General features: G+C 43.7%; 37 protein-coding genes and 1 pseudogene (2 of these 38 cut by a window edge). 3 read left to right on the top strand and 35 right to left on the bottom strand.

All coding sequences use genetic code 11. The features are described from left to right. Together AC0YN7_RS08685 and AC0YN7_RS08680 are read right to left on the bottom strand one after the other, a co-directional pair. On the bottom strand, nt 1-1,470 hold the 5' portion of the coding sequence (locus tag AC0YN7_RS08685; protein WP_475809578.1) for a cache domain-containing sensor histidine kinase. Its footprint begins 303 nt before the window's first position; the window shows 1,470 of its 1,773 coding nt (coding positions 1-1,470); the start codon lies at nt 1,468-1,470; its stop codon lies beyond the left edge, outside the window. 100 nt (nt 1,471-1,570) lie between these two features. Further along, entirely contained in the window at nt 1,571-3,106 is a 1,536-nt protein-coding gene (locus AC0YN7_RS08680) for an ABC transporter substrate-binding protein (RefSeq protein ID WP_475809577.1), read from the bottom strand. A 249-nt stretch (nt 3,107-3,355) separates the two neighbouring features. On the opposite strand from AC0YN7_RS08680, the gene AC0YN7_RS08675 reads away from it, so the two are divergent. Further along, nucleotides 3,356-5,707: an AraC family transcriptional regulator gene (locus AC0YN7_RS08675; protein ID WP_475809777.1), complete on the top strand. Its 2,352-nt coding sequence runs from the start codon at nt 3,356-3,358 to the stop codon at nt 5,705-5,707. A 271-nt stretch (nt 5,708-5,978) separates the two neighbouring features. On the opposite strand, the gene AC0YN7_RS08670 is transcribed toward AC0YN7_RS08675, so the two are convergent. From AC0YN7_RS08670 to AC0YN7_RS08625, 10 genes are all read right to left on the bottom strand, one after another. Continuing rightward, nucleotides 5,979-7,631, bottom strand: a complete 1,653-nt coding sequence (locus AC0YN7_RS08670; protein ID WP_475809776.1) for a DUF4091 domain-containing protein — start codon at nt 7,629-7,631, stop codon at nt 5,979-5,981. A gap of 126 nt (nt 7,632-7,757) precedes the next feature. After that, nucleotides 7,758-8,309, bottom strand: coding sequence for a hypothetical protein (locus AC0YN7_RS08665; protein WP_475809576.1), 552 nt, complete (start codon nt 8,307-8,309; stop codon nt 7,758-7,760). A gap of 79 nt (nt 8,310-8,388) precedes the next feature. Continuing rightward, nucleotides 8,389-8,892: a DinB family protein gene (locus AC0YN7_RS08660; RefSeq protein ID WP_475809575.1), complete on the bottom strand. Its 504-nt coding sequence runs from the start codon at nt 8,890-8,892 to the stop codon at nt 8,389-8,391. A gap of 232 nt (nt 8,893-9,124) precedes the next feature. After that, entirely contained in the window at nt 9,125-10,297 is a 1,173-nt protein-coding gene (locus tag AC0YN7_RS08655; RefSeq protein WP_475809574.1) for a M24 family metallopeptidase, read from the bottom strand. Between the two features lie 30 nt (nt 10,298-10,327). Next, nucleotides 10,328-11,251 carry a polysaccharide deacetylase family protein gene (locus AC0YN7_RS08650; RefSeq protein ID WP_475809573.1) on the bottom strand — a complete coding sequence of 308 codons (924 nt, stop codon included), beginning with the start codon at nt 11,249-11,251 and terminating at the stop codon, nt 10,328-10,330. Between the two features lie 50 nt (nt 11,252-11,301). Then, nucleotides 11,302-11,673: a sensory rhodopsin transducer gene (locus AC0YN7_RS08645; RefSeq protein WP_475809572.1), complete on the bottom strand. Its 372-nt coding sequence runs from the start codon at nt 11,671-11,673 to the stop codon at nt 11,302-11,304. A gap of 49 nt (nt 11,674-11,722) precedes the next feature. Continuing rightward, nucleotides 11,723-13,870 carry a hypothetical protein gene (locus AC0YN7_RS08640; RefSeq protein WP_475809571.1) on the bottom strand — a complete coding sequence of 716 codons (2,148 nt, stop codon included), beginning with the start codon at nt 13,868-13,870 and terminating at the stop codon, nt 11,723-11,725. A gap of 57 nt (nt 13,871-13,927) precedes the next feature. Next, complete coding sequence (locus AC0YN7_RS08635; protein WP_475809570.1) at nt 13,928-15,052, bottom strand: ROK family transcriptional regulator; 1,125 nt, start codon at nt 15,050-15,052, stop codon at nt 13,928-13,930. Nucleotides 15,053-15,471: 419 nt separating this feature from the next. Further along, nucleotides 15,472-15,726, bottom strand: a complete 255-nt coding sequence (locus tag AC0YN7_RS08630; RefSeq protein WP_475809569.1) for a hypothetical protein — start codon at nt 15,724-15,726, stop codon at nt 15,472-15,474. Between the two features lie 5 nt (nt 15,727-15,731). Continuing rightward, nucleotides 15,732-16,100 carry a hypothetical protein gene (locus tag AC0YN7_RS08625; RefSeq protein WP_475809568.1) on the bottom strand — a complete coding sequence of 123 codons (369 nt, stop codon included), beginning with the start codon at nt 16,098-16,100 and terminating at the stop codon, nt 15,732-15,734. 163 nt (nt 16,101-16,263) lie between these two features. Here AC0YN7_RS08625 and AC0YN7_RS08620 point away from each other — a divergent pair, with 163 nt between their 5' ends. Next, nucleotides 16,264-17,127, top strand: a complete 864-nt coding sequence (locus AC0YN7_RS08620; protein WP_475809567.1) for a sugar phosphate isomerase/epimerase family protein — start codon at nt 16,264-16,266, stop codon at nt 17,125-17,127. Between the two features lie 70 nt (nt 17,128-17,197). Here the strand turns inward: AC0YN7_RS08620 and AC0YN7_RS08615 are convergent, their stop codons facing one another. Both AC0YN7_RS08615 and AC0YN7_RS08610 read right to left on the bottom strand, forming a co-directional pair. Then, the gene (locus AC0YN7_RS08615; RefSeq protein ID WP_475809566.1) at nt 17,198-18,406 is read right to left on the bottom strand and encodes a Gfo/Idh/MocA family protein; all 1,209 of its coding nucleotides are present in this window, start codon (nt 18,404-18,406) and stop codon (nt 17,198-17,200) included. Nucleotides 18,407-18,531: 125 nt separating this feature from the next. Further along, a complete protein-coding gene (locus AC0YN7_RS08610; protein ID WP_475809565.1) occupies nt 18,532-19,356 on the bottom strand; it encodes a helix-turn-helix domain-containing protein in 825 nt (274 codons plus the stop codon). A 250-nt stretch (nt 19,357-19,606) separates the two neighbouring features. Here AC0YN7_RS08610 and AC0YN7_RS08605 point away from each other — a divergent pair, with 250 nt between their 5' ends. Next, entirely contained in the window at nt 19,607-20,395 is a 789-nt protein-coding gene (locus AC0YN7_RS08605) for a DUF4097 family beta strand repeat-containing protein (protein WP_475809564.1), read from the top strand. Nucleotides 20,396-20,407: 12 nt separating this feature from the next. Here AC0YN7_RS08605 and AC0YN7_RS08600 read toward each other — a convergent pair whose 3' ends face one another. The 21 genes and pseudogenes from AC0YN7_RS08600 to AC0YN7_RS08500 form a co-directional block, all read right to left on the bottom strand. Beyond that, nucleotides 20,408-20,653: a hypothetical protein gene (locus AC0YN7_RS08600; protein WP_475809563.1), complete on the bottom strand. Its 246-nt coding sequence runs from the start codon at nt 20,651-20,653 to the stop codon at nt 20,408-20,410. Between the two features lie 389 nt (nt 20,654-21,042). Then, nucleotides 21,043-22,140, bottom strand: coding sequence for a mandelate racemase/muconate lactonizing enzyme family protein (locus AC0YN7_RS08595; protein WP_475809562.1), 1,098 nt, complete (start codon nt 22,138-22,140; stop codon nt 21,043-21,045). A 128-nt stretch (nt 22,141-22,268) separates the two neighbouring features. Beyond that, nucleotides 22,269-23,030 (bottom strand): SDR family NAD(P)-dependent oxidoreductase, encoded by a 762-nt coding sequence (locus AC0YN7_RS08590; RefSeq protein WP_475809561.1) that lies wholly within the window; start codon nt 23,028-23,030, stop codon nt 22,269-22,271. A 67-nt stretch (nt 23,031-23,097) separates the two neighbouring features. After that, complete coding sequence (locus AC0YN7_RS08585; protein WP_475809560.1) at nt 23,098-23,763, bottom strand: GntR family transcriptional regulator; 666 nt, start codon at nt 23,761-23,763, stop codon at nt 23,098-23,100. 122 nt (nt 23,764-23,885) lie between these two features. Continuing rightward, nucleotides 23,886-24,797 carry a fumarylacetoacetate hydrolase family protein gene (locus AC0YN7_RS08580; protein WP_475809559.1) on the bottom strand — a complete coding sequence of 304 codons (912 nt, stop codon included), beginning with the start codon at nt 24,795-24,797 and terminating at the stop codon, nt 23,886-23,888. A gap of 35 nt (nt 24,798-24,832) precedes the next feature. Then, entirely contained in the window at nt 24,833-25,606 is a 774-nt protein-coding gene (locus tag AC0YN7_RS08575; RefSeq protein WP_475809558.1) for an SDR family NAD(P)-dependent oxidoreductase, read from the bottom strand. 14 nt (nt 25,607-25,620) lie between these two features. Continuing rightward, complete coding sequence (locus AC0YN7_RS08570; RefSeq protein WP_475809557.1) at nt 25,621-26,367, bottom strand: IclR family transcriptional regulator; 747 nt, start codon at nt 26,365-26,367, stop codon at nt 25,621-25,623. Between the two features lie 194 nt (nt 26,368-26,561). Next, a pseudogene (locus AC0YN7_RS08565) lies at nt 26,562-26,993 on the bottom strand (beta-galactosidase); the annotation flags it as partial. Nucleotides 26,994-27,200: 207 nt separating this feature from the next. After that, on the bottom strand, nt 27,201-32,846 hold the full coding sequence (locus AC0YN7_RS08560; RefSeq protein ID WP_475809556.1) for an InlB B-repeat-containing protein: 5,646 nt from the start codon (nt 32,844-32,846) through the stop codon (nt 27,201-27,203). A 191-nt stretch (nt 32,847-33,037) separates the two neighbouring features. After that, nucleotides 33,038-33,967 carry a BadF/BadG/BcrA/BcrD ATPase family protein gene (locus tag AC0YN7_RS08555; protein WP_475809555.1) on the bottom strand — a complete coding sequence of 310 codons (930 nt, stop codon included), beginning with the start codon at nt 33,965-33,967 and terminating at the stop codon, nt 33,038-33,040. Next, a complete protein-coding gene (gene murQ / locus AC0YN7_RS08550) occupies nt 33,964-34,881 on the bottom strand; it encodes an N-acetylmuramic acid 6-phosphate etherase (protein WP_475809554.1) in 918 nt (305 codons plus the stop codon). Before murQ ends, AC0YN7_RS08555 begins: the two co-directional genes overlap by 4 nt. Nucleotides 34,882-34,901: 20 nt before the next feature. After that, nucleotides 34,902-37,391, bottom strand: a complete 2,490-nt coding sequence (locus AC0YN7_RS08545; RefSeq protein WP_475809553.1) for a hypothetical protein — start codon at nt 37,389-37,391, stop codon at nt 34,902-34,904. 198 nt (nt 37,392-37,589) lie between these two features. Then, a complete protein-coding gene (locus tag AC0YN7_RS08540; protein WP_475809552.1) occupies nt 37,590-38,444 on the bottom strand; it encodes an AraC family transcriptional regulator in 855 nt (284 codons plus the stop codon). Nucleotides 38,445-38,821: 377 nt separating this feature from the next. Then, complete coding sequence (locus AC0YN7_RS08535) at nt 38,822-40,117, bottom strand: Gfo/Idh/MocA family protein (RefSeq protein WP_475809551.1); 1,296 nt, start codon at nt 40,115-40,117, stop codon at nt 38,822-38,824. Between the two features lie 245 nt (nt 40,118-40,362). Then, nucleotides 40,363-40,674, bottom strand: coding sequence for an L-rhamnose mutarotase (locus AC0YN7_RS08530; RefSeq protein ID WP_475809550.1), 312 nt, complete (start codon nt 40,672-40,674; stop codon nt 40,363-40,365). 13 nt (nt 40,675-40,687) lie between these two features. Beyond that, nucleotides 40,688-42,625, bottom strand: a complete 1,938-nt coding sequence (locus AC0YN7_RS08525; RefSeq protein WP_475809549.1) for a DUF8034 domain-containing protein — start codon at nt 42,623-42,625, stop codon at nt 40,688-40,690. A gap of 91 nt (nt 42,626-42,716) precedes the next feature. Continuing rightward, on the bottom strand, nt 42,717-43,619 hold the full coding sequence (locus tag AC0YN7_RS08520) for an aldo/keto reductase (RefSeq protein ID WP_475809548.1): 903 nt from the start codon (nt 43,617-43,619) through the stop codon (nt 42,717-42,719). A gap of 21 nt (nt 43,620-43,640) precedes the next feature. Further along, complete coding sequence (locus AC0YN7_RS08515) at nt 43,641-45,413, bottom strand: glycoside hydrolase family 35 protein (protein WP_475809547.1); 1,773 nt, start codon at nt 45,411-45,413, stop codon at nt 43,641-43,643. Nucleotides 45,414-45,688: 275 nt separating this feature from the next. After that, nucleotides 45,689-46,618, bottom strand: coding sequence for a cohesin domain-containing protein (locus AC0YN7_RS08510; protein WP_475809546.1), 930 nt, complete (start codon nt 46,616-46,618; stop codon nt 45,689-45,691). 245 nt (nt 46,619-46,863) lie between these two features. Then, nucleotides 46,864-52,470: an Ig-like domain-containing protein gene (locus tag AC0YN7_RS08505; protein ID WP_475809545.1), complete on the bottom strand. Its 5,607-nt coding sequence runs from the start codon at nt 52,468-52,470 to the stop codon at nt 46,864-46,866. A gap of 599 nt (nt 52,471-53,069) precedes the next feature. Continuing rightward, nucleotides 53,070-57,671, bottom strand: the 3' portion of a protein-coding gene (locus tag AC0YN7_RS08500) for an Ig-like domain-containing protein (RefSeq protein ID WP_475809544.1). 498 nt of this gene lie beyond the right edge of the window; 4,602 of the gene's 5,100 nt are visible here — the last part of the coding sequence; its start codon lies off the right edge, out of view; the stop codon is at nt 53,070-53,072.

Genomic DNA, 57,671 nt, shown 5'->3' with positions numbered 1-57,671 from the left:
TCCATGGATGATAGCGTTTTCGATAAAAGGCTGAATAATCAGTTTCGGAATAAGGCATTCTAACGCCGTTTCTTCTTTGTGCACAACGCATGCGAAAGAGGAGCTGAACCGATGCTGCTGCAGGAATATATACCGTTCCATCCACTGCAACTCTTCTCTGACGCTTACCAGTTTATTGCTATCTTTGATGCTATATCGTAATATTTGTGCCAAACTTTTCAACATTTGACTGATTTGATGCTCATCATTCTCAATTGCAATCCAATTAATAGAATCCAGCGAGTTATATAGGAAATGTGGGTTTATTTGCGCTTCGAGCGCGCGGATTTCCGCCTCCTTGCGCTTCTCCCCCGTTTCCTTGATTTCGATCAGCAATTCATTGATCTTTCCCATCATTTTGTTAAAGCTTAAAGCAATCGCCGAGATTTCGTCCTTCATTGGCTCATCCAATTGGACGTTCAATGTCCCTTGACTGGCTGTTCTCATCGCTTTTACAATTTTTCGAATCGAATTCGACAGCTTTATGGAAAAAATATAAATAAGAACAATTGCAGTAATTAGTGCAGCTACACCGACACCAATGGTTAATCGCTGCATCGCGTACATTTCGCTGAACAGCTCATTTTGATCGAGCAGATTATGGATAGTCATACCGGTTTTTGAATTGAAGTATGTGTTACTGATACTTGTGCTTGTCACGACCTCGTTCATCTGCTTGCCAATGCTGCTCTTATCCTGGGCAGAGGTGATTTTCCCTGTGTTGTCCGTTAGAAAGTTCTGATTATCGATTTGCTGAGAGGTTCCGGTTACCGGGTCTTTCAGGTTTATCGCATGAGCCAACACGGATTCATAGACGGTAATGACCACAACGCCAATACTTTCCAGGCCAACCGTGTTAAAATCGGTTAACTTCCTCGCCAAATGAAAGCCGTACTGTTCATTATTATTGATAGAGTTCATCTTCTCGGGGATTGTCATGATGCTGCCCGTCTTATGATTAACGGCCGATTTGTACAATGGAAGATTATTCAAATCACTGATATTGGACCACATATTATCGTATGGAGAACCTGTCTGCAGATCGTAACAGACCAGAGTCCCGTTTCTTGTGAAGATCGCCACGCTGCGAATGCCGTACTTCGCATAAGAATAGGCCGATAAAAGATTGATCAGCTTCCGTCTGCTTAACTCGACATCTGCATTCGGAACGTTTGCTTCTTTGACCAGCCTGATCACATCATCATTTGTAATGATCTGAAATAGCAAATCATCATAAGCACGCAATGAAATGTCCAAATTTTTGGACGTCTGGATCAGATTGGCATGAACAAGGTCATCAATCTTCCCCTTCATCGTGTCAGTAGAGACGTAATAGGAAACGATTTGCACGATCAATACCGGAAGTAAACTCACTAGCATGAAAGACATAATTAGCTTGTTGCGATAGCTGAATCGCCATTTTGGATGCATACTGTCCACCCCTATAATTTACGTTAATTGGTCAGTCGTAAAAAAACCTTCAAAACCACTCGTCTAATCGAGGAATTGAAGGCTTGAGTTTGCGAACGAATTATTTCCCATTGGTGATACGCCATTCGTTCAGCTGTTTCTGTTTTTCTGAGATCACCTTATGTACGCCAGCAGTTTTCAATTTGCCGATAAATTCGGGATAGATTTTGTCTGGGTCGGCCGTCCCCGTCGTCAATGCGGACAAATATTGATCGATCACGATATGACATTGCTCCATTTCAGATTTGACGGTTTCCGGATTAAATGAGAAACCCAAGATCGGGGATACGTCGGAAGTTTTATTCAATTGATCCCACTTCTCGATCGTATCGTCCGGATCGTTCTCCGTTTTCCATAAAATCAAATTGTTCCCGAACACCCATGGAATATTCGGATTGTATCCGCTATCTTTGATGCGTTCAATGCGCGTATCAGTTATTTTCTTATAATGAATGCCTTCGATCCCGAAATTCAATAAGTTGGCAACCTTCGGATCATTGTTCAATAGCTCAAGAAACATCATTGCCCTCTCCGGGTTCGGGGATGTGCTCGAGATAGCCGTAATCGTAGCCGCTGCGCGGTCCGTCGTTATGATCGGCTTGGTGAAACGTTTCCTGTACCAATCGACACCCGTAATCGATCTTAGTACTCCGAGCACGGAAGGATCTTCGGTCGAATCGAACGTTTGATAAGACGGCATCGCGATTGCATATTTGGCCGCTTTACGGTCGGCCGCAATCTCTTTCGTCGTGGAAGCATCTTTGCGGAAATACCCTTTTTCATACCACTTTCTAGAACGGGTGATAAACTCCTTGAATTCCGTCGATTCGTACTGATTCACGACATTCAAGTTTTTATCGTTCAAGCGGATCCAGCCGGGCATTTTCTGATCCCCGATAACATCGAAGCCGTATAGTGGCGCCGCCCCTACAAAGATGTCCCCGGTAATTGAATACTCTAACGGAAACTTGTCCGGCTCGCCGTTTTTCACGGCTTCCAGCAAAGGCTCCAGATCATCGGGAGTTTTCGCGTTTTTCCAATCGAAATGGTATTTGTCCGCTATCTCTTTCTGCACGTCAAATCCATAGCTCGTCGCCATGATTTGGTAGTTGACGACTCCGTACAGCCTGCCATCTATTTGAACCGCGTCCCAGATGTTAGCCGGCACCCCCGTCTTCGTCCGGGCGCCATATCGGTTAAGCAATTCATCTATCTCGATATAAGCTCCTTTGGCCGCATTTTGAAAGTAGTTATTGATCCATGTCGACGTAAACGCCAGATCGAACGTTTTTCTCGAAGCGATAATCGAGCTCATCTTTTTATCGTAATTACCCAGATCGATCGCATTCAATTTTACGGAGGCATTGATTTGGGGCTTAATCAATCTGTTCAGCTCATCGTTGACTGCCTGCAAATCCTTTTGGGAAGGCGCGGGAAAGTAATAATCCAACTCCACATACGGAAGTTCCTTCGGGTTTGTGTTATTTGTATCTTCCGTTAACTCCGCAGGTTTGCTAGAAGCGCATCCCGAAAGCAATGAGGTTACCATGAGCAAAATTGTTAATACCAATTTGGGCCGCCAAAACTCCGTTCCCATGATCTCTATCCCCCCCTTTACGAATCAAGCATGAATGAATACGCCTGCATTTTACAGTGTCCAGCACTCAAAAGCAATACAATAACATACAAAAAGATTATAAAATTGGACTTTTTTCAAAAAAATAATCTCTAATTATTACAAATATAATCAAAATCCCCATTTACTTTAGTGATTAAGAAGGATAAGTGAATGGGAATAGAGAAATTGTAACGTATGACGATTCTATTTATGGAGGTTAGCTCTTTGATGCCGTTCCCCCTTAAATCTCCTCGAAAAAGTTTGTATGCCAAGCTGTTGCTGACTTTGACGATCACCGTTACTTCCCTTATCATCGTGCTATCGTCGCTTCTATATAAAAATTTCTTCGCCGTTTCACTTGATAATGTGAATCGGATGAGCACTTCCATCTTGTCGCAAACAAGCTACAGTATGAACTACTTGGATACATCGGTCAGCAAATTCATGAACGCCGTCATCATGAGTCCGAGCACTTCCGTTCTTCTGCACTCTCGGGACACTGATATGTTTAGGCTTGGGGAAGCGCTGCAAAACCTGGATAATCTCACGCTTCCGAATGATTACGTGCAATCGGTATATACGGTTAATCTCGAAATGAATCGCATTACTTCTACGGAGACGGGCAGTTTTTATACGAAAGAAAACTTTTACGATCAAGACATTTTCACATTGCTGGGAACGACGAATCAAATATTCGATTCCGATATGCCTGTGGCAAGAAAAATACCGACGTTGCAAGCGATCCATGATCCGGAATTCACCAATGTATACACCTATATTTTGCCTGCTTCTCTGGGACAGGATCATTCTACCCGCATAGCGGTTGTCGTCAATATTAATGCAAGCGTCTTACGTAGTTTGATTGCATCCTTAAATAACGAGACGGAAAGCACCGGCAACGAAATCATCGTGGTCGATTCCTACGGTACGATTATGAACCATGCCTCGGGATCGATGTTTCTAGAAAGCGCCCGGCAAGAGCCGTATGTCCAAACGTTGCTTGCAGCAAACGAAGCTTCCGGAAGCTTCAAAACCCATTTGAACGGTCTCGACTATCAAGTGACTTACGTGTCTTCCGACAAGCCCGAATGGACGTTCATTAGTTTAACTTCTTATTCGACTTTCGTAGGCGCGGCGGAAAAGATTAAAACGTCTACCATCTGGATTTGCATCGGCATACTCGGTCTCGGTTTATTTTTTTCGTTCGCCATGTCTAGATCGCTGTATTTGCCGGTCGATAAATTGGTCAAAACCGTTCATGAACATACTGCGACATCGCACCAACCGTCAAACGAAATTCATTTTTTGCACAACGTTTTCCATGATATGATTTCCAAAAGCAATGAATTGGAACATAAACAAAGGGAGCAGCTCGGTCCGCTAAAAAACAAATGGCTGCAAGATATGCTGCTTGGCAATGGGTACGTAAGCCAAGAGGAGCTTCGGCTTAGTCAAGTAGAGTTCGGCATTCACGTCAATCTGATCGGACCGCTGAGATTGCTTCTGATCCGTATAGACAATTACCGCGAATTTCTCGACCGCTATAATGAAAAAGACCGTTGGCTTTTGAAATTCGGGATCGCCAATATCCTCAATGAAATCGTCTCAAAGGAATATAAATCGGAAGCGATCTATCTTGAGAACGACCAATTTGCGGTTCTATTGGAAATCAGCCCATCGGACAACGCGGATATGACGGAAGCCGACATCAAGCGTCTTCTCGAAATATCGCAAGACGCCGTGCGAGATAACTTAAAACTCTCTTTCTCTGCTACCCTTAGTATGCCTGTTAACTCGAATCTGCAGCTGGGCGAGGCGTATTCGGATACGCTCGCGCTGTCTTTGTATCGCATCTTGGAAGGCCACGGAAGTTTACTGACTCCATCGTACCGGGAGTCAATAAACCAGATGCCGATAACCTTTCCCGAGAGTAAAGCCAAGATACTGATCGATTCCTTGAAATTGGGCCGTCTCGATAAAACCAATGAGGCCTATGAAGACTTTATTAGCGTCCTGTCCGGAACGACCTATGAACATTGGCTTTCATCGATCATGCAGCTCCTCTTTATGGTGCGAACGAACTTTAACGTTATTTTGGAAACTCACGATCTTCAAATATCGGACGATATTCAACTCTTGCTCAAAAATATCGAGCAATATGAAACATTGGATGAAATCCATGACGTCTTTTCATCCCTATTTTCTAACATCAGTCGAGTCATGGAGCAGAATAAACAAAACAAACATACTTCGATCATAACAAGAATTATGAAGCTCGTCGAAGATCAATACCGCGACAAAAACTTGAACTTGCGCGTAATCGCGGATGAATTCCAAATGTCGAGCGTCTATTTGGGTAAGCTGTTTAAAGAGGCTACCGGCAAATCCGTAGCAGAGCACATTACCGATATTCGAATGAATAGTTTCAAGCAGCTGCTCGATAACAGTAACTTAACAACCAAGCAAATTTTGGAACAATGCGGATTGGAAGAGTCGAACTACTTCTATACGTTATTCAAAAAACGTTTCGGCGTATCGCTTACGCAGTACAAGCTTTCCGAGAAAAAAACATCGATCTGAATGGGTCTTACCCGAAAGATGGACACTTAAAAAAGTGACCTCTTCCGGGTCATGGTCTTAATCCAGTGATCCCATTCATTCTTTACCTTTTGAAGCACCCGGGAAAGCACCTTGATCTCTTCGCACTACGTGGCTGTTCAAATATTCCAATGCTTCTACATTTACCACAAATACGGTGAGATAGGCTTGTATTCACATACGGAAGAGCCACGATATTTGGCTGCCGCCATACCGTGGAATCTCTTCATCGTTCAAACTCGATTTGTTCTGCTTATAAAAGTATTTTCTCTTTTATCTTCTCATTGACCCATTCTCGCATAGACAATATCCATTGTGTCTCCCTTGGATAATCACTGAATGTAATGGGCTTACTCGCTAGTTTTTCTAATTCTTCTTTGACGTATGCTTTCCCATAGTAGCTTTCTAATAGCTCCAGAGCTCTAACATCTTGGAACGCATCGCGCAATACCTCTAATCGAATGGATTCGATCGGTCCATCCACACCAGGGTACACTAAAAAGGAATCTCCTGAAGCAAAAGCATAGTTCGCATCGGTATTCAGAAACGGATTCAATGGTTTGCGTGAATATTGCGAGTACCAGAAATTATAGCCCCAGTGAAGGAAACCAACGATATTATGTTGATACAACTGTACGCCTAGTATCCGGTTGCGCGCTGACGGCATGCTAAAGAAACGATTAGCCACCTGCTTATATTGAACACAGCAATAATAAGTCCATAAAGATTTAACTCCATGATCTATAAAATGTTCAATGTGATTGTTTCCCGGGATTGGATTTTTGACTAAACCCTTTGAATAAAAATCGTAGTCCGATAAAGCATCGATAATAGGGAATTCTGAAAGAAATTGTGTTAGAATGCGGCTTGCACTGCCATATGAGTCTAAGCTGTCTATGCTCGGCTCATCGGAGACATGAAAATATACTTGATCTTCCAAATAGTTATTCTTGATCCATTTGACCAGCTCAGGAAGAAATTGCTCTAAGAAATGTCGATATTCTTCTCCAGAAGCATCCGTTTCCCAACCAAATATACGCTTATACTCACCAAGGACTGTAGCCATAATTTTCGGCGCATGTTTGGCTCCCCATTGCGTGAACAAATGAGAAAATTCAAGGTACTTCACCCCATGGCTCAGGCATAGCTGCACCCAACGCTCCAATTTCTCAAAGCCAAACACATACATATTATCTGCGGTAACCTCAACATCGATTAGCTGTACAGTTGGCCTCTCCTTGCCAACCTCTGTATCTAAAGGAGGTGTAAATAAAGGAGTAAGAATCATATTCATACCATGCTTAACTGCAGTTCCGATATACATTTCGATAAGCTGCCAATGACGCTCGCTAAATACTTCCGTTTTATAATAGGTAGCTATGCAGTCCGTATGAAACCATTCCGTATGGATTAGCTTCTGTTCTGGAAGCAAAGCGGGAATAACATCCAGTTCAAAACACTCTTCTCCCAAAAATTCACCAGCATTTGATTCGAACCTGATTTTAATAGAATGAAGCCCTGGTGACATCCCTTCTGTATCAACCGTCACCCATACGGATCTCCATTGATTTGGGAACGCAGTAACTCCTTCTTCATCAACCAGATATAGAGGATCCGGATAAAGTCCCGGTGTTGTACGAAGCACATATTCATCATGATCGGGATAAACTGGAAGCTCGGATGGAACCAGGCCTACCGAACGAATAGTGACGTAACCGCTTTCTTCTGGCTGCACGGTAACACCTATGCCTTTAATGATACGATTTGCACGATATGCAACTTGAAAAGAATAGATCTCATTATTCAGTGCTGATGCCTTATTAAAGGGTAACTGGTGCAAATCCTCATCGGGAAATACCTTTTCAAGTGAGCTAATACAACGTGTTTCAAAGGCCTTTTGATTCATTATCATTAATAGCTACTCCTCGTCTTTAATTAGATGTGCACTGCTCAAAGATATTAAACTATCATTTTCTAAGAATGGGAGTAATAGAGTCTATATGTGAAGTGTTCTTCACTGACATCTTCAGCACTATGCTTTCTTCCACACCGAAGCGTATTTCTTTCGATACTTAAGGTCTTCCTCCGTCTCAATCAAATCCAATGCAATTTGCTTGACGGCCTCATCCTTATCCGCGTCATACAGCTTCCGAAAGCTTTCGATGATATCGTAACGAATTAATGTGCAGTTTTTTTCTTCCGCGCTACTCTGGAACCGTTCCGCTAGCTCTTTAAGAACCATCTCTTTTTGTTTTTCACCGGCCAGTGCGATTTTCCATAGAGACTTAAGAGAATGTCTCGCCGTAACGAACCGTTCGTCTTCAGTGACCTTCAGCAAAGCGGGAAAGTCAGTGAGCATCCTGCCCTCAGGATCGCTTTTCGCTAAATTGCTTAGAAATTGCGCGGCTCTCGATCGGCGATGATTATCTTTGTTGGTTAGATCAGCTATAAGATCATCCCATATTTCGTAAGCCCATTCTACCCGCTCGTTCGTAAGCGCTTGAAAATCGTGATAGGCTTGGTAGCGTATGTCCGGATCTTCGGATTTAAGGTTGTCGAAAATAATTTGAGCATTTTTGTCCATTGGCTCGCCTCCCATTATGAGCAAAATCCTTAATCAAAAGCTCCCTCCCGTTAGTTAACCGGTGGGAGCTATTTATTGCCTAAATGAGCGGAGGTTCCATATTCGCGTAAGCCCATTCCTCCATCGAGGGTCCGTAAACACCAGGAACAGTAAGGCCAGCCTGGCGCATCAGAACCGTCATTTGACCACGATGGTGGATTTGATGGCTAACAAGAATCGATAGAGTAAGACCGATTGGCCATTGCTCTCCATACATTTCCCGTATTTCAATCAGTGTTGCATCTGTCCAATTATTATGTATCGCATCTAGCATTGATTGAGAAGCTTGTCTGTAGCTGTCTGCAATGATTTTTGCGGATGAAACCAGTGGTGCATCGTGATGTGGAGCTTCGAACTCAAGACCAGTTCGAGATACCATCTCATGCAATGAAGTAACGATGTGCCATGCAAGACGACCCAGCGTGCGAAACCCTGGAATTACCTCTTGTGATAAGGATTCGTCAGTTAAGACATCGAGTATTTTCTGTGTTGATGCACTTTCGTGTTTCCAGTTTTCTTCAAATGCTTGAATCGATACAAACATGTTTATACCCCCTACTATCATTTCATATTTCATCTTTTAATCATACGATTTACGACTTTGATAATCAAGCTAATAGGCACGAAACAATGGCCATATGTGCACCTCTAGCGTTTTCGTAGAATGTAATAGAGGCTGATCGTGTTCAAGTTAAAAATCGAATAAGCTCAGTCCCTTTCGGAACTGAGCTTATACTCACAGATGATTGAATTCGTTTGATCTAAAGGTCATCCATTTAAAATTCTAGCTCATGAATCTGCCCGATCGGATTAGAGAGAAGCTCGCAGCCGCCTTCGCGGATAACGACCCCCTTCTCCCAGCGAATACCGAACGTATCCGTCATAATAAACGTATCGACCTGGAACGTCATATTCGGCAGCAGCAAATAGTCAGACGAAGTTTCCATCCATGGCGCTTCGACCTCAATCATTCCTGTTCCATGGCAAGGTCCGTACAAGTAGTTCTTTTCGTAACCGTTTTCTTTAAAAAGTTGAAGGAATCCTTCTGCAACAGAGCTGGCTGCTATACCTGCTTTCAAATTTGTCTGTGTCCACTCGTGTGCTCTCAAGCCGAATTCGATAATTTCTCGGCGCTCAGCTGTCAGCTTACCAAGACTGATCGGCATGCCGATGCTTGGCGAGTAACCGTCCACCTTAGCGGACAAATTGAGCTGCACAATATCTCCTTTTTCGATGACTCGATGCGAGGAACGGGAAATCGCATGCCGCGTTGATTTCTCGCTAAAAATATACATAGGTAAGCCCTCATACTCCGCGCCATTTTCGTAAATGACACGCTGTGCTACGCCGACCATTTGACACTCTGTCATGCCTGGACGAATTGTGCGAATCACTTCTTGGGTTGCAAGCTCCGTAATCCTGAAGCCTTCTCGCATACAATTCAGCTCGTTCTCAGATTTAATCGAACGAAGCTTCACCATGATGGCATCGGCTCTCACAATTTCTGCATCCGGGAAGCACTTTTTGAGTCCCTCCATCATGATGACAGTTGTGTCTAGAAAACTAGCAACACCGATTTTAAGCTTCGAACCACTTACACCAAGCGCCTTGAAGACCTCAGAGTAAGTATTTGGTTTGATTTGCGGATAAGCTGGATCCGCTGATTCCCGGTATTCCATCAAACAAAAGATGCTGCTAATGCGGCTAAAGTCAGCTGCATAAACGGTACTTTCTGGACCTACCATCAGTGCAGCCTCACCCGAAGGAGCAATTGCCACACCAGCCCGTTCGAAAAGCGGCCAAAAACCACTAAAATACCTAGCATTGGCGTAATCCGCTTCATTGGAATTAACGATCAGAATGTCCAATCCGGCTTCTGCTGTTAGCTTTGCCGCTTTCTGAATGCGCTCTTGGTATTCGTAATCTGGAATTTTTACATTGTTCAACATTTTACGTACCTCCCAGTCTACTTATATTGATTACTTATGCTCCAGCGTTTTACGTATCGATTGTTTGTTCCACTTGCCAGCAAATTCATCTGCCCGATGGAACTCCGCCCCCAGATCGAGCAGTCTGTCGATAAGAATGCCGAACTCGGTCATCGCCTTGTCACCGCAATTCAATGTGATGAAACGGTCCGGCGTCACCATGCACTCCCCGTATTTGTAGCTCCGCTTAATCGGTATAAATTCCCAAGGATGAAAATAGAAGCATAGGACGACGGGGAGACCTTTACTGCGCATGAACCGAATAAAACCTTCCACACGTTTCATCAGCGCATCAGCGCCCTTTGTCCGAAACAACGGCCATTGATCACGATCCCGCTCCAGGCCCGGATCTTTGCTTTTCATGACCATATCCGCAAAATTCGGAATTTCGAGAATATTCAAATTCCCTTCCTGCGTCCAGTTCTGACTACTTGGATGATAAGGAACAAACCGCTCGCGGTAAAAATACATCGGATACGATGCGTCCACCGCATAGTTCAAATCCTCCAATGCGTTCACTACAGCCGTTGAGCTCCAGAGCCGCGGGCAGCGAAACGATACCGGGCGCTGCCCGAGCACTTCTTCCACCCACTCCGTCGCTTTCCGGATCCGAAAAGGCACTTCCTCGGCTAACAACGGTACAACGCCCGGAATCGGAAACAGCTCATCCCCCACCGTCTCATGGAACAAGGAGTGGGTGCCGACCTCATTCCCGCTCTGTTTGACTAATTCAACACTGTCTGGATTACGTCTTGCAGCATCACCAGTATAGAAAAAAGTGCCTTTGATCCCTTTTTTATCGAACATTTCAACCAATGGAGCAGTCGCGTTTTTTATCCCGTCGTAGAAGGGAGTAAAGCTTCCTACGTCCGTTTCCATATCGAAGCCAAAAATTACATGAATTTTATCGTCCATACATTCTCCAACTCTTCCCGATATAAATTTGGATCTTTCGAAGTTGCGCATTATTCACTGAAGCCCATCGTCGTATAGAAGGCCATATTATCCTGTCTCGTATCCAGTCGGCCGTATTGCACAACGACCGGCATGTCGCTGTCGACTTTAAGCGCGTACTGCTCCTCTCTCGGCACGACAACTCCGTTCAAATCGTCAGGGTTGTCAAGCCGTAAGCAACGCACTCGCTCGCCTCCGACTCTTAATACGATATCGCCGACCGGATCGCGATCCGTAAAATAAAGTGTCAATGAAATAGTTGCCTCACTGCTTCCCGAGTTCAGCACGATGACCGACTCATGACCTTTGAGGAGTGACTCTCCCGCTGGCGGCAATTCACAATCAGGAAAAATCCACATGGTATTGCCCTGTCCCTTGCCCATTCTCTCACCTCCTATCCATTCGTAGTCAGAAACGTTATCTGTCAGAATCTCATTGTTGTACGTCGTTCGTTAACGTAAGCGACTTGCGATACTGCGCAAACTCGGTATCTAGCACGCTCTCCACTTGATGAATCTTCCAACGCAAATGCGCAGTGTCCGTCATATATTCCATGCTCGGTTCCCAACCAAGACGCGAGTCGGCCTCCACGAGCGGAATCGTTGCTTCCGCATTCGCGATTTCTCGGCGGGCGAGCTCCTCCATCCGCTCCAACAATGCCAACGCTTTGCCGGTTTCCCCCTCGCTCAGCAGCTGCCGTTTCAGCTTCCACCACATCTTGACATGGATCGTCGTCTGAAGAGACCTTGCAATAAACTGCCCCAACAGAAACATTCTCCGGCCGTCCTCCAGCTTTCTGTCAGGAGTTAGCTTGAGCGCCTTTTCCAGCAGCTCATTGCCGGTCTCCATCAGCTCGAGCATCCGCTCAAGGCTCCTGATTTCCACATCGATGCGGGATACGCCAAGTGATTGCCGCGGATCATCGAGCGGCTCGTAATCCGTCAATACGATTTCGTTGCCGAACATCGCATGTTTAACAGACGGCATTTGCACAGCTTTTTTAAACATAGGATTGCGGAAAACGAGCGGATAAGACGGCCCGACGCGAAATGGTCCGTACTGATCTTCGTTCGTTGGGATATAATGGGTGATCGCTTCGCTCCACGCGTTCCAAGCTTTCAGAGCAAGCGGTGCGGCAACCTCGCCGAAGTCCCGCTTGGCTAACATCGCCAACGTTTCCTCATATGAAGGACTCGGGCTCCAGTAAGCCCACTTTGCAAGCTCGCTGACAAAGGATGGCCACCAGCCATAATGATGAGATTCCATCAGACCGCTTAAGCCCCATTCTTTATTCGCTTTCTTTAGTGCAACATGTCGCTTGTTCCACTGCCCGGGGAACGGCTCATAAGGAATGACGCCGAAATCCCAAGTGAGCCCGCCCGTATTGCTCATCGCATGCAGCTTAATGCCGCGTTCGCGAGCCACTTCCGCCTCGCTGCTGAAATAGTCACCCGGCCCGACATTCGACAATGTGTAATCGACGCATACATGAGTCACATGCTCGTTGCGCATTTGCTCGAACATCTCGAAGGTCACTTGCAGCGTAATATTCTCCGGCAGCGCGCGAATGAGCTTTAGGCGGTCTTCCTTCGGCGCCCAGCCCCAGTTGTAAGTCCAGAACACGATGTCCGCATCCGGGTTATGCGCGCGAATCGTTCCTGACAGCAGGCTCAGCCACTGCGGAAAGTCTTGGCAAGGCCACCAGCCTGGGCTCGGCTTCGTCTGCGGCTGGTCGGATGGCCAATCGAGGCGCAGTTTGCCCGTCGTATTCAGGTCTTTGCTCGGAAATTCGCAAGATTCTCCGACGAGAATAACACCTTTGAATCTTGGGCATGCCTGGAACACTCGTCCATAGGTGCTTTTGTAATATTCGTTCGCACCCGGGTCGTCCGGATGGAGACGACTACTCAAGTAGCTGTAAACATACACGTCCAGCCCGTATAATTCGGCGCGATCAACCAGATAGTTAAAATCCTGATAGCCTTCAGGCGTTTCATCCACATCCTTCACGAACACCATAATCGCATCGATGCCCGCATGCGCCAACGCATTCAGATGCGAATCGGGGTAACGATCCAATCCCCAGCCGGAATGGGACATTCGAGGAGAGAACAACGGTTCGCGAGTTATGTCCATGCATCCTAGCACCGGTGCTTCTCTTACATTCATCACATCCTCGAGATAATAGCTTCCTTGCGCTGCCCCACGTTCGTCGCATCCGCACACAACGATGCGGCCTTCTTCGGCAACGATACGGTAACTCCGCGTTTTCTCAAGCGCTCCACCCAACGCAGGCAATTGCTTTCTTGTTGCCAGTACGATGACATGCTCTTCTGAGACCGCGACTTCCGCGATGTTCTGCGATCTGGTCAAGCGGACGGAGACGTTCATGCTTGTGAACAAATAATCCTGTAAATCCTTAGCCGTATTTACCAGCGGTGGACCTGCCTCCGCATCTATTACAATGAGCCAGTCATCCGATATTTCCAGCTCGCCTGCACCTGCGCCAATGCTCGGATCGCGGCGGTTCGGCTTATGCACCACTTCCAGTCGCTTGCGAAAATCATAATTGCGCTCCATTTCCCTACTCCTTTTCCATATGCGCCTTTACTATAGTAACTTGTCGCAAATCCCACTTTAAGAAATCAACGAATTTCTAACAAGCGACAAGGCTCCGATCATCCCCTGCTTATCACCGAACGAGCTATGCTCCAGTTGCATATCTACAGAAGCGTAACGATTCGCTCTGAGCAGGATGGTCCGTTTTGTTTCTTCGAAAATGATCGGCAGCTGTTCAAATACGGGACCGCCCAAGTAAATGACTTGCGGATTAAACAAATTAATTACGTTGCTCAAAGCTATGCCTATCGCTTTACCTGATGCAATACAAACATCAAATGCGATTTTATCATTTACCCGATAAGCTTCAGCGATTGATTCAAATTTGCCGCCACTCTGCTTATAAGCTCTCTCGATCCTCGGATACGTAACGATATTCTCCAAACAACCATAATTACCGCACATACATCGCCCAGCGTCTTCATCTGCGGTCATATGTCCCAGCAATCCGCCGACATTATTGGCTCCCCTAAGCAATTGCCCATTAATAATGATGCCAGCCACTATACCATAAGCAATGTGAACGACGATGAAATCCTCCGAATCTTTGGATTTACCTTCCATTATCTCAGCTAGAGCCATCGTTCGTCCGCTTTCGTCCAGATAAACCGGGCAATCAAATCGGCTGTTCAGCCTCGACACAATGTCCAATTCCCCCCAAGCATTGAGGTTGGGAATATTCAATATCCGTTGCATGTTCTTGTCCACGATTCCCGTAACTCCGATTCCTATTCCATCAAGTTCATCTGGATTCAATTGCGATTCCGCAAGGAACAGTTCAATCCTCTCCAGTACACTCTCCAGAATATCCGATTCTTCGTCAAACTCATCTACAAGGTATTCCCGCTCATGAGTAATTCTCATAAGGTTATCCGCCAATGCAAAGCGGATTCGGTACCCCCCAATATCAATACCCAAAAACCGGAATTTCTGAGGATTCAAGTACAACAGCACTTCTTTTCTTCCCATCCCGCTGCCAACACGATCACCTTCGACAACGTAGCTGCGCTCAATGAGCATTTTTGTAATATTAGTAATTGTCGCTTGCGAAAGCCCTGTCATTTCCGCTAACGCTTTACGGGATACACCCTCGCATTTCTGTATAGCCTTCAGAATTTGAATTTCCAATGGATTTAATTTCATCCTAAACTATCCTCTCACTGACAATAGTAAAATCACCTTCCCATTCTATCATATGTATTCATAGTGCTTAGAGGGTAAGGCTTCTGACTGAAATATGATTCTGCCGCTGCTCGAATTACTGCATTAACTTCATTTAATTTATTAAATGAATTATATTACTTATAAACCCGATTGTAAACCCTTAAACCAAATTTAATCCATCGATTACGACTGATTTATAGCCCGTAAATAAACTAACGCAGCCATATAATTTACTTAGTAAATTATATGGCTGCGTTTCTCGCTTGAAATGCGGGGCTGCTCCAGTAGGGGCACCAAACATTCTCTACATTTTATCCCATCGCATACATAACAAACTTTATTACCGTTTCCCGCTATGTCGAATGGATATACTCGCAATTGATAAGTGGAACAGTAAATTAGTGCTCCACGACTACCATCTTATACCCGACGACTTCAGGTAGTGGAATTCGGATGTAACCATCCGATATGTCATACGCGAGAGGCTGCCTCGTTGGCGCTATATAAACTTCCTTGGCGCTATCCCCTCTAATACTCACCACTCCGCCATGCAGGACGGAATGCTCCTCGATCACATTATATTTGCCCCTCAATTCTGGATAAGTCACTTTAACGTGAATCATTTCCATCTGGTCTTTAGCTGTTACCGACACACGCGCTAGTACACCAACTCCTGCAAAGTTTGCGCACCAGTTATGCGATCACTATAATCCGAAACGATCTCTGGCATATCCGATTTAGATAATCTCATAGAAAGAGCTGCCATCAATACCCAGATTTTAAAGGTTCGTTTAATTTCCGCCGCATTTACAATACTCTCCTTAGTTAGGAAAGTAAGCATCGAATTCTCAAGCGCTTTTTTTGCCGCATCATTCGTTTTCCAATCCCGTACAATCTGAAGTAGAGATTCATTCATGTCTTCCGGAATACGTAAACTACGCTGTCCGCCTACATGAGTGTTCGAGCCCACTCCAAGAAAAAATCTATCCTCTAACTTCGTTAAGCATTCGTTATACTGCTCTTTCATCGAATGGTAACCTTCGTGTGCGCGATTGATCACGAAATTACAATATATCTGTCTAATGGTCCTGAATTATTTCCGGGTAAACCTTACGAATTTCAATTTAAATTCCGAATGGTTTTGACTATATTGGTGATAGTCTTTTATCAATGAAAGGTGGTGCCAGGCAATGAAATGGGGAATTAGTACTTATAGTTTAAGTCGCGCCATAATTGCGCAGCAAATGACCGTTCCAGATGTCATCGAATGGACGAAAGAAATTGGAGGAGAGCATGTCGAAATCGTACCGATCGGCTATAACTTGACTGAGCAGCCGGAACTCATTCCAGCCATTCGCCGCAAAGCGGAGCAAGTCGGTATCGCTATCTCGAACTATACCGTCAGCGCCAATTTCGTATTTGAGGATGAGGCGGATTTTCAGCAAGAGATTGCAAGGGTCAAACAAGAAGTAGATATCGCTAACGAGCTTGGTGTGAAGCTGTTTCGCCACGACGTTGCATCGAGACCGCCGGAACAAGTGTCAATCGTTCATTTCCAGAGTGATTTGCCAAAACTGGCGGAGGCATGCAGGCAAATTGCCGATTATGCGGCAGACTACGGAATCACAACAAGCTTAGAAAATCACGGTTTCTATATGCAGGCTAGTGAACGAGTGGAAAGCTTAATCCATGCGGTCGGAAGACCTAATTTCAAGACGACGCTGGACATCGGCAATTTCATGTGTGTCGATGAAAGCTCGGTCAAAGGCGTTCGGAACAATATCGGACTTGCTTCCATGATTCATTTGAAAGATTTTTATTGGCGTCCTAATCACCTTAATCCCGGTCAAGGCTGGTTTCAAACAGCTGGTGGAGATTTCTTACGGGGGGCGATCATCGGGCAAGGTGATATCGACATGAGGGAAGTTCTGCGAATCATTAAAGCTTCCGGTTATGACGGATACATTTCGATCGAATTTGAGGGCATGGAAGACTGCCGCACCGGGACTCTGTTCGGTTTCGAAAACGCAAAGCGCTTGTGGGATGAAGTTTAACCAGCGATAAACCAAACCTCTTGCGACATAGAAGCAGCCACAGCAATTAGCCGTGGCTGTTTCTTCCTTTTTATCTATATTTATAGCTGGATCTATTTTTGGTAAATTTCGGAAAATCGATTGGTTTCCCATTCGCCGCTACGGATTGAACAGACAGTGGAAATACGCAGCTAATCGCTACGGCGTCATAGACATCAACAGCCGGTCGGCGTCCTTCCTGAACGGCCGACGCAAATTCATCCATAACAAAATAATCCCCGCCGAACCCTGCCTCTTCCGCCTTCTCCCGATCCTTCTTCCAAGACGGATGTTCGAATTCGGGAGCTAAATCCCAAATAGACTGCCATTCCACCGTGCCTTGATACGATCTGTCTTGCGATCGACTATTCAGCCAAACGAGCGGGTCCTCCCCTTCGCGCCTGGCCGACAGGAAAGCGCCTTTCGTCCCTTGCAGCCCGAAATGTGCGTAATTAAACGGACGGGCAGAGGAAAAATCGTTCCGCAAATATATAACGGCGCCTTGCTTCGTCCGAATCAAGGTAAGTGATGAATCGCCTTGCTTCCAATATTCTGGCTTCGCTGCGGGATGGTCGGCACCGTACAATTCGGAAAAATAGCCAGATTGAGATGAAGGCTTTGAAACGATCGTCGTCATATAGTCGAACTCGTCCCCGCGATGTATACCGAGCCATTGCGATACCGGTCCGAGCGAGTGGGTTGGATAATTGTTGCCATTATAATCCCTCAACATCTCGCCTCTCCATGTCAATTGGCCGGTTTCAGTATGAGATATCGCCCTCAAATCATGAATATAACCGCACTCGGCGTGAGTAATATCACCAAACTCTCCTTGATCCGAAATATTCTTGACCATCATGTTCAAGCGGAAATAATTGAAGTTCTCGGCCATCATATAAATCATTCCCGTCTGCTCCGCCGTCTCAACTAGCTGCCAACAATCCTCGATCGTGTGGGCTGCAGCGACTTCGCTTAACACATGCTTTCCGGCTTTCATCGCTTGCACAGCCTGCCTGGCATGAAGCATCATCGGCGTTGCAATCAGCACTGCATCGATTGAAGGATCCTCCAGCACCTTATCGTAACTGGTATAAGTCTTAATTCCAGGATTGTCCGATCTCCAATTGTTCAATACCGCTTCGTTCAGATCGCACACCGCCGCCAGTTGGACTTTATCAGGCATCATCTTAACGGACTTGCTGTAACAGCTGCCGCGGACCCCGCCCACGACGGCCAATCGTACCGGTTGATTTGCTCCCATCTCTGCATTCTCTCCTTTGGCGCGATCACACGCCATGTCATTGTTCAGAACTATATCTTTACTATAGTCCGAACGTATAGAGAGATGAATTGAAATAAGTAAGATCTATCCTGAAAAAAATCAGGTTATTGCGCGCTTAAACGATTCCGATATTCCGTAGGCGTCATGCCGGAGTGATGTTTGAAAAATTTGGCGAAGTAATCGGGTTCGATCCCAACCCTCTCGGCGATTTCATAGACGCTCTTCCCCGTAGAGGACAGGAAAATACAGGCATGCTCAAACCTTAATTTCGTAATATATTGGATCGGTGGACAACCGACCATTGTTTTGAATACCTGAATGAAATAATGCGGATGAAAATGAACGAGACCTGCCAGCTTTTCAACCGAGAGCTTCTCCGACATATGGTTCTCGATATACTGAAGCACAACGTTAACTGCTTCCAATTGAGAATGTCCGGTATCAGCAAACTTACAAAGCGGACTGTTCTCGATGTAGTAACAAAGAAGCTGGAGCAATATTGTTTTGCAGCGCAACGCTGAAGTCATATTTTTGCAGGATGAGTAAAGAAGAAGCTCGCGGAACCGTTCTTCAATCGCCGGCCGGTCATTAACATCGATTACCGTGGACAGCCTTATTAAATCAAAAAGCCGTGTCTCCCCAAGAGATGCTGTAAAATGGCAGTAATATTGGGCGAAATGTTCATCATCGGAGGAGGTTGTTATATTCGTTCCTTCAGGCAATAAAACGAGCTGACCTGCTGTAGGACGAATTTCTTCATCATTTGCCCGAATTTTGCAGCTCCCGTCTACAATATAGTAAAGGAGATTATATTCGTAGTTTACATTCGTATAAGACCAGTTTGTACCGACTTGCTGGTAAAATATCGTAAAAATCGATGTTTGAATATTGGCGAGATAGTTTCCAAAGTTTTCTCTCGTATGAGCCATAAGACTTTCCTACCCTCTATTTGGCTTAGCCGGTGCGCCTGTCGGCTTTACCGTATTATAGCTTACTAGGGAATAGAATGGTATCGCTTCCAATACGGTAACTGTGGTGCGAGATATATAAGAGGGCTTACTCGACTATAGTCCAGCTATAAACCATTCAGAGGTCTATGGTGCATATTGGGCCATATTGATATATTAAATATTGGAAATTCACATTAAACCTACTACTAATTTCTGGAGGAATTACGAAATGCCCAAAAAATCTCATCTCTTCTATACTACACTTCTTTCACTTAGTCTGATTATGGTAGGATGCTCTGAAAAAACAGAGAACAATAAAAGCAATTGGAAGGATATCTATGAAGGCCAACAATTAGAAGCTGATTTCAATACTATAAATGTAAAAACAGATGTATTCTCCATTTATGTCGATGAATCGCCTGATCAAGAGATACATTTGGAAATAAAGAATGCCGATCTGAATGAATTGGAGAAAAATTTCAATATTGAAGTTAAACAATCAAGCGATACACTCGATATTGAAATCAAGGGGAAACAGAAGGTAAACCTTGACGTTCTGAACTTGAACGAATTGTTCGGCACGGATCTGCATCTTAAGCTGCCTACTCAAGATTATAAAGAAATATCGCTTAAAAGCGATGTAGGCACCATTAGTTACAGTAAAATAGCAACCGATGAGCTTGAAGTTACGAATAGTGTCGGCGAAATTATTGTGCAGGATATTGAAGCTGGAAAAACCAAAATTAAGAACGAAGTCGGACCGATAAAAATAAACGCGAATCAAATAAACAATGATATTGATGTCGCAACGGAATTAGGAAACATCGAGATCATCTTGGACGAAGCTCCCCAAAATATGAAATTGGCTCTATCAACGGAGCTTGGCCATGTCGATTCGAATCTGGATATTGTAAATGAGTCTAAATCCAGCAGAAAAATTACTGGGGAGAAAGGTTCTAACGGATCTGAGTTAAAGGTACGATCGAGCATCGGAAATATTTCTGTCAATGCCAACTAAATATCTTAAATCTTAAAGCCAGACCGGCGCCTTGTAAACCTCTTTTATCGAATTAGCTTTTAGCAGAACAACTCCGTCGGTTAACGTCTGAACATCTTCTATAACGTTATATTTGCCTCTCGGCTCTGGGTGTGTTAATTTGACATGCACCATTTGCTTGTTTTCTTTTGCCGTTACCGTCACTCTCGCCGTGCTTGGAATACCCTCACACTTTATTACTGGCTGCGGCAGCAGCTGCTTCAGACAGTAGTCTATCATATGCTTATGCACATTCGCTGCATAGGATATGTACGCCCCGAAGATTGGGAAGCAGAACTGAATGATATTGCCTGACCTCGCTACTGCTGGTCGTCCGGCATTTGCGGATCGAACATGTGGTAGATATTGATCCTAATACGAATTGGATACCTTTTAACCTATTAGGCAATTGGGTCAATAGAAACCCTTCTTCTTCTTCTTCTTCTCTAATCATTAATAATTTCGAGAATCAAGTTATGTCCGCAAATAAAGAAAAGTAAGCCCAGAACTCCGCATGGAATGGGCTTACTTTTAAGCAAGGAGGCTGGAACGGGAAAGGACATTACCATTTTCCTCTCCCGATCCTTCCTTCATCCGTTATTCTTTTAGCGGAATGACCATGTCATTCCTTATCTCACGCGATACTCATCAAACAACTTAGGTATAATTTCCGTTGAAGCACCAGGCATTTGAGGAAGTATATAATGACCATCTACTACGGTAGCCGGCTCCACAAAAATATGACGGATCCACGGGATGTATTCCAGCATAATAGCCCCTGGTGTTGAGGCGACTAAATGCTGATGAATTTGCCCCATATCGCCGACATGCGGGCAAACCGGAATATCGTATGCAGCCGCTAAACCAGCTACTTGCTGCCACTCTGTAATACCGCCAACACGAGTTACGTCAACCTGGCAATATTCGATTGCCCCTTGGTGGATGTAATCACGGAAAGCGTATTTCGTATAGACATGTTCACCTAATGCAATAGGCACATTAAGTGCATCAGCAAGCTTCTTATGGCCCATAATATCATCTGGGTTTAATGGTTCTTCTAACCAGAATAAATCAAACTCCTCTAGCTTCTTGCCCCACGTCATAGCTGTATTGATATTCCACTGTTGGTTCACATCGATCATGAAAATCGTTTGATCTCCTATCGCCTTGCGAACAGCTTTACACCGATCATAATCCTCATGTGAGTCTGATTTTCCCACTTTAATTTTTACTCCTGTAAAGCCTTGCTCGACAATTTCAGAAACATCCTTAATCAAACGTTCTTTGGACCAATTCAGCCAGCCACCGTTTGTATTATAAGCTTTTATTTGTTTGGATTTATGTCCGCCAAGATACTGCCAGAGTGGCTTATTCGAAGCCTTCGCCATAATATCCCAAAGCGCAATATCCACTGCAGCCAATGCCATATGAGTAACACCAGCTCTACCAATCCAATGCATTTTGCCAAAACGCAGCTCGTCCCAAATTTCTTTAACCATAAATGGATCTTTGCCAATTAATAAAGGTGCATAATAACGATCAATCGTATCGACGATCATATCATCGCCATGTGCACAAGTTCCCGTATAACCATAACCAACAAAACCCTCATCGGTAAATATTCGTACACCTGCAAGTCCCCAATGCGTTGCAACATTAATCGCATCCGTAATTGGCGGTGTAATCGGTACGTGCAAAACAAAGCTTTCTACTTTTACAATTTTCATAGACTCCATCTCCCTAGTCAAGCGTAAACGGCTGTCGCCGTCCTTGCGGCATAAGCTCGTTTCGCGGTGGTTATATAGAAATGAATAAGTGTGAAACTTATAAATTCTATATAACTAAAAAGAATAAATTAGTAACCAAGCATAGCTCCACCATCAACGGGAAGCGCCACACCTGTAATAAAACTAGATTGTTCACAAGAAAGAAAAAGTGCAGCTTGAGCAATTTCCTGGGTAGTAGCCGGGCGAGATAATGCATGCATATCATTCAAAGACTGCCTGGTTGCTGCAGGATCCACCTGCTGTTCAATCCAGTTTGCTAATAAAGGTGTACTTACACCCGCTGGACATATACAGTTCACGCGAATACCCCATGATGCATAGTCCAAAGCCAACGACTTTGTTAGTGCGATAAGCCCTCCTTTTGTTGCAGCATAAACTGGATTTTTCTTCTGGCCGACCAAACCGTTTAATGAAGCCATATTAACGATAGTTCCTTGTGTTTCCTTTAATTCTTCAATGGAATGCTTAATCATAAAAAACACACTTTTTAAATTGATATCAAATAGATGATCCCATTCCTCTTCCTGTACATCCTCTAAAAACTTGGGTAATATAACTGCTGCATTATTGACTACAATATCGATTTGCCCAAATTGACGTTTGGTTTCTTGGATTAACTTTATTACATCCGCCTCTTTGGAAACGTCCGTCTTTATCGCAGTCACCCGAACACCTGAAGCGAGTAAATCTTCTGCTAGTAAAACAGCGTCCTTCTCATTCCAATCAGCGATCACTACGTTAGCACCTTGAGCAGCAAACAAACGCACAATCGCTTCACCGATACCTGAACTGCCGCCGGACACGATGGCAACTTTTCCAGTTAAACTCATAGCATGCAACTCCTTTCTCGGTTAATATAATTTATCATGTATGATTAATTATAAAAAAAGAGAAATTTCAAATAAAGTAATTTCTCGTACGAACGTGTGAGTTTTGTAAGTGTGTCATCAATGCTTCTTCAGCAGACTGTTTCTCTCTCTTTATTAGAAAATGAATGATTGACATATGCTCATCCCATTCAGTCTGAATGTCTTTTTCTTCTAAATCGGTTTGATATAATGATAAGTATCTTTGTATCTTCTCAATGTACGAATCAACTAAATTCTTTAAAGAATAGTTCTCACTATACTCTAAAATTAATCCATGCAAGCTCCGATTCATTTCAGAAATCAAACGGATCTTTTCATCACTTTCAGTCGGCAGCGCACTAGTCCACCCATTCATATCTTGATTCAATTTTTCCAATTTAGCATCTGGAATTTTGAGAATAGCCTTGTTAAGTGCTAAACATTCCAATTGCATGCGGATCTCAAACATTTCATCAAGCTCCTGGAGAGACATCTTTGCTACAAACATACCTTTGAATGGAACCATATTAACTAAACCTTCGGCTGTTAATCTAGATAGTGCCTCGCGAATGGGAATATTGCTGACCTCGAGATCACGACCTAATTGATCGATATTGATTTTATCACCGGCAGCAATTTCATGGTTAAGAATTTTCCCTTTAAGAATAGTATAAATCTCATCAGTCAATACATAACGACTTAGACCTTTTTTCAAATTACCCAAACCACCTTAGCTTCAACAAAATCGTACATGATTTATTATATCAGGCGCTACTTACATTTACAATAAGTAGCACCTCATCTAAACCATATAAGGATGAAGCTATAACTCCTCTGCTAGTTTTCTTTAACGAGCCGATTCGTCAGCTTGCCCATCTTCTCAATCTCGATCGTGACGATGTCACCATCCTTCAAGTAAACCTGCTTATCTTCCGGATAACCAAGGACGACGCCTTCTGGTGTTCCAGTCAGAATAATGTCTCCAGGTACAAGAGTCATATGCTGCGAAATATAGCTTACAATCTCATCACAATGGAAAATCATATCCGACGTATTGGAATGCTGACGGACTTCTCCGTTAACCGTGCATTTAATATCCAGATCATTCGGGTTTCCGATTTCATCCGCAGAGACTAGATACGGTCCAAGAGGCGAAAACTTATCGCATGACTTACCTAAAAGCCATTGCTGTGTACGCATTTGCAAATCTCTTGCGGACAAATCGTTCACATTGCAATAGCCAAACACATGGCTAAGTGCGTCCTCTTTCGCAACATACTTAGCGGTTTTACCGATAACTATGACAAGCTCCGCCTCGTAATCTACTTTCTTCGTCACTCTTGGAAGAGGAATATCATCGCCATGCCCTGTCAATGTGTTGTTGAATTTATTGAACAGAATTGGAAATTGAGGGATCGCTGCGTTCGTTTCTTCCGCATGCTTGCGGTAGTTAAGACCGACGCAGATAATTTTATTCGGATGCGTCACACATGGGCCAAGCGTCAGCTTTGCTTCGTCGAGCAGGTATGAACTGCTGTTTCCAGCCATCTCCAATGCTTGTGATGTGAACTGAGCAAGCCTCGCAACTGCAGCCTCACCACCATCGATCACTTCGTGAACGGTCGAAGGTACGAAGTCTCCAGGCTGCGTAGGCATATCTATTAATGCGCTCGCAACATCCAAAATCCCCTTTTCTGTTACGACCCCCAATTGATAAGTACCGTTGTTTATAAATGTTAATAGTTTCATTATAAATACCCCTTCCTCTTGTCATTTTCTACTATTTAAGCGTTTTTCCCGAAAGTAGCGCCTCCATCAATATAGAGAGGCGAGCCCATCATAAATTTAGATTCATCCGAAGCGAGAAATAAAGCAGCTTGTGCAACATCCTCAGGTGAGCCAAGCTCCTCACTAAGTTGACGTTTCTTAAGTGCAGCAATCGCAGCTTCCGGATCATCGTAGGATGTTTTTAAGTAATTCTCTACGAAAGGTGTTAGGATTGTTCCGGGTAGAAGAGCATTTACACGGATATTGTATGCTGCGTAATCGACTTGCATCGACTTCGTCAATGCCAATACTGCTCCTTTTGTTGCCGAATATGAAGCTCTTCTGGCTAGTCCGATTTCTGCAACACAGGACGACATATTAATAATGCTGCCGGATTTGCGTTTCATCATATGCGGAAGCACATATTTGGAAGGCAAGTATACACCCCGAATATTAACCTGAATAACGCGGTCCCATGCATCGGGCTCGACTTCATGCAAAGCTCCTACGCCGCTAATTCCCGCATTATTAAAGAGCACATCAATATAACCATATTTTTCAATGATTTGATTGACCATTTGCATGACAGATTCGGGATTAGTCACATCCGCATGGATGAAATGACCCGCTCCTCCAGCAGCATGAATATCCTCTACCGTCTCTTTTCCTTTGGCCTCATCCAGATCGTTCACAATTACAGTTGCTCCCTCACGAGCGAACAGCAAAGCCGTACTTCGGCCGATACCAGAACCAGAGCCTGTAATTAAGATGATTTTATTTGCTAATCTCATATAATGCTGCCTCCTTAGATCTGAGATAAACGACTCGCCAATTGACGAATTTCAACCTTCGCAATATCCTTCTTCTCTTCCCATATATGCTGCGGCATAGAGCAGCTCACTGCTGCGATCGCTTCACCTGACTTGGATAAAATCGGGGCTGAAACGCAGTTGAACCCGACAATAACCTCCTGTTCATCGAAAGCAATCCCTTCATTACGAATTTCCACTAGCTGTTTAACCAAATCTATCTTCGTTTTGAGTGAATATGGTGTATTGCTCGTTAATTCGTCAACCGGATACAATGAATCTAGATCCGTATCGGATACGAACGCCAACAGCACTTTCCCGAGGGCAGTCACATGAGCAGGGAACTTCATACCGGGAGCGGAAGCTAGCCTGACCATAGTCGGTGCTTCCTCCTTAGCCAGATATAATACTTTATTACCTTCCAATCTAGCTAACTGTATCGTCTCCTGAAGACGATCTCTCGAGAGGCTCGCTTCTCGGTGAAACGACGTGATCAAATCCTGACCTTGCGAATAAGAAGCCCCCCACCTTCCGGGCTTAGCGCCGATCGCGTATGTATCGTTAGCATCTCTACTAACCCAATTGAGCGTTTCCATAGTCTGCAGTATAGAGTACATAGAGCTCTTATGAATGCCAAGCTGATTGCACAGATCAATTAATCGATGCTTATGGGGTTCGTCTGATACCAGACGCAAAATCCCATCTGCTTTCTCCAATGCAGGTACCCAATATTTTTTGTCCATACGATCATCCTCTGTACATTATAGAAAACCGAGTTTTATATACAAACTCATTTTATAGCACTACAGTTTATTTAGCAATCCTAATTTTTATTAAAAAGCTATAGCTTCTAGCTTTATTAAAAGATTACATAAAAAAGAAAGGTACCACTATTGTTATAGGCGGCACCTTTTCTCATTTTCACATATTCCTTTGATTGCAGGTTGCTCTCGTCATAACCATCCGATGTGAACAGCATGACATCGATTCCACGCCCAATCATTGCTTGTTTCAAGTATTCCAAATACCTCTTATCATTGCCGTAGCTTCCATACTCATTTTCAATTTGCATCGCTATAATCGGTCCGCCATTCGTACATAGAAGCGGCAAAAGTTTAGCTAGCAACACATCATAATAAGCATCAATTTTATTCAAATAAGGTTCATAATAATAAGCGCATCTTTTCTTCTTTAAGAAGCCCTGAAGGCAATCCTCCGAATTCCCATTCTGCACAAATATACGGACTCGGACGAATCTATCCCACCAATATTCCGGAACTATACGAAAATAATGCAGGGCTCCCGACAAAATACGAATAGGCTTGTCATTATACATAAACTGTTTTCCTTCGATAGTAAATGAAGACATTGTTGTTGCCCCATCCCTAATATTAGTTAATATCAACTTAACTAGATCCATCCGTTTTGAAAATAATAAAAAGATTGTATTTCTTCAAAAAGTAACACAAATCGACTACTATTTAATCACTTTTCTCTGAATTCAACCTAAAATATTAATAAGGGGAAGGCATCACGCCTTCCCCTTCCCCAATTTGATACAATTCCCATGATAAGTTTATTGTATTATGGCTTCGGCTACGATAGCCAAGTCTACAATATCTACCTTACCGTCTTTATTGACATCCGCATTCATATTCCAACCTGCCTGACCTTGTTGTTTTCCATAGGCTCCTGCAACAATACCCAAGTCCCCAATAGAAACAATTCCATTACCACTGACATCTGCTGTTATTTTTTTGTTTTCAAATGCCTGAACTGCCCCTTCAAGCGTAACTTTGGCATTCTCCACCTGAACCTGAGTAACATTCGGGTCATTAGCTGTTACACTCGCGTTGTCGATGGCTGACTGAAGGATTGCCTTTGAACCCGTCAAATACTGACCGTCCTTATTTCCTTCTACTGCAGCATCATGCTTAACTTGAGCACTTGTAATTAAGGTATTCAGCAATGTCTTATCCACTGGTACTGAAGGTAAAATAATTTGTGTGCCGGAAGAGGCACCGTTAATTTGCATTTCACTACCTAGACCGTTGGCAATTGTAATATTGCTAACACTAAAGGCTGTATTCGTAACTTCGGTTACAGCTTTGGCGGTAAAGCTAAATTTCAGCAAATCTCCTTGGGGAACAAATCCTTCAGGATTTATGCTTGCAAGAATAATCCGAACATGTCCCGGCTCTGTCTCTTTTTGGTCGATGACTTGCAATCCGTCAACAAGTGAAGTCACCGTACCCAGCTCCATATTCGCCGAATCATAAGTAAGAGTCAGCTCTTTCGCATGTATAAGCTGGAATTCACTTTGTGTAACGTTTCTCAATCCCATCGTCAAATCCAATGCTTCTCCAGTTATTACCTGCTGTTGACTGGTAAGGGTAGCCTGAGGCGCGGATCCTGGTAATACCGTCACGCTGATGCTTGTTGTCAGAGCCATGTTGTTCGGATTTTCAATTCCGTCAGGCAAAGTTACTGTTCCGTTCACGGTGAACGTCTGGCCTGTTTGTAAAGACGGATCATAAGATGATGCATTCACATCCCATGTCACAGTGGCATCCTGGCTTCCCGCAGTATCGGTTACCAGCTCGACGGTTGTAGGCAAGCCAAGAGCCTCTGCTGTCTTTGCCGTTCCGTTCGCAACCCCAGTGATGGGTTCCGGCGCTGTTATTCCAGTAATGGTCGGATTCTGCATTTCCACTGTGTATGCATTTACCGAAACATTAGCGTCCGGCATTGTAAATGTGCCACTTACAGAAGAGGCAGAAGGACTTGCGACCAAGTAGCTGTTGTTCTGGAATGCACGGTTATCTGTCAGAGCAACAGGGTCACCTGCTGGGTCAAGAACATAGACAGAAATGATTTTGTAGCCCGCTTTTGGTGTTACTGTGAAGGAAACAGGATCATTAACGTTTGCAGTTGTTTTGCTGAGAGTAACTGTTCCGTTTGTCACAGTAGTTGTGAGAGTGCGACTTTCCGATGCAACAAACTGTGCTGTTACTGTCACTGCGGAAGCAGGCATTGTGAAATCATACTTTGACTGATCGGCAGTAACGGTTAGTGGAACGCCGGCGCCGGTTGCATCAAGAGCAATCAGTGAACCCGGAACCATTTTATAGCCTTGTGCAGGAGTTATCGAGACAACAGCATTGTCGCCATTTGCTGCGTTTGCCTTGTTTACGGTGAGTGTGCCGTTTGTGATACCAGAGGCAATGGTTACAGTATTGGTAGGAATGAATGAAGCTGTAACGATTACGTCGCTAGCAGGCATTGTGAATGTAGCATCGTCTGCATCGTTATCAACGATAATCACATCGCCGCTTGCATTGTATACAGTAACTTGTTGGAACTTATAATTAGCGTTCGATGTTGCAGTAACTGTTACCTTATCGCCTTCTTTAGAAGATGGTGCCACGCTAACTGAGCCATTTTGAATATCTGTATCGACTGTGATGTTTTGTGATGATACCGGGGCAAACTGTGCTGTTACGGTTACATCGCTTGCTGGCATAATGAACTGATTTGCAGCATTTGTTGTAATTGTGTTATTTGAAGTATCCTTTACAACGACTGAACCAGGAACGAGTTTGTAGCCTGCAGCCGGAGTTGCAATAACACTAACGATTTGTTCGTTTGATGCACTTGCCAAATCCATTGTAATTGTGCCATTACTTACGCTGCTATCAGCGATTGCATTGTAAGTTGTTGCACGTGTGAATACAGGCGTAATTTCAACATTGCCTGTAGGCATTGTGAAGGTGTAGTTGCCAAATGTTTCATTGGATAAGGTTACAGGAACATCGTTACCGCTTGCATCTTTTACAGTCAAAGAGCTAAGAACATATCCATTATTCGCTTGCGGGCTAACGATTACTGTTTCGCCAGGTTGTGATGTGGAAGCTACTGTACCCGCGAAGGATGCTAACAATTTATTGGTGTGAGCCGGGTTGATACCGGTTACGTTTGCTGTGGAAACGTTTGTTGCAACATTACCGTTTGACCCGTGTACGATGTTGATTTTGCCACCTGCATATAATGCGATCGGCGAACCAATAGGAGTACCGCTGCTGTTTGTTTGTTGCAAAGTCCACTCTTTGTCCGGTGTTACGGTGGTTAGCAGCCATGAGTTAGAACGATCAGCATCGTATTCGCTTAGAAAGTTTTGCTTTTGTTGTTCGCTGAATGCTTGGTTAACCATTGCGTCTTTCCATGCTTTGATGCTCGCCAAATGTGCCGGAGTGAGTCTTTCTACTGAACCCATGCCAAAGCCAGCATCAAGAGCGGCTACGAGTGAAAGTTCTCTGCCAGTTTGTTGTATGCTTCCAGTGCCAACTCTGTAAATTTGATGGAGCAAGTTACGCTGCATCATGTAAGCTCTTGAGTCTGTAACAGGATCTGCTTGGTCGGATGGTGCGGACAAATTGAAATTCGGGACGTTAACGGTTACCGAGCCGTTCCATAACTCGTGGTTGAGGATATCCCACTGGTTTGCCCACAGAGCACTGTTAACGAGGTATAAATTGTCTTTGTTGTTTAGATTTTTATAGAGAGTGGAAAAAAACTGATTATATGCCAACTGCATATATCCGTTTTTGTAAGTATCCTCGAGACCATCGCCAGATGCATCCATAACACCGGAGTCATTCATTGTTTGTGCTAAGCGCATTGCAATTTGTTTTGCAATACTTGCGCCACCCAAGAAAGCACTATATTGTGAAAGCCAAAGTCTTGCTACAGATGCGCCTGTAGAGTATGAAGAAACAAATGCACCTGTTCCTCGTGCGCCGCGTGTACCACCGGTAACTTGCCACTCGTTTGCACTGATCTTAGTAGCACCCGTATATTGGATGATTTCCGAGCCAATGCGAATGTACTTTCCGGGGGCATCTCTAACAATGTCTCCAAAAAGTGAAGCGTCTGCTACGTAAATCGTTGTGTCAGTAGTCGATACCGGACGTGTCAGCACAGTTGTTGCTGCTGTTGCAAGATCAGGATTTGCACCATAGGTGGTTAGATATTGCGTGTCATTATCGCCACCATGTCCGATGTAATCCGACATGGTGTGGAAGCCTAGGTATACCCCATTATTTGCGGCAACATCAGTCATCTGAGCTCTGGCAGCTTGATCGGAATGACCCCAACTGCTATTAAATCTAAAAGAACCGTTGTGATCAAACGGACCGACTGCGCTTACAATGTTATAAACGTATTTTATACCTGCAGCAGCCGCGGCTTTAGTAACAGAATCTACATTTGCGGTACTAAGGCTACCGGTATTTACTTCGGTAAAAAGAGCAGCAGGAGCGGTTTTTTGCCACTGTCCGTCAACTGTAGGATGAGGCAAGCCTTCGCCGAGCTCAATATCTTCAACTGTATTCAGGATATTTGTTGACTTAGTGCCAAACAAAGCTATTGAAGAACCGACAATGCTGGCATCCTCCGGATATGCGGAATTGATAAGTGCAGGAACACGCTCTTTTGCAATTACACCAAATGATTTCATTGTGAAGTCCGTTTGATTAACTTTATCGTTATTAACCCATGCGAAACCGCCTACGATACGATCTGTTGGATGTGTGTAATCGTTTGTGAAAGACTGCAGAAAGCTTCCAAAAGGAGCAACCACTGCCGCCTGACCTTGCCAGGACATACCACTTAAGTATGTATTGTCCTGTTTTGTATACCCTGGTGGATATGTGAGGCTAGCCCACTCCTGCGGCCAGCCGCCAACTGTTTTGTCGTTAAGGTCGTGAATACCGATTGCGAAGTCGTGGTTATATACTACTCCAAGAGCTCCACCGACAACACTTGAAATGGTTGTCTTAATAGGACCCCACAGCAGTGTTTCCATATTAACACTTGGCGGGGCAATAAGATCAGATACTGTAAATGTTGTGTAATCCCCTTTGTCTACGACCTTAACATCTACTTGAGCATTGATTGTTGCAAACGTAAATTTCAATGTGCTTGTTGCACTATCATATGTCATAGAAGTTGGTTTCTGAGATGTACTGTTTGCAATCAAAGAAATAAGATATGCGTCACCATGTTCGACTGGAACATAATCTTGACCGTTGATTGTGCTAACCATATTTGTGATCTGTCCTTCTCCATTGAGATACATATTTACCGCACCCATGCTGATTTTAAATGCATTAGCAGTTTGAGTCGGAACCCATGATGCGGTAAGTGTAATATCCGAAGTTATTGCGGGTATAGTGTTATATGGCACGCCGTTCACTCTCCAGCCGGCAAAGTTGTAGCCGCTTCTTTTGGGATTCTGAGGCATGGTTACTGTGTTGCCGTTGGTAACCTGAACGACAGACGGAGCTGTAACGCCATCGTTATAGTCAAATGTAACATCGCTGGTACCAACGTTATTCCAGCTGGCTTGCAATGTGATATCCGATGTTACCGGAGTGGTGAAATGATAGGGGCTACCGTTTAATGTCCAGCCGGCAAACACGTAACCCAGATTTGGGTTAACCGGTGTTTCAGGTAATGAGACGGTAGTACCAGTAGGTACTGATACTATGGATGTTGTGCTGCCTGCATAGTTCGGGTCAATGGTTACTTTGAAGTTGTTGAATACTTCAAGTTGAACCCAAAGAGGCTGATCTCCTCCTCTGACCTTTGTGTCGTCCCAAATATATCCGGCCGACCAAAAACGAACATACCGCACATCACTCATAGAAAATGAGATGTCGTTGCCGTCCACGGTTTCATAAGTCATGGTATTATAATCGCCACTAAGATTTTTGCCGAGCGATTTTAAGCCGCCCGCATCGGTTAAGTCATTGTTATAAACGGTTGTCCAGTTTGTGGCATCGGTTGAAATTTGGACAGCTTGATAAAAACTTCTCGCATGAGGAGGCGGGCTTTTATAATACTGCCATGTTTTAATATTGTTGACCGCTTTAACGCTGCCAAGATCGATCTGCATGTAAGCAGCACCATGCATGCTTTCTTTTGTTGATACCCAGTAATCGCTATTAAGCAAACCGGATGTCAATTGCGGTATTCTGTTTGCTTGTTGGAAGTCAGACGTTGAAAGAGGACCGCTAAAATTTCCAAATGTAGGAGTTATTCCATAAGCAAGATTGCCGACCGGCGTTTGAGTTGCAGCGCTAACAGATGTTAATGGAACAAGCGATGTAACAATAATGCAAACTGCGACGATTATTGAAAGGAAGGACTTTCTTGTTTTCATTTTGATTACCTCCATTTTTTTAGAATTTGTGCGCATTCCCAGAAGCAACCTGCTTGTTCAACTGCTACGGAGTCAATATCGATCTGACCTCGCTGAAGCGCTTTCATTTGTTCATTATTTGACCTCCATTTTTATTTTTATATGCTCAACAGGTTGAAACCCGGTAAAGCCAATACCAAGTATCATGAAGATCAGTTAGTAGATGCTCGACCCACAGATTCAAGCGCAATCAAAACTGCCCCATATGCAGGGTCAAATAACTTTTTACAGATTGTCATTTTATTCAACCTTTCACTAACTAAACTTTCAAATTTATCTTTCAAAATCGAACAATTCTCTATTGACGAACCAGTAACCAAAAGGGAAACATTTTCGTTATCAAACAGTTTCCTGTATACCGTTTCCACCATATCATACAGGTCCCCAGCTGCATTTTCTAAAACTTGAGTAGCTACTTTATCCCCGTCTAAAGCAGCTCTATCAACAATTTGAGCTAAACATGCAATTTTATCCTTCTCAGGTGTTTTCATAACAAAATCGATAAGGTCTATAGGTTCGCTGATTTGAAGTCTTTCACAGAACCTTTGTGTCAATGTTGTAAATGGCAGCCTATGATCCATACTTCGTAAAACAGACCTCATTGCCTGCATTGCAATAAAATAAGCTGAACCCTCATCTCCCAATAAATGCCCGTATCCACCACTATGCATAGTTTCAGCGGAAGAATTAACGCCATAACAAATCGAACCTGTACCGGAAATAAGTACAATACCCTCTGTTTTGCCCAATCCACCGCATAATGCAATATGCGCATCATCTGTTATTGTAATATTGCAATCAAACCCCAAGCCTGAAAAAATGTCCCTTAAAATCTGACCTGAATTATTTTTGACTACTCCTGCAGAACCAATCGCAATACTTTGGCAGTTTTGAGGAGATAATTTTAAAGTATCCAATCCAGAAAAAACCAGATCATTAAAGTGCTTTGTTAAATTTTCGGTTGTGTTTGTATAAATATTTCCGGATCCACCAAATCCCTCATACAATATTTGTTTGTCTAAGGAAGCAAACTTGATATGTGTCTTTGTTCCTCCGCTATCGATTCCAATTACAAACTTCATTTATTATCCCTTTCACCTACCGTTTTTGAGATAAACCCATCTGCTTTTTCAAGCATACCTATCGCCTGCTCTTTTGAAGTTTCCGTTAAAATCATTACGATCGCGACCTTCGCATTGTTGCCTGATAAATCAAAATATTTTTTAGCCGTATCATAATCAACGTTTGTAACACTTTCTACAATGCGAATTGCTCTATCTACCAATTTGGCATTCACTGGCATTACATCAACCATATAATTTTTATATACTTTCCCCAGTTTTATCATGCTCCCGGTTGACAGCATATTTAAAACCATTTTTTGTGAGGTTCCGGATTTAAGGCGTGTCGAACCAACTATAACTTCAGGGCCAACAACAGGAGCAATAACGATATTGCAATAACAACCAAAAGCAGGATCGGAGTTGTTGCACAGGCCTATTGTAAATATGCCTGCTTCCTGAGCCTTTTTTAATGCTCCAACTACATATGGTGATCTTCCGCTTGCTGATATGCCTACCAGAACATCCTGATCCTTTATGTTATAGGTTGAAATGGTTCTTTCACCATCTTCAAAGTGATCTTCCATTCCATCCAAGGAAGATGAATATAACGCTTTTTCTCCTCCGGCCATAATACCTTGAACCATTTCATCCGGAACGCCGAAGGTTGGAGGACATTCCGAAGCATCTAAAACACCTAGACGGCCACTCGTACCTGCTCCGATGTAAAAAAGCCGTCCGCCTTTTGAAAGCTTGTCTGTAATAGAATCAATCGCCGCTGCAATTTGATGTAATTGTGACCTTACAGCAGAAACTGTATTTCCATCTTCATCGTTCATCATTTTAGCGATTTCTGTTGTTTCCAATACATCGATATTTTCAGAATGTTTATTTACTTGTTCAGTTGTAAGCATAAAAAGTTTTTCTTCCACCATAACACCTCACATCATTCAGATTATATACCCGGTGCTTCTACTTTTTTGAGAATTCCCCCACTTCTCATATAGTCATTACATCTTCTGCTATATTCATGCTGAAATGCTTCAAGCACAATTTCAAAGTTTAAAATTTGTACATCCTCCCTCTTTTCATCATCGGTAATAAACGGTTCCCCTTCTTTTATAATCGGGTATCCTTTGTCGTCCACTCCTGCAAAGCTATTAGATGAACGGTAAGCTACAAGTAATTCTTCAAAGATATTTAAGCCTGTTCCATCTTTTTCTTTCCAAACAACATCAACAAAAGACACATCCGAACTGAGGGAAATGCAATTGTCCTTTAATTCCCATGCTGCTGCATCCGTGCTGCAATCCATAAATTCCTTGAAGTATGGGATTCTGATTTTAATGCTTGCCGGCAGCTTATGAAACTCATTGCGTATTTCAATACGGGCCCCTGTATCGTTAAATACCATCTTTGCAGAAACTTTCCCCATCTCCGTAGGTGCGTTTTCCAATGAAACCTCTTGACCCGCCTTTGCCCATTCAGGAGATATTACGCTAAATAAGTATAAATTTCTTTCATTTGGTTCCAGACCTGAAGCCCCACCATGCTCCATGACCAGCATATTACGAAGTACCAGAGCGACTTTGGCCGCAGCCCAGGCATGAGGTGTAGGGCATTTGGGTTCTACATGGCGGTCCGTCCATGGAAATACCAAATTTTCGAAACCCTCGTGGGTTGATCCGCAGTGAAGCAATACATGATATAAGTCAATCAAAGCCTTTTTTGATTCCCCCAGAACAATATACTGTTCGATAAGATTCGTAGTAATATATTGGTGTAAATACAGACCATGTCTGTAAGTCATTACGCCTTCTGCATAACCCATTCTCATCTTATCTAATGTTGCATGCACCCGCTTGTCATCAGGCTCTAGGATCTCAGTAGGATATACCAAAAGAACATTTTCCCAATCACAATTGGTTTCGTATTCTTCAAATTTTTCTGAAGCAGCTTTCCCCGTCAAAAATGAATAAAGTCCTGGTGGTACATAACCGTCATCGCCGCTGGTTGCTTGGATAGCATGATGTAACGAAGCTAAGTACTCATCATGAAGTTTCTTCCACGCTGTCGAATCTTCATCCATTTCCAGCTCTCTTGCAAGGGAGATAGCAGCCCTAAGCCCCAGTATGGAGAGGAGGTTATGAGAAGTATAATGGCCTTGTATCATCTCTGCATCATAGGGATATGCCGGTGGCATTAAGCCATACTCATTTTCTTTTCTTGCCATCTCGATCCATTGAACAGCATCTTTAATACTTTGATAGATTTCTTTGGCATAATTAAAATCTCTAGTGATCAAACAGTGATGGGCTAATGTATAGATCATATGTCCGTGAGAAGACCAAAGCTCTTTTCCGTGCGATAGGCTTGTATCACAATACAAGCCATCTTCCAACTGCCTTTTTAAAATCTGATCAAAACTCGTTCTTGCCAGCCCATCCCATCCTTTAAGATCATAGGCCAATCTCATGTCGATAAAGTCAATCATAAAGAAATTTGGATAAGGCAGCCCGCTTGTCTGAAAGCGCTCTCCATCTCTCGTTCTTGTTGCCAGCAACAAGTGGACAAGACTCGCTAGCTGAGCCTCCTGAACACGTTTTTCCGGAAATGAAAAGCTTCCACCTTGCTGCATTAGATTTTCCCAGTAGACAATAGTTTTATTTTGATAAAAGTCGTAATCGGCTTCATCCATTTTCTGAATAAATTCCACCTCTGATAATTCCACAGGAACTCTTGGCATCTTAAAAATCAGTGTAATGTTTTCGCCTGGATCAAGTTCTTTTTCATAATGTGCAAGACATACGGCTGAGTCCTCTTTAACATCAAATTCCTTACCGCAAAACTCTCCTGAATATAGTTCTCCCGGTATTACCTCGTTATAAGTGCAAGGAGAAAAAGTATATATAAGCTTATTATCACGTATAGCCTTATTATCATGAATTTTGTACATCCATTCTTCCGAAAAATCCATGTTTATGTACTCATATGTGGCATAATCCAAGTCTTGAAATCTATAGTCTTTTCCCGTGCTACGACTTGCAGAAGAAAATGCTGCTTTTGTGCGATCTGTCCCCTTATTCTTAATCATTACTTTAACAAAATTTATCGTGTTGCTCTCGTCCTCACCATCCAGCTGTGCTGCAAACATCTCGATGTCATAACGCAAATTGCCCTCAGTCCAGTCATATACCACTACCGGAATCCAACCTTCAAGATAGGTTTTTTGTCTTGCAAAAAGAGGTTTTAGTGGTTCACCGTAAAAGAAGCATAATTCTGCATTTTTTGTAAACAGAGCTCCATCGAAGGTCACCTGTGTTACATCAGGTTGAAATGGTACTCCAATTGTTGTTGTTGACTTTGCAAGATAACACCACTCACGGTTATTGTCATCGACGGAAGTGTCCATCATTGATTTTCCGACAATTTCTCCTAGTTTCATGTTCATCCTCCGTGTGCCAGCATTAGCTAAGCACGATCAAAATATTATGTTATGTAATCATTAAAGCTGATTTGAAGAAATGTTGCGTTTAATATTCAACTTAATTGAAATTCAAACAATCATATTAAAATAAGCATCGGAGGGGATAAAAAAAGATGACCCCTGCAATACAGGAATCATCTATTTATCGTTCTCAGTTTAGGACTGTTTAATCTTTTCATTCCTGAATATACTCGGACTAACCCCTGTAAATCTCTTGAAAACCGTAGAAAAATACTGACTTGAAGAAAATCCCAGCATATGTGCGATAGGGGTTACTCCGTGATCATTCTTTAGAATTAAGTTTTTTGATGTTTCTATTTTACTTCTCAAAATGTATTCATGTGGAGAAATACCGATTTTTTCTTTAAATACCTTTGCAAAATAAGATTCTGACATATGCATGATATCTGCTAAATCAGAAATCATTACTGAATTGAAAATATTTTTTTGTATGTATTCCAGTACCGGTTGCAAGTCATCCTGCTCTATAGGATTTATTGACTTTTCACTTTCTGTCAACTTTATTATAAAATCAGTAATCCAGCAGCGAATCAAAAGATCCTTGTAAGGACTCTGCGTAAAATACAAATCAATGATTCTGTCAAATAATTCTTCAAACTTATAACATGCACGAAACCGCCTTTTTTTTATCTCCTTTAGCGCATTTAGCAATTTTTCCCCATCTTCATCTAAGAATCCCATGAAATTATTACTATCTTCTATATTTATCACGAAATAATAAAAAAGTGATTTATCCTCAAAATATGACCCAGAGCTATGAACTTCATCGGGAAAGACAATAAAAACCTCTCCACTGTTAAATTCATACTCTTTATTCTCTACCTCATATATTTGTCTTCCTTTTACAAGATATGTAGCTTCAAGCGAACCTTTATGAATATGAGTTTCAATAGGCTTAGAAGCCTTACGGTGATTAATTCTGCCTATTTTAAATTCAACAAGCCCGTTTTCTGACTTATACGTAAATTCTATTCTTTCTTGCTTGAACAAATCATTTTTATTAACTTTTTTCAGTTTAATTCACCTCGTTATAAACTCAAAAGTTTACATCTATTATAGCTTATTTTTATAAATAGAGTAACGAAGGTGTCTTACTTTTGCTACCACAGATTATGTTGTCCTGCGGTTCTTCGGTATTATGAGCTTGCTCGATAAAAAGGGGAAGGCATTACACCTTCCCCCAATTTGGAGTCAACCTAGTATCAATATAGCAATAGCTGCAAGATCAACAATGTCTATTTTACCGTCATTGTTCATATCCGCTTGTTTATACGTATTCCATTCCGGATCAGCGGAAGTCTTTCCATAACCAGCTGCGACAAGAGCAAGATCGCCAATTAAATTTTAGTGCTTTACTCCAGATATAGTTACAAAGCAGAGAGAGCACAATCGTTACCATTCTTTAATTCATTGATATAATCAGACATCAAAATAACTCGGCTTTCCAAACGTGATTTTTCTGCGGCGAAAGCAATTAGATGACTCTTTACAGAGGCATCTGCACCTGTAAGCCCCTCTTCCATACCATCACTTCGAACAAGTCGTACAAAATCTCTCATTATACTTGTATCGCCGCCGCCATGACCTGCCAAGTCCGTATCCAGATTAATGGTCTCTGTCTCCCGAGTAACGAAGCTCGTCACTTCAATTACATTCTTCTCCATATCGCCTCTTATCTGACCATGAGTGCCCATTAGCTTCACCGAGCGCCCACCCTCATAAGTAAAGGCGCTCATGGTGAACGCAACCGTCACTTCATTTGCGAATTCCATGTTCACTACCTGATGATCGACCACGTTGTTATCGCAATGATATACGCATCTTCCATAAGGTCCTTCCTTCAGTGCTCGAAGCACACCCTCGTCACTTGTGTCGTTGCTAACAACAGTGCGAAGCACTTCACCCACCCAATCATCTCGTTCAATATACATTTTAGGTGCATAATAAGGGCAGCTGTCCTGTACGGGGCATCCGTCCAAACAGTACTTAGGCGCGCCTTCCGGCGCACTTTCTTTACGGAAATGAGTTAATGAGCCGAAGGATGAGACTTTAGTACAATCTGCGTCAACAAGCCACTGCAAAATATCCATGTCATGACAACTCTTCGCCAAAATCATTGGACTCGAAATTTCTGAGTCTCTCCAGTTTCCTCTTACAAAGCTATGTGCTTGGTGACGATGTTCTACATTTTCCGTATGTTGAATCGAAACGAGTTTGCCAATTTTTCCATCCGTAATAATCTGTTTGATCGTCGAAAAAAAGTCCGTATATCTAAGTACATGACAAACCGAAAACACCCGATTATATTTCTCAGCATATTCCCCCATAATGAAACATTCTCGTGGATCGGGTGACATCGGCTTTTCCATAAGCACATGATACCCTTTCTCCAATGCTTTCAACGCAGGCTCAAAATGCATCTTATCCTGTGTGCAAATGAGAATAGCATCGGCTAGCCTCGGTCCTGCAAGCAGATCCTCCCAGCTAGAATAACAATTCTCGTTCAGAACACCATGGGCTTGCTGGAATCGTTCCCTTCGCTCAGGATCGCTATCCGCAACGGCAACAAATTGAATGTCCTCTGGGTGTTGCAAGGCATAAGGTGCGTAAGCCCCCGCCCCTCTTTGTCCAGCTCCGATTAATGCCGCAGTAATTTTTTTCATATCCTACTCTACTCCCTTATCGATTTATGCTGATCGAAAATCTGAATTTACAATTTCCTTCAAACCACATTGGGAAGTTGGTACCCCAAACATTATTATGCAGATGCGGAGAAACTAGCTGCCCTAGCTTATCCATTTTCCATAGGTTCGGATTATCGACTTTCAAGCCAAATGAAAACCAACTTGCTTCCGGCAATCTCCTCTATTTAGATCGAATAAGATCCAACACCGGGCTAACCATGTCATTATTTATTCAAATGCCGCAAATCGAATATTTTTTCTGCTTGTTGCCACACAGACTCGAAACAAATCCCTGTTTTTTCGTGCCATTCCCTTTCCGCCTGCTCATCGATCACCCGGTCAGCAATCGCCACAGACGGATCGACTTCCGTTAACATGACCAGTAGATCATCAAGAAGAAAAATTTGTAGATCGGTAAAGCCCGCTTCAATCATATGCTTGACGTTTTGCTCGGGTATATGATCATGCAAATGACGATACTCATCGATCTGGTCCTGGTGCAGCCGAGCAACCCGAATCTCTCTGTTTGTCTTCACGTTCATAACCCCCTTACTTCTCTCGACCGCGAATCAGCGTAACGGCATCTTTCGGATCACCCCAAGGAGTTTCATAGGTCGGTCGGTTGACGTAACGATTCATCGCCATATGTAGGCGAATTCCCGCGCCAGGAGGAAGTTTAACAAGAAACCATTTGCTGTCTGCATGCACGGGTTCCTGCATATATTCGTCCTGACTCCCAACCGTGACTGTCTTGAACTGATGCTCTCCGAACGTTCCTGCCTGAATGATGATCTGCTTCTCTGCAAATAAATCGACGTTAACTAGACTCAAGGTTACGGAATCGGCATCCAGCGCTTCGACAAGTGCAGCTACACCTTCTGGCAATCCCGGTCGCTCAGCATATGCGTCGAAGTAGCGCACGCGACCGTGCTGCAAACCACCATGCGAAGTGTGCATGGGCGCTCCGAGCGTCAATTGCAGCAGCCCTTCGAAGTAAACCGGGCACATTTCCTGCCATTTGTGGATGCTTGATAACGCCCCAAGGCTGAATCCGTCAGAAAGCCAGTTTTCCGGATTTCCTTCTTCTGAGCGCATTTTCTGCAATTGGCGCGACACTAATTTGAAATTTGCTTCAAGAATCTGTTCCGGATATTCTGGACTTTTCCCGCGCATATAATGGAACCATTGTACGGTGTTGCCGTTATAATGTTTGGTATTCTTGCCCGTTATTGGATTGCCGCCTGAATATTCAGGTACATCAATGTCCAGGTCATACGGTTGCTTGTCGATCCGATCTGCACGGGCTGCGTCCTCCTCGGCCATAGATACCGTCCACAAGTGAATAGGGTACAGCGGATTAGGTAACTTATAAGCCGTCCAGCCACTGTCGAAATGTTTGGATGGTGTCACCCAACGTCCGTTTTCCTCTCGGCCTAGCGCCCAATTCCGATCAAGCTGCTCGCGTGCTAACTGCAATTGGTTCATGTCTCCGCTTAGAAGCACTGCATTCATCGAAGCATTGACAATAGGCTCAATGATCGTCAGAAATCCGTGCGGCCAGCGCCATCCATAATAACCGCCCCACCATTTGCCATCGTTATACTCTCCGATTTCCCCAGAAAGACCAATGTTATCGGGTATAATTCCACCATTCTTGGCAGCCCGCTCCTTCCACGCTTGTACGTAATGGACAACCCAATCCTTTAATTTGTCGTCGCCATTATACATATAAGCATGGGCGATAAGCCCAGTTGCGTTTAGATTAAGCGGCACATCGCCCTTCGCCATGCGTTCGTTCATCAGCCGAAGGATATCTTGATACACGTTGTCATCCGACCAAGCGCATTTACCGCTTGCAAAATCCACACCCGGAATATCTTCAAAAGGTGCCAAATAGTCATCAAGAATGCCCCGATGCGTACACCAATCTTCTTCGGACATTTCGTGGCGAGGCCCTCTGCTGCCCGTAATCGGGGAACGAATTAATTTTTTCTCCGAGTCGTAGTTTTGCGCTTCTGGATCATCGCCAGTATACAGTTTTGCAAAACGCTGAGCGCGCTGTACGCTTTTCGAATCGAAAGGGTCTGCTAGTCCAAGGAAATAAAAGAACAAATAACCTTCTCCATGATGCATCCAATCGTAATAGGCGTCGAAATCACGATAAATTTGTCCGTATTCCGTCCACTGCCATGTAATCCCTTCCCATACGTGGAGAGCCATCTCGCGCAGTTCTTCATCTCCGCCGAGCGCATACAACAACGCAAGGTACATAAATCCCTCATACGGATCATCCGAGCCATCCATCCCTGGCCAATCACTGCGCCAAATGAGCGTACCATCTGGACGGACATACTTCTTCACAAACTCCTTGGCTGCTTTGTTCAGCGTATCGAACAGCTGGCGTTGCATCAGCGCCCACTGTGGTGGGGTCCACGATTCCTTCGCGGTAACTGACGCCATTGCTGATAAGTTGCTTTCAAATCCCATCTCGTCACGCCTCCCCTAAGTCTCTTAACGCTAACTTCTATTCCTAATAATAAATCCAAAACGATGTCCTTGATGACCCTAATGATTTGGATTAGTTAAATAACTTTTGTTTATCGAATAAACGGTACAGTTGCTGTTTGTCTTCTTCATTAAAGCTAACCCCATCGCAATACGATAGGTTTTTCCTCAAGGAGTTCAACGATGAGGTCCCCATCAAGGTCACATGAATATCTGGATTGCTTAAGCTAAAGCGCATAGCGGGCTCTATTAATCCTTTGGGCTCAAGCTTGCGTAAAAATTTTATCAAATCCAATCTCCGCTCAACATCTACCTGATTTTCCGGTTCCAAAAAGTGTGCTGGCGCATCCGCGAGAACGCCCATACCGAGTACGCTGCCGTTCATTACACCGATACCCATTTCTTTCGCCAGCGGCAGCACTTCGTCTTTGGCCGTATGATCAATAAGCATGTACCGGGCATAAAATTGGATACTATCGAATAATCCCGTTTTCATGTATTGCTGCAAAAGCGGAAGGTTGCGCGTCGTCACGCCAAGGTAGCGAATTTTACCGTCTTGCTTGAGCTTTTGAAGCGCCGGAATAGTCTCCTCGATGATCATTTCCCAAGGCTGATATTCCACATCATGAATTTGCAGTAAATCAATCCAATCCGTTTGCAACCGTTGCAAGCTATCTTCTACAGATTGAATCGTGCTTGCATAATCGTATTGGCGATCAGAACGAACGGCCTTCGAGGCTAAAATAACTTGGTTCCGTCGTCCCCGGGCCAACGCCTTTCCGATTCTACGCTCCGATTCTCCGTCTCCGTAAATTGGCGCCGTATCGATTAAATTAACTTCCGCATCCAATGCTTCATGAATTAATCGCTCTACTTCCACCTCGTCCGTTTGACCATATACGCCTCCAAGAGGCGCACCACCTAAGCCCAGCTTGGAAACCTTGAGCCCCATATTACCAAACGTCGTAAATTGCATGTCGTCATCCCCCTCTTGCTATTATTCTAGCTCTGCGAAATCCTGCAGCGTAACTACCTGATCTTCCGTCCCGTGAAGCTCGAAGATAATCAGTTCATTCTCTCCCTCACGTAAAAGTGGAGCTGGAATATACATTGTTTTTTGCGGTCCTTTTTCCCAATAACGCCCGAGATTGAAACCATTCACGTAAGCAACACCTTTTGTCCAGCCTTCCAATTTCAAAAACGTATCGCCCAGTTCTTCTACTTGAAAATTCCCTTTATAAAAAGTAGGCGTAAATGATTCGTTGCTTGGCTCTTCCTTAAATGTAAGCTCTGTTAAATCATTTAAAGGGAGCGTATGAATGGTCCAGCCATACAGAAATTGCAGCCCGAGACGAACGCCTTCTGTTATTCCTTTCGCGTCCTTTAATTTAAATCCGTAATTTATTCGTCCCTGATTTTCTACGAGAATACTTAATGTCGCACCGCCCGCTGGGATATCCAGAACGATATCGCCGTCCATAATATTCGGCGATAAATCATGCGTATTGCGATCAATAGTGCCTTGATAAACCCCATCCACAAAAACGAGCGCCCGATCTCTTACTTCTTGAATGGCTAATTTCATTTGGGATAAAGGTCCCTTAACGCGTGTCGTGTACATAATAAAACCGTAATCCTGTCCGTACCTTTCCATCGACTCCGGATATGGGCTCTGGATTGGCGTAGTCAACTGAGATAGCGAGTCAAACAAACGCGCTTTCCCACTCAAGCGAACTTCTCCAAAATTCCGCTTAGCAACAGCCGGAGGCAATGCGATCTCCTCTACTTCGGCATACTTCGCAATCACTTCACGAACTTCTTTATACTTATCCGTAATGTCTCCAGATTCATTCAACAGAGCGTCATAATCATAGCTCGTCACCGTTGGCTCGTATTTTCCCAGATCGTTCGCGCCGTTATAAAAACCGAAATTTGTCCCGCCATGGAACATATAAAAGTTAACGGATCCGCCCGCTTTCAGTATTTCATCCAGAGCGCTCGCTGCGTCTTCAGGTTCCCGAACATGGTGCGGCTTATCCCAATGATCAAACCAACCATTCCAAAATTCCATACAAACAAGCGGCTTATCCGGTTGATACTCGAGCAGCTTCCCGAACGCGTCATCCGCCCGTGATCCAAAGTTGACCGTAGCCAGAACTTCTGGGAGCAGCGTCCCCCCTTGCAGGTTGCTGTCTGTATATCCATCCGATGTAAATAATAGAACATCTACTCCGTGCTTGATGAGAGACTTCTTCAAATGTTCCATGTATTCCTTATCGTTACCGTAGCTCCCGTACTCATTCTCGATTTGCATCGCAATAATCGGTCCGCCATTTGTACATAAATACGGTAAAAATTTAGGGATCAGCACATCGTAATACGCATCGATTTTTGCAAGATAGGTAGGATGACTGCAGCGCAAGCGCATATGATCTTCTTTCAGAAGCCATGCAGGCAATCCTCCAAATTCCCATTCCGCGCAAATATAAGGGCTCGGGCGCACGATTACGAACAAGCCTTGCTCATCCGCGAGCTGAATGAATCGAATGACGTCCGCCATATACTCGAAGTTAAATTCCCCTTCAACAGGTTCATGAAAATTCCAAGGAACGTAAATCTCCACCGTATTCAAACCGCAAGCTTTTAACTTTACTAAGCGGTCCACCCAATATTCGGGCACGACACGAAAGTAATGGATAGCTCCAGATAAAATACGAATAGGTTTGCCGTTATAGACGAATTGTTTTCCTTCAGTTGTAAATGTTGACATTGTTAAGCTCCTTTTAAACTCAATTTCAAAATATAACTAATGATAGATTAATTAGTTTCAACGGTTTTGAAAATAATAATAAGCTATCATTTCTTCAAAAAGTAAGGATTTTCAACAACTTTTTTATTATTTTTCTCCGATTTTTAACTTAAGTGTTGATAGAGTTAACATTTTTTGATTTCTAATGAAATCTATATAAAAAAAGTCCCCCTTAAATAGGGAGACTTCCCAAAATCATGATCACCGCTTCCGCTCTCGTTGCATTCTCATTTGGATTAACCCAGTATCAAACTAGCAACAGCTGCAAGATCCTCAATGTCTATTTTACCGTCCTTTTTCACATCCGCTTTTTCATACATACTCCAGTCCGCATCAGTAATAGTCTTTCCATAACCAGCTGCGACGAGCGCGAGATCACCGATGCTGAATTTACCGTCTGCATTCAAGTCGCCAGCAGCCGCTACATTCACAGAAGCTGTAAAGGCTTGCAACGCTGACTGTAATTGAGTAGTCGCTTGATCCACTTGATCCTGAGTAGCCCCGCCTAAAGCCGCTACTGCCTTGGCGTCATCAATTGCCGCTTGCAATATCGCTTTCGTACCCGTTGGATACATGCCAATTCCAGCTCCTTCTACTGCTGCATCATGTGATGTTTGCGCGTTGGTAATCTGCGCTTGTAAGGCGGCTTTATCCACGATAATAATTTGAACCATGTACGCGGAACCGTTGCTCACCGTCGTTTCGATTCCGTTCGCACCCGATACAGCTACGTCGGTCAAGAAAACCGAGCTGATTACGTTTTGACCAACCGCTTTGACCTTGAAATGAAGTTTCAGCCATGTAGTCGTGTCCGTTATCGCACTACCCGAACCAGCACTTGCCCAAAGGAGTCGTACTTGACCTGGTGTTTCTTTTCTCCCTATGATTGAAAATCCGCTTTTCATAGTCTCGATAGACAGTAATTCTAATTGGACGGGATTATAATGAATCGTTTGATCCAGCGCATACACGCTTTCCATGACATTACTCATTGTATAGGTCACATCAAATGATTGGCCTACAATAACGCTAGCTGCTCCGGTAGCCGTTACGGTGTAGCTGTCTGTTTCATCCACTTGAAATATCTCTGCAAACGCAGCTTTCGGAGACAAGAAGGAAACGTATAGTAACAAAGCCAAGCTGCACAAAAGTAGTTTACGGACCATTGATTCATCCAACCTTTCCAATATTTGAATTTTAATCTAATAGTAACTGATACCAAATAGTCTGAATACACGAAAAAGTATAATTTCCTCTAATTTATCTTAATTCCCGTTCTTTGAAAAGAACAGTTTTCTCTGTTTTTTGATACTTTATTTCGAACGTATCGAAATTCGGATCTACTGTGAATTTTTTAGTAGTTTATGGAGCATAAAAAAAGGGGAGGCACTACACCTCCCCCCATCCGTTGTTAACCCAGTATCAATCTAGCAATAGCTGCAAGATCCTCGATGTCTATTTTTCCGTCCTTTTTCACATCCGCTTTTTCATACATACTCCAGTCCGCATCAGTAATAGTCTTTCCATAACCAGCTGCGACGAGCGCGAGATCACCGATGCTGAATTTACCGTCTCCATTCAAGTCACCAGGAGCCGCTACATTCACGGAAGCTGTAAAGACTTGCAACGCTGCCTGTAATTGAGCGATCGCTTGATCCACTTGTTGCTGCGTAGCTCCGCTTTGACCCACTACTGCTTTGGCGCTATCAATTGCCGCTTGCAATATTGCCTTCGCACCTAATGGATACTGACCGATTCCAGCTCCTTCTACCGCTGCGTCATGCGATGCTTGCGCATTCGTAACCAGCGCTTGCAATGCCGCTTTATCGACTACGATAATTTGAATCGTATGGCTAGCATCATGGTCTACGATCGTTTCGATACCACTCACATCAGCAACGATTACATCGCTCAAGAAAACCGAACTCGTTATGCTTTGTCCAGTTGCTATGGACTTGAAGTGCAGCGTTAACAGCTCTGTTGTGTCTGTTATCGCATTTTCCACTCCCTTACTCGCCATAAGAACGCGGATTTGACCCAATTCCTCTTTTTGCCCAATGATTGCAAAACCATTGTTTGGTGCATTCACGGAAAGGAATTCAACTTGAGTTGGGTCGTAATGGATCGTTTGATCCAGTCCATACACGCCTGTCGCTACATTACTTAAAGTATACGTCACATCGAAGGACTCGCCGGCAATAACACTAGATGGTCCAGAAGCAGTTAACGCGAAGCTCGTCGACACGGGTTTAGCAGCAACATTGTAGATTGCTTTTGCCTTCAACGAGGTTCCTTCTACCGTTCCATTCACTGCATAAACCCCTTTTTCCTTCACCATATCGGCTGTGATGGAGTCCCACGCTACATTGACTAATGCTGTGGTTCCATTGTTATATACAGCTTCAACCTGTGCAGGAAGTGTAGGGATTACACCTTGAGTCGTATCCACATTAACCAATTTGTAATCGATGACTGTCTTCATAAACTCTTCCTCGGCCTCAAATACTTCAAATTCTGAAAGACCAAGTTCACCTTGCTCGCTGCCATTGACATTCGAAAACTTATTGTCCGGATCAATCGTAAACTTAATCCAGCTCGTCACAATCGGCTCGTCAAAAATAACAAAGTTATCCGGTTTTCCATCCCACTTGATATTTACTACTTTCTTGCTTCCGCCTTCCCACTCCAGAAGCCCTTCTCCAATCTCGTTGACTTTATGACCACGGTCAACCAGATTCACCTTACCGATCCTTTGTGGAGTACCAAAATCCAATTTAATCCATGGACCTTTGGTATTGTCACTTGGAGCTGATGCCCAGCTCGTATTCAGATCTCCATCGATCGCTTTTGTCCCCAAATAACGAATATCATTACTTCCCCGAACTGATATTACCGTTACATTAGCTGTCGGGGCTATATTATCCCCAACTGCGGAAATTGCCACAGGATCACTTATTAGAGTTACTCCATCTAATGTAACCTTAGCAGTAACAGTCGCTTTAAATCCATTACCAATAGCGCCCTGAACAACGATTGTGTTGCTGCCTTCAATAACAGACAACCTGCCGTCACTAAATTGATAGTCCACTTTAGCCTTTGAAAAATCAACTGGCTCGCCGTTATTTAATACTCCCTCTAACGAACCGACAACCGGTTTATTCAACTTGATCAAATTCTTGTTTAAGGACAGCTTCGCTTCTTTCAAGAAAGGATTCAGATGTACTTTGCCATCAGAGTCTACATCCACATAAAAGTACTCGCTTGTGCTGTAGCTGTTAAGCTTTGCGGTTACAGTGATCTTCGCTTTGCCTGCTTCTCCAGCTGTAATCACTCCAGACGTTGCTACAGATGCGACGGACGTATTATCACTTGTAATTGTGACTTTCGCATCTGTAAGATCCACAGGATCACCAAGGAAGGAATTCCCTTTCACATCAACGCTTACCGTTTTACTATCTGCACCTATTTTCGGATCAAGTTTGATGTTAGCAAGTCCTGTTAAATCTCCTAATGAGAATACCTGAACCTCCAGCACATCAATCGGGCTTCCTCCTTGACCGCCGCCTGGGAAGGATACTCTTACATAACGTCCCTGCGCGTCGGGTTTGTTCGGATCAACCGGATAGTTGTAATACAAGCCCTCTTGCTCCCAAGCATACAAGGTTGTATCGCTTTTCGGAACGGCTAGTGTATTTCTCGATGTCGGCAATCCGCCGCCAGACAACGTGTTGGTTTCATTACCCGAGATCCAATTTACTCCGTCAACGCTATACTCAATCTTTACCTTATTCGGCACGTTGTAGTAAGTAACGTTGTCGGCATTCGGCATATGGTGATTAAAGAAGATATTAACGCGGTTAAGCTTATGCAGTTTGCCCAAATCATACATGATGCTTGGATTTGCATCGCTTGCCGATGCTGACCATTTTGCCAGGTTGCCGCCGGTGGAATCGTTGAGTATGCCGTCAGATAATTTTCCGGCGTTACCGCTATCGTTTGTAACCGTCGGCATAATTCCAGCTGCGACGTTTGCATCCGGGATAAGTGTAATGTAGTTACGCGTCGATGTATATGTCTTTCCGTCTACAGTAATGTCAGCCCAATAGCTGTACATCGTAGGAGTCGTAATAATATCTGTAAATTGCATCTTGTTACCGTTTACAACGAACGGCACTTGATCGGCAGATACTTCAGATACAATGATTTTACTAGCGGGGTTGTTGCGTTTACCGTCAACTGTAGCATAGTGATAGGTGATATTTTCACCATTCAAAATATCAACCGTACCGCCCTTTTCTGTGAAGCCCTGGAATGTCACAGCAAGGTCTTGATTGGTGGAGAATTTCCCCCAGAATAAAGCGCCTTCTGTGAACATATTCACACCAACAAGCGGAAGATCAGCTGAAATCGTACCTTCCGACACCTTTACAGGATAGGTGTCCGTCTTAACCTGAGTAGCGTTCACACCATCATCATAGGTTGCCGTTACTGTAATCTTAGCTGTACCGTTACCGACAGCTGTTACTAAACCTTTCGCTGAGTCTACAGTGGCTACGCTTGTCTTGTCACTTGTGTAGCTTAATGTAGCGGGCGCGAATAAATTGGTGTAATTTTTCATGTAGCTTTCCGCTCTAAGTTGCAGCTTATCACTTGAGGTCTGGCTGCTAAATAATTTAACACTTGTCATCGCATAGTTTCTTGCCTTGTTCTCCGTTGTAATTTTCAAGATGGTGTCGATTGGATCGGCAACCACGCTTGAAGTGTCTACTGTGATGTAGTATTTCCCTTCCTTTTGTTCGGTTGTGAAAGGCAGAGAAGTCCCCTTGTTCAGCCATTCGACCTTGTCAACCGGGTAATCGAAAGGACCAATTCCGCTCATCGAGTCTTGACCAGTAAATCCTTTCTTGCTCACACCGGAAATTAGATTTTTGATCATGTGCATATAGACATACTGGTCACGAGCCATCGCGTAACCCCATTCAGGGCCTTGGCCGCGGGCGATCGCCTTTTTCGGGTCGGTTTGCCAGCCTGATTTAATGGTGTAATCCATGGTGTATGGCAAGGTGCCGGACATGGACTCACGCAGGTCCGGACTGCCGGCATTTGCCATCCATTTTGCAATGGAGCTACGCATACCTAGCGCATTCTGTGACTCAATAGGCACCATTGAGAAGATATTTGTGTTATCCAAATTACTAAACAGGTTATCCATACCGCGGGTTCTACCAATGGACTGGTCATAATTCATGACATAACCGTGTCCGTATTGGTTAATGATTTCCTTTGTTAACTCAATCCAATTGTCGCGTTCGTTGCCTTTTGCGTATTGTGCCCAGATATCGAGTGCAGTTGTAAATGGATCGTTCCATTCCTCATGGGCAACTTTTTTTGTTTGTGGCAAAATACCGTTTATCCAGCCACCGTTATTATAAGGTTCACTGTGCCAGAATGGACGCTCGTGAAGAGTAATATCTTGGTCACCGGTTTGAGCATTAGGATTAGTGTCAATTAAAACACGGTCGTTATAGTTGCGAGCAGAACTCCATGCCACATCAATAGTTGAGTAGCTCTCTGGACCGCCATCGACAAAAACATACCATGGGTCGTATCTTTTTACTAATCCTTGGATATCACTTTCTATAATTTCCTTCCCTTCATACAGTGAAGACACGTACACTCCGAACTTCATGCCGTAGCGCTCCACAGCCTGCTTCGCCTGCATTACTCTGTCTTTGACATTCCATTTGCCATCCTCAGACTGGTACAAAGCATTGTATTTGTACATTTTATTGCTGTCGTTCGGGGTTAAGTTAGCATTGGGTGACGGCCAGTAGTAAATGGTGTTTTGCAAAGATTCTGTCGAAAGCATCGTCATTCCCAATTCTTTAGCTGCCTGTGCCCATGCGTCATAGTTGTAGTTCGGATCATACAGATTCGGATAAGTGCCTGTCGTGTGTGAGAGCGCTGACATTTTGCCCTCAATAAACCAATCCACCGGGTTTTCCTTAACCGTTATCGTGAATTGCTTTGTTGTAGAAACAGCTAGACCGTCTGTCACCTTCACCGTGAAGGTATAATCCTTTTGTTTCGTTGTGCCCTGAGCTCCGTCTGCAACATGACCGGCAATCTGACCACTTGGTGTCAATGTCAGACCGGGCGGCAACTGGCCACCTGCAATTGCCCAAGTGTAGCTTGGATTTCCGCCCGCCGCCTGGAATGTAAAAGCAGATGCCTGCGGGGCAATAGATGATGTATTCAGATTGCCGTTACTTGTTGCAACCATCCATACATATGGATTTTCATCGTAAGCAATTGGCAGCATGTTTGACGGATAGTCGTTTGCTGGGACATTTGCATTACGAGCTTCAAATTCAGTTTTATCAACTTCAAGGCCCTGTGTAACAATTGTCAGATCGTTATCTGTAGTGTTTGGTCCTGTTACGGAATAGGTGAGATTAGAAATTTCGTTTCCTGAGTTATCAGAAAGTCTTGAATAAAAGCCGAGATAATTTTTATTGGCATTAGGATTTTTATGTTGAAGTTCAATAAAAAGCTTATTCCAACCTTCTTTTAATTCGATGGAATATTTCGCGCCATCCTTGTTCACACGAGATGGAACGGAGTCTTGTCTCCCGGCGAGAACATCGTTAGCGTATAGTCTATACAAACCCGAACTGCTTGCCTGCCACCTTACCGTTTGTTTGATCGGGCTGTAAACATAGGTTGCAGCTACAACCCACTTATTAATCGTATCCTGTCCCTGCTTGACACCAAAGTAACCCATCAGGTCGTTGTAATCATCATAGTTGCGGTTAAAGATACGGTCGTCGAAATATTGCCAAGTGGATGTTTCTGTACTATTCGAATCGGCGAAGGATTCGCCAATGACAGGGATGACTGTTCCATTAATTACTGGAGCGGTAAAAGGACCTGTTACTGCCCACTGGTTAATATAAGGCGCAGTACCATTAGTTCGTGCAGCATGTACTTGTTCTTGGAAAAGAACAGTGCTAGTCATTACATTTGCTGCTACAACTGAAGTTGCAATAACGACGGATAACGATTTACGTAATCTTTTCAGAAAATTCTACCTCCCCAAATTGTTTTAAATCATTAAGGATTGGAATGGCTTCTTACAATGAAAATTTTACAGAGCGTCCCCCCTACTATTTGAATGCTTCAATATTTGAATTGCAACCTGATATTAACAAGCGATTAAAAATCTAAATACACGAAAAAGTATATTTTCCTCTAATATTTCTATATCACGGTTCTTTAAAAAGAACGAATTTTACTGTTTTTTAATATAATATTCGAACTTAACGCGAATTTCGGGTACTATAAACGTTGGCAAGGCCATTACCCGCAAGCGCCCGCATTTTTTGAGGCATGTGAAGAACTCGGTCTCATGGTTGGCGTTCTTATTCGGTACGAAGTGGTTCTTTCCTCGACCCTTGATTCTGCTTCATTGGCAGTAGCTACATAACGTTTCGAATCGTAAGTAAACATTAATTTCATAGGCGTATAAATCAATAAGAGTAGTTTTCGGACCATTGAATGATTCAACCTTTCGATAAAAAATAAGGGGAAGGCTTTTCAGCCTCCCCCCATTCTTTGTTAGCCCAGTATCAATCTAGCAATAGCTGCAAGATCCTCGATGTCTATTTTTTTGTCACCGTTCATATCCGCTTTTTCATACATAGCCCAGTCCGGATCATCAACAGAATTCTTTCCATAACCAGCTGCGACGAGAGCGAGATCACCAATGCTGATTTTACCGTCGCCATTCAAGTCGCCCGCAGCTGCTGCATGTACGGAGTCTTTAAATGTTTGCAGCGCTGCCTGCAATTGAGCGATCGCTTCATCCACTTGCTCCTGAGAAGCTCCGCTTTGACCAGCTACTGCCTTGGCACTATCAATTGCTGCTTGCAATATCGCTTTCGCACCTACTGGATACTGACCGATTGCAGCTCCTTCTACCGCTGCATCATGTGATGCTTGTGCATTGGTAATAAGCGCTTGCAATGCCGCTTTATCGACTGCGATAATTTGAATCGTGTACGCGGAACCATTGCTCACCGTCGTTTCGACTCCGCCAGCATCCGCGACAGCTACGTCGGTTAAGAAGATGGAGCTTGTTACATTTTGGCCAGCCTCTTTGGCTTTGAAGTTCAGTTTCAATACAGGAGCCGTCTGCTTTATTGCACTTCCAGACCCCGCACTTGCCATCAGAATGCGAAGCTCACCTTCTCCAGCTTTCTGTCCAACAATCGAAAATCCACTTTGCAGCGCATCGACTGAAAGGAATTCGACTTGACTCGGGTCATAATGGATCGTTTGATCCAGTGCATACACGTGTTCTGCAACATTGCTGAGCGTGTAGGTTACATCAAAGGACTCGCCCGCAATGACGCTTGCGGCTCCGGTAGCCGTTAGGGTGTAATCAGTTGTTATAGGTGCCTCTTCCACAATAACTTTTTGCAAAACATTACCCGGATAACCTTCAACGTTAGCAACCGCAATGATTGTACCTGCAGTTGCATACATGGCTGGATCGAATTCGGCAAAAGTTAACGCCAACTCTTGAGAACCATTAGTAAATTGTGCGCTAATCGTTGATGGCAATTCCGGCGCTGTCCCCGCAATGGTGGTAACATCCTCAAGCTGACCTAGCGACTCAAGTCCTTCGACTCTAACCGTTGTGCTAACCTTACCGTTTAATCCGACCAATTGGCCGTGAATAGTGAATGTACCTGTCTGTTTATACTGGGATGGATCCACGAGATCCCACTGGATATTGGCCGTTTGGCTCGTTCCATCCGCGAACGTCACATTGGTCGCAGCAGGCAATGCCGGAGCAGTGCCGACCTGCGATGTGACAGAAGCAATTGCGCCCACCGATTCAATCGTATAAGGTTTGTCGATGTAAACCGTGTAGGTTTGGCTTCCTGCCAACGTTGTTTGGGCCAGAACCAGGACATTTCTTCCCTTGATCAGCTCTAAAGAAACCGGCGTAACATCATCTGTAAAACGGTTTGTAATATCTGTACCGTTCAGCTTAATAGAGATGCTTGTATTATCCAGTACAACTTTAGGTCTGATTAATGTCACTGGCTGTGTTTCATCCGTTACAGTTGCCATATAAGTATCATAGTCCGGGTTAAAATCGCCGTTTAATGTAGCATTGCCAAGGCTCAAATCAGACGCATAATTGACATACCGAGGATTCGATATGACTTGAATATCATCAAAGTACTGATCACTGTTGTAGGTACCGAAACCAAAGCTGCCGCTCGTATAGGCATTGCTTGAATGAGAGATTATTTTTTGCCCATCAACGACAAGCCCAATTTTACTGCCGAACACTTGAATTTGAAAATCATGCCACTCCAAGGGATCAAACCCTTCGGGCGCAGGCGCAGTTGCCAACGTCGCATCCCCAGGATTGTGTTGATTGATTGCAAAGAACGGTGTGCCTGCCGGGTACTGACCACCGCCAGGTATGCCGCCTTTCAAATTTCTTCTGAAAATAACTTGATAAGCCGATGGGTTAGCAGTAGGATTACCTTGCGCATCAACGTATACGGTAAAGCCATCATACTGATGCACATTATCCGAAACATTGTTCCATGCCCCTAATTTCCACTTGAATTTAAGCATGTAGTTGCTCCACGTCTGGTTAGTATATTGGGAAACACCACCACTCTGATAGAGCACTTTGCTGCTTGTGTTGCTGCCCGATGATTCGGGATTGTCAACGACGCTCAATTTGCCATTATAGTAATTCGTAAAGCCGCTTGGCATAACATTGTCTTCAAAATCCCAACCGAGCAGTTCAATATTGTCATTCGAACTATCATAAGGCGGCGGGGCTTGGAAAGGAATAAAGCCAGGATCCGGTGCTTGAATTCCACCATAGATATTTAATTTATCAAAGTAGTTATGACCGGTACCATTAGGTGAACCAAGCGATACGTGGTTGAATGAGTTTGGTGTGTTTTCCCATGTTGCGCTATTGAGCGTCTTCACCACTTCTCCGTCAATAGAAAGCACGATTGTCCCTGGCGTTGAATAGTCGAACTTAAGCTTGTGCCAGCCTGTAGTTCGACGAAGGTTGGTTGCAGTTATTGTTCCGCCAACATTCACTACATAGTTGCTTCCGTTAATACTTGTATTAACGCCCATCGCAACAATACCTTCAGATGTACCGTCGTCTACTCTTGCATAAGTGTTCGTTGTCACATATAACGGATGTCCCACTCCATAGGTAACAAGATGTGATGGCGCTCTGTCAAAGAAATCAACAGTGACCACTTTGTTAAGATTGTTTGCAAAATTGCGGTAAAGCATTGACTTAGTTGCTCCGAGGTTGTTTAAGTATAGGGCACCTTTACCAACAATATCCTCCGACATATATTCTCTCGTAATAGTTGGTTGAGCTCCACTGTATGACCATTTCGTCAAATCCAGTTCGTCCTCAAAATTTTCCGAAAAATATAGATCAGACGGCGGCGTTATTGCCGTACTCGTAATAGCGCCTGCATACTCTGCTGGGTAACGCCAAGTTTGAACACCGATATTTGCATAATCCATTTTCGAATCATCAAAGTTTTCAAGTCCGTCTTTAGGTCCCCTAAAGTTGAATGTTGCGTTGTCAACTACAACCTGGCCATTTTGAAGATTATCATTTTCGATATTATATTGGTGCGCATTCACCGTTTTAATATTTGAAGTATGAATCCCAACCCAACCCATATCAAAATTGATGTTGTTCGGCGCAATGTTTTGCATCGTCGGATTTGCGGCAATTTTATCCACAATAATCTGATTAAAATAATTGGGCTGTGAATAGTTGTCGCGCGGGTAGTATAGAAATGCGGTCATTATAGCACCGTCATCGCCACCGTCCTGCTGAACATTGTGGATATAAATATTTGAAAACGTATTGTGGTGGGCATACTGGTCGCGTTTCAGGTCGTAAGGAAAAGCCGAATTCGTATATCCATCACCTAACCATCCGTTATCCCATCCTTGTACATTTGAACTTTGCAGTAAAATCGCACGGCGCGGAGAGTTATACATTTCAATATTCGATACCGTATTGTATGTTGCACTGCTTATCGAAACTGCGAATGACAACAAGTTAAGCTGTCCTACGTCATGGATAACTAAGTTGTCTATACGATTATGATTGGTAAAGCTTTCTGCCTGAGAGTTTCCGTCCACACCTGGAAAACCGCCCTGAACATCGACACCGCCATGACCGGTATATTCAATAAGTGAATTGCTGACAGTAGCGTTACTGGTGCCAACGCCAAGCTCAACACCCATCATTCCCGCATTTTTAATATGTGAGTTTGTAATTGTAATATGACTCGCATAATTCAATGTGAGCACACCACTCATAAACTGCGGGCGTTCGCTCTGACCTGAGTAAGTCGGGTTTGACGATTTTTTTGCATAATCCGGGAACGGATATGCAGCGCTCATGCCGCCATAATACGCAAGCCATGGAAAGCCTGGTGAGTAATAACTAGGATAGCTTGTGTCTTTAAACTCAAGCCCATCAAAAACGATATTTTGAACAGGTGTAATGACGGTGCTATCCCATGTTCCGGTTCTCTCTCCGGTAATGTTAATGATCTGTTCCGTCGTCGGAACAACAATGTTCTGCTGACCCAAATCTACTTCATCATCTTTAGGATAATAGTAAAGGTCGTATGATACAGGGTTAAAGTAAAACTCGCCGGGGGTATCCAAATAAGCTAGATTGCCTTGCAAATAATATCTGGAATTGCCTCCGATCGTGTAGAGCGAAGCAAAATCTGCAACATTGTTCGGGTTGAACGTAAGCACTTTCGAAGAGGGGTTTATATTGGTTACAGGCAATGTATTGGATTCCCAAGAACGCTCCTCGCCAATATCGTTACCTACAATCTGTACAGTTAAATCTCCCCGTGCTTGAGCGTTAACAAGCTTGCTCTCAAATATTTTCGAAGCATCAGCAGCCTTGTAAGTCATACTCGTATAAGATCCACCGGCAGAATAAAGTGGATTTTCAAAAAACGTTGACGGAAATCCTGGATATTTATTTGAGTTAAGCGTTCTTGCCTGTGTCACTCTCGTGTCATTAACATAAAGGGTGTTCACATGAAATGCTCCGTTAGCGTTATTCGGCAGTGGACCTGAAGTAGCAGGGAGCCCATCGGGATAAATAGT

This window comes from Paenibacillus sp. J31R122 (genome assembly GCF_056269185.1).
This window is presented reverse-complemented; position numbering and strand designations above follow the sequence as displayed.

Excerpts from the sequence above, each read along its gene's own strand:
- AC0YN7_RS08680 (WP_475809577.1), bottom strand. The coding sequence starts at position 3,106 with ATGGGAACGGAGTTTTGGCGGCCCAAATTGGTATTAACAATTTTGCTC.
- AC0YN7_RS08675 (WP_475809777.1), top strand. The coding sequence starts at position 3,356 with ATGCCGTTCCCCCTTAAATCTCCTCGAAAAAGTTTGTATGCCAAGCTG.
- AC0YN7_RS08670 (WP_475809776.1), bottom strand. The coding sequence starts at position 7,631 with ATGAATCAAAAGGCCTTTGAAACACGTTGTATTAGCTCACTTGAAAAG.
- AC0YN7_RS08665 (WP_475809576.1), bottom strand. The coding sequence starts at position 8,309 with ATGGACAAAAATGCTCAAATTATTTTCGACAACCTTAAATCCGAAGAT.
- AC0YN7_RS08660 (WP_475809575.1), bottom strand. The coding sequence starts at position 8,892 with ATGTTTGTATCGATTCAAGCATTTGAAGAAAACTGGAAACACGAAAGT.
- AC0YN7_RS08655 (WP_475809574.1), bottom strand. The coding sequence starts at position 10,297 with ATGTTGAACAATGTAAAAATTCCAGATTACGAATACCAAGAGCGCATT.
- AC0YN7_RS08650 (WP_475809573.1), bottom strand. The coding sequence starts at position 11,251 with ATGGACGATAAAATTCATGTAATTTTTGGCTTCGATATGGAAACGGAC.
- AC0YN7_RS08645 (WP_475809572.1), bottom strand. The coding sequence starts at position 11,673 with ATGGGCAAGGGACAGGGCAATACCATGTGGATTTTTCCTGATTGTGAA.
- AC0YN7_RS08640 (WP_475809571.1), bottom strand. The coding sequence starts at position 13,870 with ATGGAGCGCAATTATGATTTTCGCAAGCGACTGGAAGTGGTGCATAAG.
- AC0YN7_RS08635 (WP_475809570.1), bottom strand. The coding sequence starts at position 15,052 with ATGAAATTAAATCCATTGGAAATTCAAATTCTGAAGGCTATACAGAAA.
- AC0YN7_RS08625 (WP_475809568.1), bottom strand. The coding sequence starts at position 16,100 with ATGAAAGAGCAGTATAACGAATGCTTAACGAAGTTAGAGGATAGATTT.
- AC0YN7_RS08620 (WP_475809567.1), top strand. The coding sequence starts at position 16,264 with ATGAAATGGGGAATTAGTACTTATAGTTTAAGTCGCGCCATAATTGCG.
- AC0YN7_RS08615 (WP_475809566.1), bottom strand. The coding sequence starts at position 18,406 with ATGGGAGCAAATCAACCGGTACGATTGGCCGTCGTGGGCGGGGTCCGC.
- AC0YN7_RS08610 (WP_475809565.1), bottom strand. The coding sequence starts at position 19,356 with ATGGCTCATACGAGAGAAAACTTTGGAAACTATCTCGCCAATATTCAA.
- AC0YN7_RS08605 (WP_475809564.1), top strand. The coding sequence starts at position 19,607 with ATGCCCAAAAAATCTCATCTCTTCTATACTACACTTCTTTCACTTAGT.
- AC0YN7_RS08600 (WP_475809563.1), bottom strand. The coding sequence starts at position 20,653 with ATGATAGACTACTGTCTGAAGCAGCTGCTGCCGCAGCCAGTAATAAAG.
- AC0YN7_RS08595 (WP_475809562.1), bottom strand. The coding sequence starts at position 22,140 with ATGAAAATTGTAAAAGTAGAAAGCTTTGTTTTGCACGTACCGATTACA.
- AC0YN7_RS08590 (WP_475809561.1), bottom strand. The coding sequence starts at position 23,030 with ATGAGTTTAACTGGAAAAGTTGCCATCGTGTCCGGCGGCAGTTCAGGT.
- AC0YN7_RS08580 (WP_475809559.1), bottom strand. The coding sequence starts at position 24,797 with ATGAAACTATTAACATTTATAAACAACGGTACTTATCAATTGGGGGTC.
- AC0YN7_RS08575 (WP_475809558.1), bottom strand. The coding sequence starts at position 25,606 with ATGAGATTAGCAAATAAAATCATCTTAATTACAGGCTCTGGTTCTGGT.
- AC0YN7_RS08570 (WP_475809557.1), bottom strand. The coding sequence starts at position 26,367 with ATGGACAAAAAATATTGGGTACCTGCATTGGAGAAAGCAGATGGGATT.
- AC0YN7_RS08560 (WP_475809556.1), bottom strand. The coding sequence starts at position 32,846 with ATGAAAACAAGAAAGTCCTTCCTTTCAATAATCGTCGCAGTTTGCATT.
- AC0YN7_RS08555 (WP_475809555.1), bottom strand. The coding sequence starts at position 33,967 with ATGAAGTTTGTAATTGGAATCGATAGCGGAGGAACAAAGACACATATC.
- murQ (WP_475809554.1), bottom strand. The coding sequence starts at position 34,881 with ATGGTGGAAGAAAAACTTTTTATGCTTACAACTGAACAAGTAAATAAA.
- AC0YN7_RS08545 (WP_475809553.1), bottom strand. The coding sequence starts at position 37,391 with ATGAAACTAGGAGAAATTGTCGGAAAATCAATGATGGACACTTCCGTC.
- AC0YN7_RS08535 (WP_475809551.1), bottom strand. The coding sequence starts at position 40,117 with ATGAAAAAAATTACTGCGGCATTAATCGGAGCTGGACAAAGAGGGGCG.
- AC0YN7_RS08525 (WP_475809549.1), bottom strand. The coding sequence starts at position 42,625 with ATGGGATTTGAAAGCAACTTATCAGCAATGGCGTCAGTTACCGCGAAG.
- AC0YN7_RS08520 (WP_475809548.1), bottom strand. The coding sequence starts at position 43,619 with ATGCAATTTACGACGTTTGGTAATATGGGGCTCAAGGTTTCCAAGCTG.
- AC0YN7_RS08515 (WP_475809547.1), bottom strand. The coding sequence starts at position 45,413 with ATGTCAACATTTACAACTGAAGGAAAACAATTCGTCTATAACGGCAAA.
- AC0YN7_RS08510 (WP_475809546.1), bottom strand. The coding sequence starts at position 46,618 with ATGGTCCGTAAACTACTTTTGTGCAGCTTGGCTTTGTTACTATACGTT.
- AC0YN7_RS08505 (WP_475809545.1), bottom strand. The coding sequence starts at position 52,470 with ATGACTAGCACTGTTCTTTTCCAAGAACAAGTACATGCTGCACGAACT.